Genomic DNA, 57,671 nt, shown 5'->3' on the forward strand with positions numbered 1-57,671 from the left:
CAACTAAATGGGTGCAGTGCACTTTGATTTATCATCAGGTGGGGCTTTTCTCTGTCTGTCTCCCGCTAAACGCCTGAGACAAACAGTCTCAAGCACCCGCCAGCATTCTACCGTAAATATCTGACCAGACTACGTTGGCATATTCCTAAAATATTTTTCCTGAAGCTATATATTGATCTAAAATATTACTTAGAGAATTATTAATGGTTCGCTTATTTATAGTTTACGCATAAAAAAACCTGCTCTGAGGCAGGTTTTTTTTATTATTAGCGATACGCTTACTGCAACAGGGAAATATCCGCTACCTGCAGGAACAGATCGCGCAATTTGGACAATAGCGTCAAACGGTTCACGCGCACGTTCTGGTCTTCGGCGTTGACCATCACGTTCTCGAAGAATTCATCAACCGGCTCGCGCAGGGACGCCAGCTCGATCAGCGCATCCTGGTAACGCCCTTCGGCGAAGTACGGCTGCAGCTTATCGCGCAGCACGACTAAATTGCCTGCCAGTTTGATTTCAGCCGCTTCTTTCAATACGGAGGCGTGAACGATATCGTTCAGCGTAACGTCCGATTTCGCCAGAATATTGGAAACGCGCTTGTTCGCCGCCGCCAGCGCGGAGGACTCTTCGAGGGTACGGAAGTGCGAAACTGCCTTCATGCGCGCATCGAAGTCTGCCGGACGGGTCGGACGACGCGCCAGTACCGCCTGAATGGTATCGACGGTGTAGCCTTCGTCCTGATACCAGGCGCGGAAGCGTCCCAGCATGAAGTCGATAACATCATCGACTACGTTGCCGTTCGTCAGCTTATCGCCGTACAGGCGCACCGCTTCTTCGGTGAGAGTCTGCAGATCCAGATTGAGGTTCTTCTCAACAATGATGCGCAGCACGCCCAGCGCGGCGCGGCGCAGCGCGAACGGGTCTTTGTCGCCTTTAGGGTGCTGACCAATCCCGAAGATACCCGCCAGAGTATCCATCTTGTCGGCAATCGCCAGCGCGCAGGCTACCGGATTTGACGGCAGGGCGTCACCGGCAAAGCGCGGCTGATACTGCTCATTCAGGGCAACCGCCACATCTTCCGCTTCGCCATCATGGCGCGCGTAGTGCATCCCCATCACGCCCTGAGTATCGGTGAATTCGAAGACCATGTTGGTCATCAGATCGCACTTGGACAGCAGGCCCGCGCGGGTTGCGTGGTTAACGTCTGCGCCAATCTGCCCGGCGATCCAGCCGGCCAGCGCCTGAATGCGATCGGTCTTGTCGCGCAGCGTACCCAGCTGCTGCTGGAACAGCACGGTTTGCAGACGCGGCAGATTATCTTCAAGACGTTTTTTACGGTCGGTATTGAAGAAGAACTCAGCATCCGCCAGACGCGGACGCACGACTTTCTCGTTACCGGAAATAATCTGGGTCGGATCTTTCGACTCGATGTTGGCCACGAAGATAAAGTTCGGCAGCAGCTTGCCCGCGTTGTCGTAAACCGGGAAGTACTTCTGGTCGCCCTTCATGGTGTAAACCAGCGCTTCGGCAGGTACCGCAAGGAATTTCTCTTCGAACTTCGCGGTCAACACCACCGGCCATTCCACCAGGGAAGTGACTTCTTCCAGCAGGCTTTCGCTCAGATCGGCGTTGCCGCCAATTTTGCGCGCCGCTTCTTCGGCATCGGCTTTGATTTTGGCTTTACGCTCAGCGTAATCCGCAATTACTTTACCGCGCTCACGCAGGATTTCTGGGTATTGATCGGCAGAATCGATGGTGAATTCCGCTTCACCCATAAAGCGATGACCGCGAATAATCCGGTCGGACTGTACGCCCAGAATCGTTGCCGGGATCACTTTGTCGCCCAGCAGCAGGGTCACGGTGTGAACCGGGCGCACGAAGTGCACGTCAGACGCGCCCCAGCGCATCAGTTTCGGGATCGGCAGCTTCGCCAGCGAGGTGGCGATCATGTTCGGCAGCAGCGCTTCGGTGCTCTCGCCTTTCACGTGGGCACGATACAGCAGCCATTCGCCTTTATCGGTCGCCAGACGTTCAGCCTGATCGACGGTAATACCGCAGCCGCGCGCCCAGCCTTCAGCCGCTTTGCTCGGTTTCCCTTCTGCGTCAAACGCCTGGGCAATCGCCGGGCCGCGTTTTTCGACTTCACGGTCTGCTTGCGCAGCCGCCAGATTCGCCACTTTCAGCGCCAGACGGCGCGGCGCGGCGAACCATTCAACTTTACCATGCGCGAGGCCGGCGTTATCCAGCTCCGCGGTCACGTTCGCAGCGAAGGATTCAGCCAGGCTGCGCAGGGCTTTTGGTGGCAGCTCTTCAGTGCCGATTTCCACCAGGAAAGTTTTCTCAGACATGGCCGCCTCTTATTTATTCTTGTTGCACATCGGGAAGCCAAGGGCTTCACGGGAAGCATAGTAAGCTTCAGCCACTGCTTTGGTCAGGGTGCGAATGCGCAGAATATAGCGCTGACGCTCGGTGACGGAGATGGCTTTACGCGCGTCCAGCAGGTTAAAGCTATGGGCGGCTTTCAGAATGCGTTCGTAAGCAGGTAGCGGCAGCGGGTTTTCCAGCGCCAGCAGCTGCTGGGCTTCTTTCTCATACTGCTCGAAGCAGGAGAACAGGAAGTCCACGTCGGCGTATTCGAAGTTGTAGGTGGATTGCTCCACTTCGTTCTGATGGAACACGTCGCCGTAGGTAGTTTTACCCAGCGGGCCATCGCTCCAGACCAGATCGTAAACGCTGTCGACACCCTGGATATACATCGCCAGGCGCTCCAGACCGTAGGTGATCTCGCCGGTTACCGGCTTACACTCCAGGCCGCCAACCTGCTGGAAGTAGGTGAACTGCGTGACTTCCATACCGTTCAGCCACACTTCCCAACCCAGACCCCAAGCGCCCAGCGTCGGGTTTTCCCAGTTGTCTTCGACGAAGCGAATGTCGTGGATGGTCGGATCCATACCCAGCTCTTTCAGAGACCCAAGGTACAGCTCCTGGATATTATCCGGAGAGGGTTTTATCACCACCTGGAACTGATAGTAGTGCTGTAAACGGTTCGGGTTTTCACCGTAGCGACCATCGGTCGGACGGCGGGAAGGCTGCACGTAGGCGGTTGCCATCGGCTCTGGGCCCAATGCGCGTAAGCAGGTCATTGGGTGAGAAGTGCCTGCGCCGACTTCCATGTCCAGTGGTTGAACAATGGTGCAGCCCTGGCGAGCCCAGTAATCCTGTAAGGTCAGGATCAGGCCCTGGAAGGTCCTGGTATCAAACTTTTGCATATGATTTCGTGCTGGATACGTGTGGATTTAAAGGAAGGAGCCAGTATACCCGCTGGCTGCGAGATATACAGTATGAAACGGGATTGTTTAGGGAAAATTGCGGAAATAAGCGCCACCGCGGGCGCATTTAGCGCATGGAAAGATGCAAAAACTGCCCCTCCGGATCAAAAGAACAGATAAAGCGTTCATTCCGCGCAGTCTTGCCCGAAAGCTCGTAGCTCCCCCGGAATTGCTCGAAATGGCTGACGTCAATCTGACGCGCGCCTGTACTGTAACGTACGGCGGCATTATCCTTGCACAACTGCGCCATATTGAGGGTCGCCTGCGGCGTTATCCGCGCTTTTTGCGCCTTCTGCGCTGGCTGAGGCGGCGGTGCGCTACAGCCCGCAAGCATGCACAGCAGCAGTCCAGAAAACGCATATTTCATCACCATTTTTTCTCGACCGCCTTGTTAGTAAATTGTTATCGTGCAGGTTACGTTAAATAACCGGCTCATTGTGCGAATTGGACCACACCTCGACAAGTCTATGACGAAAAACTCGGATTATTCCACTGCGATACAAGCGGATAAGGGCAGTCAGACCCTGTCTGAGAAGGAGAAACAGAGGTACTGATGCAGGAAAAAATACACTGGATTACCCATTTGCGCGGTATTGCCTGCCTGATGGTCGTCATGATTCATAGCACCGCCTGGTATATCACGCACCCGCACACCATCAGCCTGCTGACGTGGGATGTTGCCAATATCCTCAACTCCGCGTCTCGCGTCAGCGTGCCGCTGTTTTTCATGATTTCAGGCTATCTGTTTTTCGGCGAGCGCAGCGCTCAGCCCCGGCATTTTTTGCGCATCGCGCTGTGCATCCTCTTTTACAGCGCGCTGTCGCTGCTCTATATCACCCTGTTTACCCACATCAACGTTGAGCTATCGCTGAAGAATTTGCTGCAAAAACCGGTGTTCTATCATCTGTGGTTCTTCTTCGCTATCGTTGTCATTTACCTGCTTTCGCCGCTGGTTCAGGTCAAACCGGTGAGCGGCAAGATGCTGCTAGCGCTGATGGCGATCGTCGGGCTTTTGGCGAACCCTAATATGGTGACGGTGAAAGCGGGAGGAGTCGAGTGGCTGCCGGTCAATCTCTATATCAACGGGGATACGTTTTACTATGTGATGTACGGCGTGTTAGGGCGGGCAATCGGCATGATGAATAGTGATAAAAAATGGCTGACTGCGCTCTGCGCTGGCCTATTCATCGCGGGAGTATGGGTCATATCACGCGGCACGCTGCACGAACTGCGCTGGCGCGGCGACTTTGGCGATACCTGGTATTTATACTGCGGCCCCGCGGTTTTTGTCTGCGCGATAGCGCTTCTGACGCTGGTAAAAAATACGCTGACCAGGCGTGAGTTGCCGCTTATTGCGCTGATTGCACGCCATTCGTTAGGGATTTACGGCTTTCATGCGCTGATTATCCACGCGCTCCGCGCCAGCGGACTGGCGCTGTCCCGCTGGCCATTATTGGATATTGTCTGGATATTCAGCGCTGCGCTGCTGGGAAGTTTATTGCTCTCGATGCTGGTTCAGCGCTTTGATGTCCGCCGCTTTGTCAGTTAAGGCCGTTCTGAGGAATCTTTCTGCGCCATCTGTGCGGCCAGCGCTTTATGAGGCATCGCGGAAACGCCGTATAAGCACACAAACCAGGCCGCCACGTAGATGATCTTCTCATCCCATCCGGCGGGTACGAACCAGGCGCCGACCATCAGTAAACCGACCGACAGCAGGAGCACAAGGCGACATAGCGAAGCAAAACCATCGTCTGGCGCCTTCTCCCGCATCGTGCGTTGATGCGCTAAAATCGCGAACATGCCCATCACCAGAACGCCGAGGAAATAGCCCTTGCCGCTAAATAACGGACAGGTGCGCCAGATCCCCAGCAGATAAACCAGTGCCCCAAGGGACATCAATAGCTTAGGAATAATATTATTTTTCATGAAGCCTCCCTGGCATAAGACAGGCCCCATTGTGTACTGCCAGAACGTGATTATCCGCACTTTTCACATCTGAAACGACAAATTCGGAATATATCAATACACTCGATAACTAGATGTTTTTAAAAACATTCATTAGATGAATTCGCCCCATGAACAGGGGCGAATGTTTCAGGACATCAACGGTAAAAGCTGCTGATAAATCTGGCGGAAAGTTTCCCGACGGGGGGCGTAACGCGCAAAGCGCTCGGCATCCGGAAGATGAGCCTGTTCCAGCGGGAGCTGCGGGAGCAGATCGGAAAACGCGACATTTCGATGCAGCGCCAGCTGCGCCAGCCGCGCCGCGCCAAGCGCCGGTCCGACATCGCCGCCGGTGCGGAAATCAAGCTGCTGGCCGCTAATATCCGCCAGCATTTGCCGCCAGTAGGCGCTGCGCGCGCCGCCGCCAATCAGCGTGACGCTCTCCGGTTTGACGCCGCAGGCGTGAACCACATCCATGCCGTCCGCCAGGGCATAACCGACTCCCTCCAGCACCGCCCGCGCCAGCTCCGCCGGACCGTGTTGATGAGTCAGGCCGAAAAAGACGCCTTTCGCCTGCGGATTGTTGTGCGGCGTGCGTTCACCCGAGAGGTAAGGCAAAAACCAGACCGGATCGGCATCGTCGTTCGCCGCTTCCGCCGCCGCAATTAGCGCCGGAACCGTGCCGAGGCCGGTTAAGGTCGCCGCCCAATCGAGGCAGGAAGCCGCGCTCAGCATGACCGACATCAGATGCCAGCGCCCGGGCAACGCGTGGCAGAAGCTGTGAACGGCGCTTTCCGGTTTGCTAAGAAAGCCGTCGCTGACGGCAAAGTAGACGCCTGAGGTCCCCAGCGACAGCATCGCCTGGCCCGCATCCGCCATACCCACGCCAACCGCTCCCGCCGCGTTGTCGCCGCCGCCGGCCACCACCAATACTTCCGGCATATTCCACGCTTGCGCGACGGCCGGGCGCAGCGAGCCCGTTACTTCGCAGCCTTCGAAAAGCGCGGGCATGTTATCGCGGCTCAACCCACAGGCGGCGAGCATTTCATCGCTCCAGTCGCGGCGCGCCACGTCCATCCACATCGTTCCGGCGGCATCGGACATATCGCTGGCAAATTCGCCAGTCATACGCAAACGTAAATAATCTTTTGGCAGCAGAACCTTATCGACTTGCCTAAAAATCTCGGGCTCGTGACGTTGCACCCACAGCAGCTTCGGCGCGGTAAATCCCGGCATCATCAGATTGCCGGTGATCTGTCGTGAACGGCTGACTTTCTCTTCCAGCAGCGCGCACTCCTCGCCGCAGCGGCCATCATTCCACAAGATCGCCGGGCGCAGGACGCGCTGTTGCTTATCGAGCAGCGTCGCGCCGTGCATCTGACCCGCAATGCCTAACGCTTTAACCGCGCGCAAAGAGTGCTGCGCCCCCAGCGCTTTCATCGCGCCGTCCGTCGCCAGCCACCAGTGCTCAGGGTCTTGTTCAGACCATAAAGGGTGCGGACGCGACACGTTGAGCTTTTCGGTGTGCGAAGCCACGACCTCCCCCTGCTCGTTGAGCAGAATAGCCTTAACGCCCGAGGTGCCCAGATCAATCCCGATATACATACGGCCTCTCCTTACTGACGGGAATAAAGCATCGGTTAAACCCATGCCCGGACCCGCCGGGCATTTTCGCCATCATCAGCGATCAAAGAGGTAGCGGTTAACCACGTTTTCAAGCAGTTCCTGATGGCCGCTCTGGTGCTGCGGCGCCAGGTTATGCTGAGTGGCATACTGGGCGATGTCCGCCAGGTTCATCTGGCCTTTAAGGATCTGCTGACCCAGCTCGCCGTTCCAGCCGGCATAGCGTTTGGCAACGCGTTTATCCAGCTCGCCGCCTTCAATCATACGGGCAGCAACTTTCAGCGCCAGCGCCATGGTGTCCATCGCGCCGATGTGGCCGTAGAACAGGTCGTATTTGTCGGTGCTCTGACGACGCACTTTAGCATCAAAGTTCAGGCCGCCGGTGGTGAAGCCGCCCGCTTTAAGGATTTCGTACATCACCAGCGCGTTCTCTTCAACGCTGTTCGGGAACTGGTCGGTATCCCAGCCCAGCTGCGGGTCGCCGCGGTTAGCGTCAACGGAACCAAACAGGCCGAGGGCGATGGCGGTAGCAATTTCGTGGTGGAACGTGTGGCCAGCCAGCGTCGCATGGTTCGCTTCGATGTTCAGCTTAATCTCTTTTTCCAGGCCGAACTGTTTCAGGAAGCCGTAGACGGTAGACGCGTCGTAATCGTACTGATGCTTGGTGGGCTCCTGCGGTTTCGGTTCAATCAGCAGCGTACCCTGGAAGCCGATTTTATGTTTATGCTCAACGACCAGCTGCATAAAGCGGCCAATCTGCTCGCGTTCCTGACGCAGGTCGGTGTTCAGCAGGGTTTCATAGCCTTCGCGACCGCCCCACAGGACGTAGTTTTCACCGCCCAGTTTGTGGGTCGCATCCATCGCGGTCACCACCTGGGTCGCCGCCCAGCTGAACACTTCCGGATCCGGGTTGGTTGCCGCACCGGCGCCGTAACGCGGGTTCGTAAAGCAATTTGCCGTGCCCCACAGCAGCTTGACGCCGCTTTGCTGCTGTTTTTCCGCCAGCACATCAACCATTTGCGCGAAGTTATTGGCATACTCTTTCAGCGATGCCCCTTCAGGAGAAACGTCAACGTCGTGGAAGCAGTAGTACGGTACGTTCAGTTTGTGGAAAAACTCAAAAGCGACATCGGCTTTACGTTTCGCCATTTCCATTGCTTCACCCGGCTGCTGCCACGGGCGGTTAAAGGAGCCCACGCCGAACATATCGGCACCGTTCCAGCAGAAGGTGTGCCAGTAGCAGGCCGCAAAGCGTAAATGGTCTTCCATCCGTTTGCCCAGCACCAGCTCATCCGGGTTGTAATGACGGAAAGCCAGTGGGTTAGCGGATTTCGGGCCTTCATAACGAACGCGATCGAGCTGATCAAAATAGGTCTGCATAATGAACTCCATATTCAGGGATGCGGCGAGTAATAAGTCATAAGCCAATATAGAATTCTCTTTTTAGTTTCCTCAATTACGTTATTTCACACCGTGATTGAGAGAATCCACAAACGTGCGCCAGGTCGCAAAAATAATACGTCAGCGGCCCCATTCCGCCGCTTCCGCCACGAGAGATCAATGAAATACGGTGATAACTTATTATTAAAGTACGATCGCGGTCATAAATTAACAAATAAACAAAATTTCATAACGGCAAAATAAGCATAGATAATTGCCAGCGCTCCTTTCCGCGTTAAAAATCTGCCAGGTATCAGGCCGTTTATTTTTATCGTTCGTCTTATCCTGCACTTTACAAAAAAGGTGTTATTATTATGAAGATAAAGAACCTTTGCCTAACGCTCTGCGCTTCACTCCTCCTCACCAGCCTGTCGGGCATTGCTAAAGAAGTTAAAATTGGCATGGCGATTGACGACCTGCGTCTGGAACGCTGGCAAAAAGATCGCGATATTTTTGTCAACAAAGCTGAATCATTAGGTGCAAAAGTATTCGTCCAGTCAGCCAATGGCAACGAAGAAACGCAAATGTCGCAAATCGAAAATATGATCAACCGCGGCGTCGACGTTCTGGTGATTATTCCCTATAACGGCCAGGTGCTGAGCAATGTCATAAAAGAGGCCAAACAGGAGGGAATTAAAGTTCTCGCCTACGATCGTCTTATCAATAACGCCGACATTGATTTTTATATTTCATTTAATAATGAAAAAGTGGGTGAAATGCAGGCGCAAAGTCTGGTCGATAAAGTGCCTCAGGGTAACTATTTCTTGATGGGCGGCTCGCCGGTAGACAATAACGCCAAGCTTTTCCGCGCCGGACAAATGAAAGTCCTCAAGCCTTATGTTGATGAAGGGAAAATTAAAATCGTCGGCGATCAATGGGTCGACGGATGGTTACCGGAAAATGCGTTGAAAATTATGGAAAATGCCCTGACCGCCAACAACAACAAAATTGATGCGGTCGTCGCCTCCAACGACGCCACCGCCGGCGGCGCCATCCAGGCATTAAGCGCCCAGGGACTCGCAGGCAAAGTCGCCATATCAGGACAGGATGCCGACCTCGCCGGCGTGAAGCGCATTATCGCCGGCACCCAAACGATGACCGTCTATAAACCTATCACCACCCTTGCCACCACCGCGGCTGAAATCGCCGTCGAACTGGGCAACGACAGGCAGCCGCAGGCCGACTCCACGCTCAACAACGGGCTGAAAGATGTCCCGTCACGGCTGCTGACCCCCATTGAGGTCAATAAAGACAACATTGACCAGACGGTGATCAAGGACGGTTTCCACAAAAAAAGCGAGCTGTAATCTCTGACGCCCTCTTCCGGGGGCGTTGCCCCATCCAGCCGGATATCGCTTATGCGGAGCCTCTATGTCCTGGTTACTCGAAATGAAAAACATAACTAAAACCTTCGGTACGGTGAAGGCGATTGATAATGTCAGTCTGCGGCTTAACGCCGGGGAAGTCGTCTCGCTGTGCGGAGAAAACGGCTCCGGGAAATCCACGCTCATGAAGGTGCTGTGCGGAATATATCCGCACGGTAGCTATGAGGGGGAAATTATTTTTTCCGGGGAAACTTTGCAGCCGGGCCATATTCGCGATACCGAGCGCAAAGGTATCGCCATCATTCATCAGGAGCTGGCGCTGGTAAAACATCTGACCGTGCTGGAGAACATTTTTCTCGGCGCGGAGATCTCCCGCCACGGTCTGCTGGATTATGAAACCATGACTTTGCGCTGCGAGAAGCTGCTGGCCCAGGTCAATTTAGCCATATCACCCGACACCCGCGTCGGCGATTTAGGCCTTGGTCAGCAGCAGCTGGTTGAAATAGCAAAAGCGCTGAACAAGCAGGTGCGGTTGTTAATTCTCGACGAACCCACCGCCTCATTAACGGAACAAGAGACGGCAATTCTGCTGAATATTATTCGCGATTTGCAAAATCACGGTATTGCCTGCATTTACATTTCCCACAAGCTCAATGAAGTCAAAGCCATCTCCGACACCATCTGCGTGATCCGCGATGGGCAGCATATCGGCACCCGCAACGCTGACGGCATGAGCGAAGATGACATTATCACCATGATGGTCGGCCGCGAGCTTACCGCCCTCTACCCGAGCGAAGCCCACAGCTGCGGCGATGAAATCCTGCGGGTGGAGAACCTGACGGCCTGGCATCCGGTGAATCGCCACATTAAGCGCGTCAATGACGTCTCCTTCTCGCTGCGGCGCGGCGAAATTCTGGGGATTGCCGGGCTGGTCGGCGCGGGCCGAACCGAAGCGGTGCAGTGTCTGTTCGGCGTCTGGCCGGGCCGCTGGCAGGGAAAAATCTTTATTGATGGTCAACCGGTGACGATTCACACCTGCCAGCAGGCTATCGCCCAGGGCATTGCCATGGTGCCGGAAGACAGAAAGAAAGACGGCATCGTGCCGGTTATGGCGGTGGGTAAAAACATCACCCTCGCCGCGTTAAACCAGTTTACCGGTCCGCTGAGCAGCCTTGACGATGCCGGAGAGCAGCTCTGTATTCAGCAATCCATCCAGCGTTTGAAGATCAAAACCTCGTCGCCGGAGCTGGCGATCGGTCGTCTGAGCGGCGGCAATCAGCAAAAGGCGATCCTCGCCCGCTGCCTGTTGCTGAACCCGCGCATTCTGATACTCGATGAGCCGACTCGCGGCATCGATATCGGCGCCAAGTACGAAATCTACAAGTTGATTAATCAGCTGGTGCAGCAGGGGATCGCCGTCATTGTTATTTCATCCGAGCTGCCCGAAGTGCTTGGCCTAAGCGACCGTGTGTTGGTGATGCATGAGGGCAAACTGAAGGCTAATTTGATCAACCAGGGCCTGACCCAGGAACAGGTAATGGAAGCCGCACTGAGGAGCGAACGCCATGTCGAAGAACACGTCGTCTGAAATGAAACTCACCCCGCCTGCCGCCGGCGCGCTGTCAGGGCTGAAGGGGATGAACCTCCAGGTATTCGTGATGATCGCCGCTATCGTGGCCATTATGCTGTTTTTCACCTGGACCACCGAAGGCGCCTATCTGAGCGCGCGTAATATCTCCAACCTGCTGCGCCAGACCGCTATCACCGGCATTCTCGCGGTCGGCATGGTGTTTGTGATTATTTCCGCCGAAATCGATCTCTCCGTGGGCTCAATGATGGGCCTGCTCGGCGGCGCGGCGGCGATTTTTGACGTCTGGCTCGGTTGGCCGCTACCGCTGACGATTGTGGTTACCCTGGTCCTGGGTCTGCTGCTGGGGGCCTGGAACGGTTTGTGGGTTGCCTATCGTAAGGTCCCCTCGTTTATCGTGACGCTCGCCGGGATGCTGGCATTTCGCGGTATTCTGATAGGCATCACCAACGGCACCACCGTTTCTCCCACCAGTCCGGCGATGTCGCAAATCGGCCAGAGCTATCTGCCTGATGGTATTGGCTTTGGCATCGGCGTGCTGGGTATGGCGGCGTTTATTATCTGGCAGTGGCGCGGCCGTATGCGACGCCAGGCTCTTGGCCTCTCCACGCCCGCCTCCGCCTCAACCGTCGGCCGCCAGACGATCACCGCCGTTATCGTGCTGGGTGCCATCTGGCTGTTAAACGACTATCGCGGCGTCCCGACGCCGGTACTGATTCTCACCGCGCTGCTGCTGGCGGGCATGTTTATGGCCACCCGTACCGCGTTCGGGCGGCGCATCTACGCCATCGGCGGCAATCTGGAGGCCGCGCGTTTATCCGGTATCAGCGTGGAGCGCACCAAGCTGGCGGTGTTCGCCATTAACGGCCTGATGGTGGCGATCGCCGGGTTGATTCTCAGCTCGCGCCTGGGCGCCGGTTCCCCTTCCGCCGGCAACATCGCCGAACTGGACGCCATCGCCGCCTGCGTGATCGGCGGTACCAGCCTGGCCGGCGGCATCGGCAGCGTCGCGGGCGCGGTCATGGGCGCTTTCATCATGTCCGCGCTGGATAACGGCATGAGCATGATGGATGTCGCCACCTTCTGGCAGTACATCGTCAAAGGGGTCATTTTATTGCTCGCGGTGTGGATGGATTCAGCCACTAAACGTCGGAACTGAGGACAATGAAAAAAAATGCCCGAATTATTTGCGCTACAGCCAAACTTAGGCACAAGTAACTTGAAATAATCCGGGCATTGGCCGGTATTGTATGGCCTGCAAGAGAGACCAGGAACAACACTATGTTTGAAAAGCGTCACCGTATTACGCTGTTATTCAACGCCAACAAGGCCTATGACCGTCAGGTCGTTGAGGGCGTTGGCGAATATCTCCAGGCATCGCAATTGGAATGGGATATCTTCATTGAGGAAGATTTTCGGGCGCGGATTGAAAACATTAAGGAGTGGTTAGGCGACGGCGTCATTGCTGATTATGACGATCCGGAAATTGAAAATCTGCTGATCGACGTCAATGTGCCGATTGTCGGCGTTGGCGGCTCCTTCCACCGGCCGGAATGCTATCCGCCGGTTCACTATATCGCCACCGACAACGCCGCACTGGTCGAGAGCGCCTTTCTGCACCTCAAAGAAAAAGGCATCAACCGCTTCGCCTTTTACGGCCTGCCCGCTTCCAGCTGTAAGGGCTGGGCCGCCGAGCGCGAACACGCGTTTTGCCAGCTGGTCGCCAGAGAGAAATATCGCGGCGTGGTCTATCAGGGTCTAGAGACGGCGCCCGAAAACTGGCAGCATGCGCAAAATCGCCTCGCCGACTGGCTGCAAACCCTGCCGCCGCAAACCGGCATCATCGCCGTTACCGACGCCCGCGCCCGCCACGTATTACAGGCCTGCGAGCGCCTGCATATTCCGGTACCGGAAAAGCTGTGCGTTATTGGCATAGATAACGAAGAGCTTACTCGCTACCTGTCGCGCGTGGCGCTGTCTTCCGTTGCGCAGGGCACACGCCAGATGGGCTATCAGGCGGCAAAGCTGCTGCATCGCCTGCTGGAGAATGAAGAGCTACCGCTTCAGCGCCAGCTTATCCCGCCGATGCGCGTGGTTGAGCGCCGCTCCACCGACTACCGCTCGCTCACCGATCCCTCGGTTATTCAGGCGATGCACTATATTCGTAACCACGCCTGTAAAGGGATTAAGGTAGAGCAGGTGCTGGACGCCGTCGGCATTTCCCGCTCGAATCTGGAAAAGCGCTTCAAAGAAGAAGTGGGCGAGACCATTCATACGGTGATCCACAGCGAAAAACTGGAAAAAGCCCGTAGCCTGCTGGTATCGACCACCCTTTCGATTAACGAAATCTCGCAGATGTGCGGCTATCCCTCGCTGCAGTATTTCTACTCGGTGTTTAAGAAAGAGTACGACGTGACGCCGAAGGAGTACCGCGACCGGCACAGCGAAGTGATGATGTAGCGCGCAAAGAAAAATGCCCGGGCTTACGCGCCGGGCATTAATGGTGACATGCAAGAGCAATTACATGTGTGCGGCTATCAACCGCTGGTTATCCTGATACATCGCGAAGAGATAGTTGTTATAGCTTGACCCTTTGGTCGAATAGCCCTTCAGCTTATGAATCATCGTGCTGGCGGTCACTTCCTGATCGGCTTTACGCAGCTGCGCACGCGATTTACGGAACGACGAGTAGGCCGGATGCGTATTCAGATTTCTGACATAGGCCTGAACGGACTCTTCCACCGAATCAAACTGGGAGTAGCCCTTCACCGCGCCGCGGCAGTTTCCACCGCCACACTTCATACCAAACAGATTGTTGTTCACCCGCGCCAGCTTTGACGTTCCCCAGCCGCTTTCCGCCGCTGCCATGGTAGCGACCATGCTATTCGGGATAATGTCGACGCGCTCAAGCAGCGAGTTCCATGGAATATGGCGAGTATTGCCGGACCACTTCACTTTATAGCGAGAGGCGATCTCTTTCAGCCGCGTACGCTCGCTCGGCGACCAGCGCGCATCGTACTGCTTGGAAACAAGCCAGTTACGATCGGCGGTAATCACCTGATTCTGTTTCGTAATATAAGGCATTACCGTCCGGAGAAACGCTTTTTTCCTTGGTGTCCCGGAAGGGTATTTTCGCAAATCAGGAAGTGAACTGCTCTTTACACTATTGCGAGAATACTCTTGTTTACTGCTTACCTTGCTTACTTTAACGGTACTTTTCTTCTTAACGATTGGGGCTTTATGACTCGTTGTTGCTGTGTGTGTTGTTGCCAGCACACTACCTGAAAATATGCAGGTAAGTAACATGAGTATCGCGGCCCCATATCGTCGAATGGGAGTCGATATCATTAGGTCTCCTGGTCGGATGCAATCATTCCAACGCCTTGTTTTTCACAAAAAATCGATAGTTGAATCGCGAATAGTATCAAAAATACCCAGATGACGCACCCACAGAAATAGTCCAATTCCGAAAAGCTGTCATCTGAAATCGGTTTCCGCCTCCTGACAACAGTACAAAAATGCGACTACCCTCTCATTTTTTGCTCATTTTTTGAACGCGATCACTCACCCTTTTCCATCCTCCCTGGAAAAGCGCCGCTGGGATGAGTTCATGGGACTACTGGACGCGCAAACTGAACAAAAAACCGCACACAGGACTCCGGAATGAAACTCGCTGCGCTTGCGTCGCTGCTGGTGCCTGGGATGGCCTTCGCCGCCTGGACTACCGCAGATTTCCCCGCCTTTACCGAAGAAGGCACCGGCAGATTTATCAGTCAAAACGAGGTAGCAAAGGGTACGCGCCCTCTGCGGATTACGTTTGACCAACAGTGCTGGCAGCCTGCCGGCGCGATCAAGCTCAACCAGATGCTCTCTATGGAGCCTTGCCGCGATCCGGCGCCGCAGTGGCGCGTCTTCCGCGATGGCCGCTATACCCTGGAAGTCGATACCCGTTCAGGTACGCCAACCCTGATGGTCTCTCTGGAAGAGAAACAGACCTCCACCGCCGCCGCGCCGCAGATCAAGCAGTGCCCGAAATGGGATGGCAAGCCGCTCACCATTGACGTCAGCAAATCCTTTGCCGAAGGCAGTCAAGTTCGCGACTTCTACAGCGGCAATATCGCGACCGTCAGCGGCGGTAAAATTACCCTCCAGCCGGCGTTTAATAGCAATGGTCTGCTGCTGCTTGAACGCGCGGATACGGAAGCCGCCGCGCCGTTCAACTGGCATAACGCCACCGTCTATTTCGTCCTGACCGATCGCTTTGTCAACGGCAACCCGGCCAACGACAATAGCTATGGTCGCCATAAAGACGGCATGCAGGAAATTGGCACCTTCCACGGCGGCGATCTCCAGGGCCTGACCAGCAAACTGGATTACCTCCAGCAGCTCGGCGTTAACGCGCTATGGATCAGTTCGCCGCTGGAACAAATCCACGGCTGGGTCGGCGGCGGTACGAAAGGCGATTTCCCGCATTACGCCTATCACGGCTATTACATCCAGGACTGGACGAAGCTGGATGCCAATATGGGGACGGAAGACGATCTGCGCCGCCTCGTCGATGAGGCCCACAAGCGTGGGATCCGCATTCTGTTCGACGTGGTGATGAACCACACCGGCTACGCGACCCTGGCCGATATGCAGGAGTTTCAGTTTGGCTCGCTGTACATCCAGGGGGATGAACTGAAAAAGACCCTCGGAGAGCGCTGGACAGACTGGAAGCCCCGCGCGGGACAAAGCTGGCACAGCTTTAACGATTACATCAACTTTAGCGATAAAGCCGGATGGGAGAAATGGTGGGGTAAAAAATGGATCCGCACCGATATCGGCGACTACGACAACCCCGGCTTTGACGACCTGACCATGTCGCTGGCCTTCCTGCCGGATCTTAAAACCGAATCCACGGAGCCATCGGGCCTGCCGAACTTCTATCGCCATAAGCCGGATACCGCGGCCAAAGCGATCCCAGGCTACACGCCGCGCGATTATCTGACCCACTGGCTGAGCCAATGGGTACGCGACTACGGCATCGACGGCTTCCGCGTCGATACCGCCAAGCACGTCGAGCAGGCGGCCTGGCTGCAGTTAAAAACTCAGGCCACCGAAGCGCTAGCAGAATGGAAGAAAGCGAACCCGGACAAAGCGCTGGATAACGCGCCGTTCTGGATGACCGGCGAAGCCTGGGGCCACGGCGTGATGCAGAGCGACTACTATCGCCACGGCTTTGACGCCATGCTGAACTTTGATTATCAGGATCAGGCGGCAAAAGCGACAAGCTGCCTGGCGAATATCGACCTGACCTGGCAACATATGGCGGATAAGCTTCAGGATTTCAACGTGTTAAGCTACCTCTCCTCGCATGATACCAGCCTGTTCCGCGAAGGCGGCAGCACGGCGGCGGAACTGCTGCTGCTCGCGCCCGGCGCAGTGCAGATCTTCTACGGCGATGAATCCTCACGGCCGTTCGGCCCGACAGGTTCCGATCCGCTTCAGGGTACGCGTTCAGATATGAACTGGCAGGACGTCAGCGGCAAAGCCGCGCGCAGCGTGACCCACTGGGAGAAATTGGGCCAGTTCCGCGCCCGTCACCCGGCGATCGGCATGGGTAAACAAACCACGCTATCGATGGCGAAAGGCTACGGCTTTATTCGCGAGAACGGCGATGACAAAGTGATGGTGGTATGGGCAGGTCAGCAGTAGCTTTCTGACCCACGGCTCCCCAGGCGTCCGGGGAGCCTTTTCAGGATAAACATCCAAAAATGTTTTCTCTCACAGAATAAAAACAAAATATCTTCCTGATACCTCGATTTGCACCCTGTCTGCGCTGGCGTTATGGTTACCCACTTTCCTGGAATACCGACAGACTAATCGCGATGACATTTTCACTTTTTGGCGACAAATTTACCCGTCATTCGGGCATCACCCGCTTGATGGAAGACCTCAATGACGGCCTGCGTACGCCGGGCGCCATCATGCTGGGCGGCGGCAATCCCGCGCAGATTCCGGAAATGAATGATTACTTCCATAGCCTGCTGGCCGACATGCTGAACAGCGGCAAAGCCCTTGATGCGCTTTGTAATTATGACGGTCCGCAGGGTAAAAGCGAGCTGCTGACCCTGCTGGCACAAATGCTGCGCGACGAACTGGGATGGGAGATCGAACCACAGAATATTGCACTGACAAATGGCAGCCAGAGCGCGTTTTTCTACTTGTTTAACCTCTTCGCAGGCCGTCGTGCGGATGGAACCACCCGTAAAGTGCTGTTTCCGTTGACGCCTGAGTACATTGGCTACGCCGATTCCGGCCTCGAAGAAGATCTGTTTGTCGCCACTCGCCCGAACATTGAACTGCTGCCGGAGGGACAGTTTAAATACCACGTGGATTTCGAACATTTGCAGGTCACGGACGAGACGGGAATGATCTGCGTTTCCCGCCCCACCAACCCAACCGGTAACGTGATCACCGACGATGAGCTGATCAAGCTGGATGCGCTGGCCAACCAGCACGGCATCCCGTTGGTGATTGATAACGCCTACGGCGTTCCGTTCCCGGGGATTATTTTCAGCGACGCCAGGCCGCTGTGGAATCCGAATATCGTGCTGTGCATGAGCCTCTCCAAGCTGGGCCTGCCGGGCAGCCGCTGCGGGATTATCATCGCTAACGAAAAAATCATCACCGCCATCAGCAATATGAACGGCATTATCAGTCTCGCCCCCGGTGGAATGGGGCCGGCCATGATGTGCGAGATGATTAAGCGCAACGATCTTCTGCGCCTGTCAGAAACGGTGATAAAGCCGTTCTATTATCAGCGCGTGCAGGAGACTATCGCCATTATTCGCCGCTATTTGCCGGAAGATCGCTGCCTGATTCATAAGCCGGAAGGGGCGATTTTTCTCTGGCTGTGGTTTAAGGATCTGCCGATTTCTACCGAGCTGCTGTACCAGCGCCTGAAAAAGCGCGGCGTTCTGATGGTGCCGGGCGACTACTTCTTCCCGGGCCTGGATAAGCCATGGCCACACACGCATCAATGCATGCGCATGAACTACGTGCCGGACCCGGAGAAAATTGAAGCGGGCGTGAGGATTCTCGCCGAAGAAGTTGAACGCGCCTGGCGTGAACAGGACCCGTCATAGGCCCGAATAAGCCAGATCTATTCCCGGCTCGCACTGCGTTTAGCCGGGCTACACGTCCCGTAGCCCGAACACGCGCGCCAGCGCCGCCTCCGGGAAACACGCTACGTCGCCAGCGCCATCCGCTGGCGACGTTCAGCGGCTATTCTTTCCAGCTCCATCGGCTCCATGCAGCGCAGCGCCTGGGTCGGGCACGCCGCCACGCAGGCCGGGCCTTCGTCGCGATGGCTGCATAAATCGCACTTCAGCGCCTGTACGCCCTCCTCCACCCGCATCACGGTCATCGCGCCATAGGGGCACGCTACCATACAGCTTTTGCATCCGATGCAGCGGCGTTGATCTACGCGCCAGACCGAATTTTCTCGGCGGATTGCGCCCTCGGGGCAGACGTTGGCGCAGGGCGCATCTTCGCACTGGCGGCACAGCGTCGCCGTCGAGAGTTCATCATTTTTCACCACGCGGATCCGCGGCGCAAAGCGCGCGGCGGAGACGCCAGAACAGTCCTGGTCCTGCTGATGGGACACCACGCAGGCGACTTCACAGGTACGGCAGCCGATGCACTTTTCCGCATCCGCGAGAATAAACCGATTCATCCTTGCTCCATTGGGGATAAAAACGCAGAGTGCCAGAAAAAACCGCTTCCGCGCCTTGATCCTGAATGGAGTCAGCGGCGTTTTCTCTCAGATGTCCGGGATTATCTGGTCATTTGCCTTAACCTTCCCGCACGGAAAAGCCCAGTTCGCGAGAAATCGCCTCTGCCGTATCGCGTAGCGGCTTGAGTAAATTTTTCTCTCCCACCTGCTTGAGGCGCGATGTTGATAGAGAGATAGAAATGGCATAAGGCACGCGCCCATGGATATCAAAAACGGGGACAGCCAGGCACGACACGCCCAGCTCGTTCTCTTCCCTGTCCATCGCCATATTTCGCTCGCGGATCTGCGCCAGTTCATCATGCATCGCAGGCAAGCCGGTAATGGTATTACGGGTCAGCGGCTGAATAATCTCCTGGTGTGAATTCCAGTAGCTCTCAACGTAGTCAGGATGGCCAAACGCCATATAAATCTTGCCCATTGCCGAGCAGTACAGCGGCATGTGCTGGCCAATATAGGCGCGCGTACGCAGCATACCGGTGGTCGGCTCCAGCTTATAAATCAGGATCGCGTGGTCATCTTCACGGCTGGAGAAGTTCACCGTCTCGCCGGTGGCCAGGTTAAGCGCCTCAAGATGCGGCGCCGCGACGTGGATAATATTCAGCGACGACAACGCCTTTTGGCCAACGGCGATAAATTTTGTCGTCAGACGATAGCTCCCCGCCGCCGGGGCAGGCGTCACGTACCCGCAGGACTGCAGCCCCTGTAATAAGCGATGAACGGTACTTTTGTTCAGTCCCGCCAGTTCCGACAGATGCGCCAGCGGACAGCCATTTGGATAATTACTCAGGATCTCAATTAGCATCAACCCACGAAAAAGGCTCTGACTTCCGGCAGGCCTCTCTTTATCTTGCGTGTTCTCGCTTTCTTTTGTGCCCATCGCTTCCGCTCCCATTTTTGTCGCGTTCAGATGGTAGCGCAAAGTGTGTTTCAGTTCACGATCTGAACCGAAAAAACACAACTTTATGATTTTTATGATTTTTAAAAATAACGCTGCCCGTTGATCTGACAAAAATTGATCGCTATATTTGAAATCAGATTTCGCATAGTGAAATTTAGAGATAAAAAAGCGATCAACTCTGACCAGGAAAACAGCAATGAAAGTCACGTTTGAGCAGTTAAAAGAGGCATTCAATCGGGTACTGCTGGCGCGTGGCGTCGCCGCGGAAACCGCCGATGCCTGCGCAGAAATGTTTGCCCGCACCACCGAATCCGGCGTCTATTCTCACGGCGTGAACCGCTTTCCTCGCTTCATCCAGCAGTTGGATAACGGCGACATTATCCCTGAGGCTCAACCGCAGCGGGTGACCAGCCTCGGCGCCATCGAACAGTGGGATGCTCAGCGTTCCATCGGCAACCTGACGGCGAAAAAGATGATGGATCGGGCCATTGAGCTGGCCTCCGATCACGGTATCGGCCTGGTCGCCTTACGTAATGCTAACCACTGGATGCGCGGCGGCAGCTACGGCTGGCAGGCGGCGGAAAAAGGCTACATCGGTATCTGCTGGACCAACTCCATCGCCGTTATGCCGCCATGGGGCGCTAAAGAGTGCCGTATCGGTACCAACCCGCTGATCGTCGCCATTCCGTCGACGCCGATCACCATGGTGGATATGTCGATGTCGATGTTCTCCTACGGCATGCTGGAGGTTAACCGCCTTGCCGGCCGCGAACTGCCCGTGGACGGCGGATTCGACGATGACGGTCGTTTGACCAAAGAGCCGGGGACGATCGAGAAAAATCGCCGCATATTACCCATGGGCTACTGGAAAGGTTCCGGCCTGTCGATCGTGCTGGATATGATTGCCACCCTCCTCTCCAACGGATCGTCGGTTGCCGAAGTGACCCAGGAAAACAGCGATGAATATGGCGTTTCGCAGATCTTCATCGCTATTGAAGTGGATAAGCTGATCGACGGCGCAACCCGCGACGCCAAGCTGCAACGGATTATGGATTTCATCACCACCGCCGAGCGCGCCGATGAAAATGTGGCGGTCCGTCTTCCTGGCCATGAATTTACCCGTCTGCTGGATGAAAACCGCCGCAACGGCATTACCGTCGATGACAGCGTATGGGCCAAAATTCAGGCGCTGTAAGGAGCTCACCCATGATTTTTGGTCATATTGCTCAACCTAATCCGTGTCGTCTGCCCGCGGCCATTGAGCGGGCGCTTGATTTCCTGCGCACGACGGATTTCCACGCGCTGGCACCCGGCGTCGTGGAAATCGACGGCCAAAACATCTTCGCGCAGGTTATCGACTTAACCACTCGCGATGCCGCTGAAAATCGTCCGGAGGTCCACCGTCGCTATCTGGATATCCAGTTTCTGGCATCGGGCGAAGAAAAAATCGGTATCGCCATTGATACCGGCAATAATCAAATCAGCGAATCTTTATTAGAACAGCGCGATATTATTTTCTATCACGACAGCGAACATGAATCGTTCTTTGAAATGACGCCAGGCAACTATGCGATATTTTTCCCGCAAGATGTTCATCGTCCTGGATGTAATAAAACTGTAGCCACGCCGATCCGCAAAATAGTCGTTAAAGTCGCTATTTCAGTTTTATAAGAAGGAGCACAAAATGAATTCGAATAATACCGGTTACATTATCGGTGCGTACCCCTGTGCACCCTCATTTCACCAAAAGAGTGAAGAGGAAGAGATGGAATTCTGGCGGCAGCTCTCCGACACCCCGGATATTCGCGGGCTGGAGCAACCCTGCCTTGAACATCTTCATCCGCTCGGCGACGAGTGGTTATTGCGCCATACCCCGGGACACTGGCAGATTGTCGTTACCGCCATCATGGAAACCATGCGCCGCCGCGGTGAAAACGGCGGCTTTGGGCTGGCGTCCAGCGACGAAACGCAGCGCAAAGCCTGCGTGGAGTACTATCGCCACCTGCAGCAGAAGATCGCTAAAATCAATGGCAATACCGCCGGAAAGGTCATTGCCCTTGAGCTTCACGCCGCCCCGCTGGCGGGCAATGCCAACGTGGCTCAGGCTACCGACGCCTTTGCCCGTTCATTAAAAGAAATTACCCGCTGGGACTGGTCCTGCGAGCTGGTGCTGGAGCACTGCGACGCGATGACCGGCAGCGCGCCGCGCAAAGGATTTTTGCCGTTAGAAAACGTGCTGGAAGCCATTGCCGATTATGACGTTAGCATTTGTATTAACTGGGCGCGTTCGGCCATTGAAGGGCGGAATACCGTGCTACCGCTCACCCATACGCAGCAGGTAAAACGGGCAGGAAAGCTCGGCGCGCTGATGTTTTCTGGCACGACGCAAACCGGCGAGTACGGCGAATGGCAGGATTTACACGCGCCGTTCGCGCCTTTCTGCCCGCAGAGCCTGATGACCACCGAACACGCTCGTGAATTATTTGCCTGCGCAGGAACCGCCCCCCTGCAATTTTCAGGCATTAAATTACTGGAAATTAATGCCAGCGCAAACGTTGATCATCGCATCGCGATATTACGCGACGGCATCTCCGCGCTAAAACAAGCACAATAATAATAATCACCTTCATCACCAGAATATTTTTAATATTACGAGACTATAAAGATGAATATAACCTCTAACTCTACAACCAAAGATATACCGCGCCAGCGCTGGTTAAGAATCATTCCGCCTATACTGATCACTTGTATTATTTCTTATATGGACCGGGTCAATATTGCCTTTGCGATGCCCGGAGGTATGGATGCCGACTTAGGTATTTCCGCCACCATGGCGGGGCTGGCGGGCGGTATTTTCTTTATCGGTTATCTATTTTTACAGGTTCCCGGCGGGAAAATTGCCGTTCACGGTAGCGGTAAGAAATTTATCGGCTGGTCGCTGGTCGCCTGGGCGGTCATCTCCGTGCTGACGGGGTTAATTACCAATCAGTACCAGCTGCTGGCCCTGCGCTTCTTACTGGGCGTGGCGGAAGGCGGTATGCTGCCGGTCGTTCTCACGATGATCAGTAACTGGTTCCCCGACGCTGAACGCGGTCGCGCCAACGCGATTGTCATTATGTTTGTGCCGATTGCCGGGATTATCACCGCCCCACTCTCAGGCTGGATTATCACGGTTCTCGACTGGCGCTGGCTGTTTATTATCGAAGGTTTGCTCTCGCTGGTTGTTCTGGTTCTGTGGGCATACACCATCTATGACCGTCCGCAGGAAGCGCGCTGGATTTCCGAAGCAGAGAAGCGCTATCTGGTCGAGACGCTGGCCGCGGAGCAAAAAGCCATTGCCGGCACCGAGGTGAAAAACGCCTCTCTGAGCGCCGTTCTCTCCGACAAAACCATGTGGCAGCTTATCGCCCTGAACTTCTTCTACCAGACCGGCATTTACGGCTACACCCTGTGGCTACCCACCATTCTGAAAGAATTGACCCATAGCAGCATGGGGCAGGTCGGCATGCTTGCCATTCTGCCGTACGTCGGCGCCATTGCTGGGATGTTCCTGTTTTCCTCCCTTTCAGACCGAACCGGTAAACGCAAGCTGTTCGTCTGCCTGCCGCTGATTGGCTTCGCTCTGTGCATGTTCCTGTCGGTGGCGCTGAAAAACCAAATTTGGCTCTCCTATGCCGCGCTGGTCGGCTGCGGATTCTTCCTGCAATCGGCGGCTGGCGTGTTCTGGACCATCCCGGCACGTCTGTTCAGCGCGGAAATGGCGGGCGGCGCGCGCGGGGTTATCAACGCGCTTGGCAACCTCGGCGGATTTTGTGGCCCTTATGCGGTCGGGGTGCTGATCACGTTGTACAGCAAAGACGCTGGCGTCTATTGCCTGGCGATCTCCCTGGCGCTGGCCGCGCTGATGGCGCTGCTGCTGCCGGCGAAATGCGATGCCGGTGCTGCGCCGGTAAAGACGATAAATCCACATAAACGCACTGCGTAAACTCGAGCCCGGCGGCGCTGCGCCTGCCGGGCCTGCGAAATATGCCGGGTTCACCCGGTAACAATGAGATGCGAAAGATGAGCAAGAAACAGGCCTTCTGGCTGGGTATTGATTGCGGCGGCACCTATCTGAAAGCCGGTTTATATGACGCCGAAGGTCATGAACATGGCATTGTGCGGCAAGCGCTACGGACGATGTCGCCCCTGCCGGGTTACGCCGAACGCGACATGCGCCAGCTCTGGCAACACTGCGCGGCGACCATTGCCGGGCTATTACAGCAGGCAGGTGTATCCGGCGAACAGATTAAAGGCGTGGGCATCTCCGCTCAGGGTAAGGGCCTCTTTCTCCTCGATAAGCAGGATCGGCCGCTGGGTAACGCCATCCTCTCCTCCGATCGTCGGGCGCTGAAAATCGTTCAGCGCTGGCAGCGGGACCGTATTCCCGAACGGCTCTATCCCGTTACCCGCCAGACGCTGTGGACCGGACATCCGGCTTCTTTGCTGCGCTGGGTAAAAGAGAATGAACCCCAGCGCTACGCGCAAATTGGCTGCGTGATGATGGGGCATGACTATCTGCGCTGGTGCTTAACCGGCGCGAAGGGCTGCGAGGAGAGCAACATCTCCGAGTCCAACCTCTACAACATGGCCATGGGCCAGTACGACCCGCGCCTGACCGAGTGGCTGGGCATCGGTGAAATCGATAGCGCGCTGCCCCCCGTTGTAGGGTCAGCCGAAATTTGCGGGGAGATCACCGCTCAGGCAGCCGCTTTAACCGGTCTGGCGGCGGGTACTCCCGTCGTTGGCGGCCTGTTTGACGTGGTCTCCACCGCCCTTTGCGCCGGGATTGAGGATGAGTCGACCCTCAATGCGGTGATGGGGACCTGGGCCGTCACTAGCGGTATCGCTCACGGCCTGCGCGACCATGAGGCCCACCCTTACGTCTATGGCCGCTACGTCAATGACGGCCAGTATATCGTTCACGAAGCCAGCCCGACCTCATCCGGCAACCTCGAATGGTTTACCGCCCAGTGGGGCGATCTCTCGTTTGATGAGATCAATCAGGCCGTCGCCAGCCTGCCGAAAGCCGGGAGCGAGCTGTTTTTTCTGCCGTTTCTCTATGGCAGCAACGCCGGGCTGGAGATGACCTGCGGCTTTTACGGCATGCAGGCGCTGCATACCCGCGCGCACCTGCTGCAGGCGGTTTATGAAGGCGTGGTATTTAGCCATATGACCCACCTCAGCCGTATGCGCGAACGCTTTACAAACGTTCAGGCCCTGCGCGTCACCGGCGGCCCGGCGCACTCCGACGTCTGGATGCAGATGCTGGCGGACGTCAGCGGCTTACGCATTGAACTCCCGCAGGTGGAAGAGACCGGCTGCTTTGGCGCGGCCCTCGCCGCTCGCGTCGGCACCGGCGTATACCGCAGCTTTAGCGAAGCCCGGCGCGCCCGGCAGCACCTGGTACGCACGCTGCTACCCGATATGACCGCCCACGCGCGCTATCAGCGCAAATACCGCCACTACCTGCATTTGATTGAAGCACTACAGGGCTATCACGCCCGTATTAAGGAGCACGCATTATGAGCCGACCATTACTGCAGCTGGCGCTCGACCATACCAGCCTTCAGGCTGCGCAGCGCGATGTCGCCCTGCTACAGGATCACGTTGATATTGTGGAGGCGGGAACCATCCTCTGCTTAACCGAAGGGCTTAGCGCGGTTAAAGCCCTGCGCGCCCAGTGTCCGGAGAAGATCATCGTCGCCGACTGGAAAGTCGCCGACGCCGGTGAAACCCTGGCGCAGCAGGCCTTTGGCGCTGGCGCCAACTGGATGACTATTATCTGCGCCGCACCGCTCGCCACGGTCGAGAAAGGCCACGCCGTAGCCCAGGCCTGCGGCGGTGAAATTCAGATGGAGCTGTTCGGCAACTGGACGCTGGATGACGCCCGCGCCTGGTACCGTACCGGCGTCCATCAGGCAATTTACCATCGCGGACGCGATGCCCAGGCCAGCGGGCAGCAGTGGGGAGAGGCGGATCTGGCGCGCATGAAAGCGCTGTCCGATATTGGCCTTGAGCTGTCGATTACCGGCGGCATTACCCCAGCCGATCTACCGCTGTTCAAAGATATCAACGTCAAAGCCTTTATTGCCGGGCGCGCGCTGGCAGGCGCCGCCCATCCGGCGCGGGTTGCCGCCGAATTCCACGCGCAAATCGACGCTATCTGGGGAGAACAGCATGCGTAACCACCCGTTAGGTATTTATGAAAAAGCGCTGGCGAAGGATCTCAGCTGGCCTGAGCGGCTGGTACTGGCCAAAAGCTGCGGTTTTGATTTTGTCGAAATGTCGGTGGACGAGACCGATGAACGCCTTTCGCGCCTGGAGTGGACCCCGGCCCAGCGCGCATCGCTGGTGAGCGCGATGCTGGAAACCGGCGTCGCCATTCCCTCGATGTGCTTGTCCGCCCATCGCCGTTTCCCCTTTGGCAGCCGCGATGAAGCGGTACGCGATCGGGCGCGAGAGATTATGACCAAAGCCATCCGCCTGGCGCGCGATCTGGGGATCCGCACCATCCAGCTGGCGGGTTACGACGTCTATTACGAAGAGCATGATGAAGGCACCCGGCAGCGTTTTGCCGAAGGGCTGGCCTGGGCGGTAGAACAGGCCGCCGCCGCGCAGGTAATGCTGGCGGTGGAGATCATGGACACCGCCTTTATGAACTCCATCAGCAAATGGAAAAAGTGGGACGAGATGCTTTCGTCACCGTGGTTTACCGTCTACCCGGACGTCGGCAACCTCAGCGCCTGGGGAAACGACGTCACCGCCGAGCTGAAGCTGGGCATCGATCGTATCGCCGCCATCCACCTGAAAGATACGCTGCCCGTGACCGACGATAGCCCTGGCCAGTTCCGCGACGTGCCGTTCGGCGAAGGATGCGTCGATTTTGTCGGCATTTTTAAGACGCTGCGCGAACTGAACTACCGCGGTTCATTTTTGATTGAGATGTGGACGGAGAAAGCCAGCGAGCCGGTGCTGGAGATTATCCAGGCCCGGCGCTGGATTGAATCACGGATGCAGGAAGGGGGATTCACATGTTAGAACAACTGAAAGCCGAGGTACTGGCGGCAAACCAGGCCCTCCCCGCACACGGCCTGGTCACCTTTACCTGGGGCAACGTCAGCGCGGTCGATGAAACGCGCAAGCTGATGGTCATTAAGCCCTCCGGCGTCGAATATGAGGTGATGACCGCCGACGATATGGTGGTCGTAGAGATGGCCAGCGGTAAAGTCGTTGAAGGCGGTAAAAAACCCTCTTCAGATACGCCAACGCATCTGGCGCTTTATCGCCGCTATCCGCAGATCGGCGGGATCGTGCATACCCACTCCCGCCACGCGACGATCTGGTCGCAGGCCGGGCTCGATCTCCCCGCCTGGGGCACCACCCACGCCGACTACTTCTATGGCGCGATCCCCTGTACCCGACGGATGACCGTTGAGGAGATTAACGGCGAGTATGAGTATCAGACCGGTGAGGTGATTATTAAAACCTTTGAACAGCGCGGCCTGGATCCGGCGCAAATCCCGGCGGTATTGGTCCATTCGCACGGCCCCTTTGCCTGGGGTAAAGACGCCGCCGACGCCGTACATAACGCCGTGGTGCTGGAGGAGTGCGCCTACATGGGCCTCTTCTCGCGCCAGCTGGCGCCACAGCTGCCGGATATGCAGTCTGAACTGCTCGATAAACACTATCTGCGTAAACACGGCGCGAACGCCTATTACGGGCAAAACTAGTCCCGCGGAACTCCCCGGATTGCGGCTAACGCCTTATCCGGGCTACCGGCGGTCCGGTAGCCCGGGCAGGCGCTTTGCGCCGCCCCCGGGGGAAGCGTGCAGGATGTTGCTGAACTTTCCAGGAGGCGATGCTGCGCATCTGTCCGGGCTACGCGTCCCCGGCGCTCTGCGGTCAGATCGCCCGGTCAGCACAGCGCCGGCGGGAAAAACCCATCAACCCTACGCCGAATTAATATGTTCCTTGCAGTAACGACGCTTCCACGCCGCCGGCGTCAGGCTGGTGTGCTTGCGGAAAATCTTGCGAAAATAGCCGACATCGTTAAACCCGCATTTCATCGCCACCTCGGTAAGCGACAGGGAATCGCTGATAAGCAGCTTTTCCGCCGCCCTTACCCGCTGACGGTGCAGCGCTTCGGTTAACGTCAGCCGGAAAGCATGGCGATAAACGCGCCCCAGATAATCCGCGTTGCAGTGCAGCTCCTGCGCCAGCGTGGATGCGGAAAGGGGCAAATGAAACCGGGTACGAATGATTTGCTGCGCTCTCCACGCCAGCGCGTTGCCGGGACTGTCGGCGGGCTGTTCGCCTGCTGCCGCCGAAATTTGCTGCAAAATCAGCAGCAGGATCAGCTCCAGCGCCACGCTACGATGAATATTTTCCTGCTCGCGTAAGAATTGACGGAACAGTGAAATAATATACTGCGGGTCATTAACGCGCATATGTTGTGGAATAGAAAGCAGCGCATCACCCTCACCCGACGTCACTTCAAAATGCAGCCAGTAGAATTTTAAATCTGACGGAAACAGTCCGATCCCCACATGTAATCGCTGCGGCCAGAGCAGCAAACTTTCCCCGGCATTCACGCTAAAAACTTTGTTGTTTTCGCGAATCGTTAATGTCCCTTTTTCCACAAAGATTATTTCCCAGGAGTGAAGCTGACGAGCCGGATGGCTGCCGACGCCGCGGGAAATAAACAACCCGCCGTTCTGCACCTTAATCGGAAGTGACATGGATAATTCAAGCATAGATATTCAACATTCCGCTTTTTTCATCATAAATAACCTCTCATTGCCATTGATTATTCACGATAAAATAGGGTGCTGCCGGATCGAAATCACATTTTTATCATCAGGTCGGAATCGTCCTCTTTTTATACTTTTTCATTCCCTTGTTGCCCCCCATATTTCGTGCAGAATAAATAACGTAATTTGCAAATAACACAATTAAAGCCCGCGCCTCAGCGGGATATTATTCCGCACATCATCTCCGGGAGTTATTTATGACTTCGGCTCCGATTACTACAAGCGATTTAGCACGGCGCGTCCAGGACGACAAACTATCCCTACGGGAAAAAATAGGCTACGGACTTGGCGACGCGGGCGGGACGGTGATTACCTGCCTGATCATGAACTTTTTGACTTTTTTCTATACCGATGTCTTCGGCCTGACGCCCGCGCTGGTCGGAACCCTGTTTCTGGCCCTGCGCGTTTTTGACGCCGTTTCCGATCCTATCATGGGCGTGCTGGCCGACCGTACCCAAAGCCGCTGGGGGCGCTTTCGTCCCTGGCAGCTGTGGATTGCCGTGCCGATCGGCGTTATCGGCGTTCTGACGTTTACCGTGCCCGATGCCAGCATGGGGGTAAAAATCGCCTGGGCGTTCGGCACCTATCTGCTGCTCTCGGTGAGCTACACCGCGATTAACGTCCCCTACTGCGCGCTGATCAACACCATGACCACGCGCCATACCGAGGTTATCTCATGTCAGGCATGGCGTTTTGTGCTGTGCGGCGTGGCGGGTTTCTTAGTCTCCGTTGGGCTGCCGTGGCTGGTGAAAGCGCTCGGCAAGGGCGATACCGCGCAGGGCTATCAGTACGGCGTCGCCGTACTCTGTGCCATCGCGGTGGCGATGTTCCTGTGCTGCTTTTTCTGGGTTCGCGAACGCGTCTCGCTGGATGTGATGGGAAAATTTACCCTGCGCGAGCACATCGCCGGCCTGCGCAATAATGACCAGCTGCTGCTGATGCTGGTGATGTCGTTCCTGCTGATTAACGTTTTTAATATCCGCGGCGGCGGCTATATGTACTTCATCACCTACGTGCTGGGCGGCTCCACCGGCTACACCTCACTGTTCTTCACCATGGTGACCTTCGCCTCGATTGCGGGCTCCGCGATCATCAATCTGCTGTCGCGCCGCTTCGATACCGTCAAACTCTACTATTACACCAACCTGGCGCTGGCCGCGCTGGCCGTCGCGATGTGGTTTTTACCAACCGGGGCGGCATACCAGACCCTGTGGCTGATCGTCATCCTCGGCAACGGCATTATTCTCGGCTTCACCCTGCCGCTGCACTTTTCGCTGATGGCCTTCTCCGACGACTACGGCGAATGGAAAACCGGGGTGCGCTCTTCCGGTATGAACTTCGCCTTTAACCTGTTCTTTATCAAGCTGGCATGGGCCTCCAGCGCCGGCATTATCAGCGTCGTGTTTATCTACGTGGCTTACCAGCCGGGCGTGGAAAACCAAACGGCCTCATCCCTGGCGGGCATCTCCTCAATGGAGACCCTGCTGCCCGCCCTGTTCCATCTGCTGCTGGCCTTCACTATTCGCGCCTGCAAGCTTAACAATCCGATGATGGCGCGCATTGCCAGCGACCTGCGCACGCGTCACGTTCAGCCTTAAGGAGTCCGTCATGCCCGTTATGGAAGTCGATCTGCACAAACTGAAAATCAACGATCCGTTCCTCGGCCAGTACCAGCAGCTGGTGCGCGATGTGGTGATCCCCTACCAGTGGGATGCGCTTAACGACCGCATCGAAGAGGCGGATCCTAGCCATGCGATAGAGAACTTCCGCATCGCCGCCGGGCGACAGGAGGGCGAATTCTACGGCATGGTCTTTCAGGACAGCGACGTGGCGAAATGGCTGGAGGCGGTGGCCTGGTCGCTGTGTCAGAAGCCGGACGCCGAGCAGGAAAAAACCGCCGACGAGGTAATTGAACTGGTCGCGGCCGCCCAGTGTGAAGATGGCTATCTGAATACATATTTCACGGTCAAAGCGCCCGAGGAGCGCTGGACTAACCTCGCCGAATGCCACGAACTGTACTGCGCCGGCCACATGATTGAAGCGGGCGTCGCCTTCTTCCAGGCCACCGGCAAGCGTCGTCTGCTGGAAGTCATCTGCCGCCTCGCTGACCACATCGATAGCGTGTTTGGCCCCGGAGAGAACCAGCTGCACGGCTACCCTGGCCATCCGGAAATCGAGCTGGCGTTAATGCGCCTGTACGACGTCACTCAGGAGCCACGCTATATCGCGCTGGTGAAGTACTTCGTTGAGGCGCGCGGCACGCAGCCGCATTTTTACGATATCGAATATGAGAAGCGCGGCAAAACCTCTTACTGGAACACCTACGGTCCGGCGTGGATGGTGATGGATAAGCCCTACAGCCAGGCGCATCAGCCGATTTCCGAACAGCCGGTCGCCATCGGCCACGCGGTGCGTTTCGTCTATCTGATGGCCGGCGTTGCCCACCTCGCCCGTTTAAGTCAGGATGAGGGCAAGCGCCAGGATTGCCTGCGCCTGTGGAAAAATATGGCCCAGCGTCAGCTGTATATCACCGGCGGCATCGGCTCGCAGAGCAGCGGGGAGGCCTTCAGCAGCGACTATGACCTGCCAAACGACACGGTCTATGCTGAAAGCTGTGCTTCCATTGGCCTGATGATGTTTGCCCGCCGGATGCTGGAGATGGAAGCCGACAGCCAATATGCCGACGTGATGGAGCGCGCGCTGTATAACACCGTGCTGGGCGGCATGGCGCTCGACGGCAAGCACTTCTTCTACGTCAATCCGCTGGAAGTACATCCAAAATCCTTAAAATTCAACCATATTTACGATCACGTTAAGCCCGTCCGCCAGCGCTGGTTCGGCTGCGCGTGCTGCCCGCCGAATATTGCCCGCGTGCTGACCTCGCTGGGACACTATATCTACACGCCGCACGACGATGCCCTGTACATCAACCTGTATATCGGCAATAGCGCGGAGATCCCGGTGGGCAATGAGGCGCTGCGCCTGCGCATCAGCGGCAACTATCCGTGGCAGGAACAGGTGCAGATAGTCATCGATTCATCGTCGCCTGTGCATCATACCCTGGCCCTGCGCCTGCCGGACTGGTGCGATAAGCCGCAGGTGACGCTCAACGGCGCGCCGGTTACGCAGGACGTACGCAAAGGGTATCTGTACATCAGCCATCTCTGGCAGGAGGGCGACACGCTGCTGTTAACCCTGCCGATGCCGGTGCGCCGCATTTATGGTAACCCGCTGGTGCGCCACCAGGCAGGCCAGGTCGCCGTCCAGCGCGGCCCGCTGGTTTACTGCCTGGAGCAGGCGGATAACGGCGAGCAATTGCATAACCTGCAGCTGCCGCGCGACGCCCGATTTAGCACTGTAGAAGGCAAAGGGATTTTTGCCCGCAAGATACTTCTCCAGGCGCCGGGCTATAAGCAAACGGCGGAAGATGCCGAGCAGCAGGCGCTGTGGCGTTACGATCGCGCGCCGTCCAGCCGTCAGCCGCACCTGCTGACCTTCATCCCGTGGTTTAGCTGGGCCAACCGCGGCGAAGGCGAGATGCGTATCTGGGTGAACGAAGCGGAAGCGTAAGTGTGAGGATTCCCCGGTGGCGCTGCGCTTACCGGGACAACAAGGTTTGTGCGTTATCGTAGCCCGGGTCAGGCGTTCACGCCGCGACCCGGGACAACCTGCTTATGCTAAAGAAACAGCGCTTTATCGCGTAGGATATGGTCATTACCGCGACGGCGGGTAAAGCCGATACGGTCGAAATACTCGAGGATCTGAATCGCCAGCTTGCGCCCGACGTTCAGCGTATCGCGGAAATCCGCCGCGCAGGTTGATCCCCTCTCCAGATCCAGCTCGCGGATCATTTTGGCAAACGCCACAATCCGATCGTTGCGATAGTAGCGATCTTTGACGATCGCGGTAATCATCCCCTGCTGCGCCGCCTGGCGTAATACCGCTCGCATTAACGACTCTTCCACGTTGGCTTCCCGCGCCAGATCGCGCACCCACCATGGCTCATCGGCAAACAGCCCGACCACCCGCTGCCAGATGGCCTGCTGCTCGTCGGTAAAGCCCGCTTTATGCTCCGGCAGATGCAGCCATCCGTGGTGGCTGTGAACAGTGCCGCTTTCGCGCATCTGCTCAATCAACAGCAGCACCAGCGCCTCATCTTCCATCGGCAGCGCAATACGCCGCAGCCGCTCGCGGCCCGGCCCGGGCTCATCGCGATGTTGATCGTGGTAACGCGCCAGGGCGTCGAGCAGTTTCCGCTGCCAGCGCGCGGCAAGCGGGGCGCTCAGCAGACTATTGCCCGCCTGCAGGTAATCAGGACGGTTAATCAGCGCCTTCAGCCCCTCGTCGCTGAGCTGACGCGCCCAGGCGAAATCATCGAGGCGCACCGCGTCGCGCTGCAGATGAATATCCAGCGCCTGGACGTCATCGCCCTGCGCGGCGGCCAGCGCGCGCAGCCACTGTAGATACTCCGGCTTACGCTTGCCCCGGCGCGGCGGATTGAGGGTCACCACTCGCGCGCCGGCCAGCGTCAGGCGCGCGGAAATATCGCGCAGCACCAGACGGTCGTTATCCGCCAGCCGCAGCGGCGTATCGAGAACCAGCTCCGCCAGCGCGCCTTCGAGCAGCGACACGCGACCGGTAATATGGCTGGCGGCGTGGTGGATATGCAGCGGCTGCCACTGGCTAAGCGGCGTATGGCACTGGAGTTCGACAATGACCCGTTCAGAGGCTTCCGGCGGTGGTACCGCCAGCAGCCAGTCGCCGCGGTTAAGATCCTCCTTTTGCGCATCGCCGACAATATTCAGCGCGATGCGCTGACCGGCCCACGCTTTCGCCACCGGCTGATTCTGCGCGTGCAGCCCGCGCACGCGCATCGGTTTATCGACGCCGGTCAGCCACAGCGTATCGCCAACGTTAACTTCGCCGGAAAGCGCCGTCCCGGTGACCACCAGCCCCGCGCCTTTGACGGTAAACGCCCGGTCGATCGCCAGGCGAAAACGCTGATGCTGTGGGTGAGCGCGCGCGGAAAGCTGCAGGAGATGATCGCGCAGCCCGGCGATACCCAGGCCTTCCGTCGCCGCGACGGTAAACAGGGTCGCGCCGGTAAAGCCGAACTCCGCCAGCGCCGCCTCGACCTCCGCCTTCACTTCCTCAACCCGCGCCGTTTCTACGCGGTCCGCTTTGGTCAGCGCCACGGTTAACGTCGGCTTCCCCGTGAGCTGGAGGATCGCCAGGTGCTCGCGCGTCTGCGCCATCACCCCATCATCGCAGGCCACCACCAGCAGCGCGTGATCGATACCGCCGACGCCGGCCAGCATATTGGACAAAAATTTTTCGTGGCCGGGGACGTCGATAAAACCCAGCACCCGCCCGTCGGGCTGCGGCCAGTAGGCGTAGCCCAGGTCGATAGTCATCCCGCGCGCTTTCTCTTCCGGCAGGCGATCGGCGTTGATGCCGGTAATCGCCTGTAGCAGCGTGGTTTTGCCGTGGTCAACGTGTCCGGCGGTGGCAATAATCATCTCAATAACATCTCCATAAACCGGGGTTCATCCTCAAGACAGCGCAGGTCCAGCCACAGGCGTCCATCGTAGATCCTGCCAATAACCGGCACGGGCAACAGACGCCAGCGCGCCGCCAGGGCTTCCAGCCGGCTGCCGCGGCCATCGCGCGGAGTAAAGGTCAACGCCGCGCTGGGCAAGCGGTCTACCGGCAGCGAACCGCTGCCGATCTGCGACAGACATGGCTCAACCTGCAGGTCAAAATCAGCATAATGCGCAGCCAGCGCGGCCTGAATGCGCTCGCCCTGCTGGCGGATCGCCTCCGCCTGGCGGGTCAGCAGCCGCAGGGTCGGCAGTTCAGCGGCCAGCTTTTCCGGGTGCAGATAGAGGCGCAGCGTGGCCTCCAGCGCCGCGAGGGTCATTTTATCCGCCCGCAGGGCGCGCTTGAGCGGATGGCTCTGCAAACGGGCGATCAGCGCTTTCTTTCCGACAATAATTCCCGCCTGCGGGCCGCCCAGCAGCTTATCGCCGGAGAAGCTCACCAGGCTGACGCCGGCGGCAATCATCTCCTGCGGCATCGGCTCTTTCGGCAGGCCGTACTGGCTTAAATCCACCAGCGAGCCGCTACCGAGATCGGCGACCACCGGGATATTCAGTTCGCGGCCAATCTCCGCCAGCGCCGCCTCATCGACTGCTTTAGTAAAGCCCTCGATGCTGTAGTTGCTGGTGTGCACCTTCATCAGCAGGCCGGTATTGTCATTAACGGCCTGACGATAATCTTTCGCGTGGGTGCGGTTCGTGGTTCCGACTTCATGCAGGACGCAGCCCGCCTGGCGCATCACGTCGGGAATACGGAACGCGCCGCCGATCTCCACCAGCTCGCCGCGCGACACCACCACCTCGCTGCCGCTGGCGGTTGCCGCCAGCATCAGCAGCACTGCTGCAGCATTGTTGTTGACGATACACGCGTCCTCCGCGCCGGTGATCCGGCAAAGCAGATCGGCCAGCGCGCGGTCGCGGTGGCCGCGTCCGGCATCATCAAGATCGTATTCCAGCGTCACCGGCGCGCGCATCGCCTGGGCAACCGCCGTCACCGCCGCTTCCGCCTGAATCGCCCGGCCAAGATTGGTGTGCAGCACGGTGCCGGTCAGGTTGAACACCGGGCGCAGCGCGCTCTGTTGCGTTTGGCTCAAACGACGCGAGGTCTCCATCAGCCACGCTTCGCACCAGCCCGGCAGCGCCTGGTTCAGACGGATATATTCCCGCGCCTCGTCCAGCATCTGACGCAGCAGCGCCACCGTCTGGGAGTGACCATATTGCATCAGCAGCGGTGAAAATGCGGGGTCGCGGAGTAAACGGTCGATGGCCGGAAGCCGGGTATAAAGCGCACGAATTTCGCTAGTCATGAATGAACCTATTTTCCCCCCTCCCGCCGGGAGAGGGAGTCAACAAATGAGCGGCAATTGTAATACCTCCGCGCAAAAACTGTTACCCGTCTGGGTCAACTCACCGGCGGTTCGGTGCGCGCAAAGCTGGCGCGCTGAAAGAGGGAATCCACCAGCCGAACCAGCTTCGGTCGGGTGGCGCACCAGCCCGGCGCGACGCGGCGGAAGTTGAGATAAGCGATGGCGCAGGCGGTCGAAATGGTCGCCAGATTGACCTCCTCAGGACGTAACGTGCCGTCATTCGCATACCCTTCCAGCGCATCAAGACCGCGCGCGATTTTTTCACGCTGGCGCAGCAGTTCGCTTTCCGACTGCTGGGCCGCAGGGCGCGTTTTCTCCCGTACCAGCGTTTGCGCAGCTTCCATCACGCCATCAGCCAGCGCTTCAATTTGACGCAATTTCAGCGCAGCCTTCGGCGCCGCAGGCAGCATATCCGGCGCGATGCCGAGCTGCTCCAGATATTGCGCAATAATGGGCGAGTCGTACCAGCATTCACCGTCATCGGTGACCAGCGCGGGTACTTTTCCCAGCGGATTGTACTGCGCCACGCCGTTGGTCTCGTGGTAAGGGAATTCGTTGACGAACTCGAAGGGAATCGCTTTTTCCAGCAGTATGATGGAAATTTTGCGCACAAAGGGACTGGTGTAGCTGCCGATCAGTTTCATTGCCTGCTCCTTTCGCCAACAAAGTAGTCAGTATGGCGCAGTCGCAGGCAAATAGCAGAGAGAGAAATCACCTCATGCCAGACCGACCCCGCTAATGGTCCAGATAGAGATAGTGCATCCAGCTGGTCATCCGCAGCAGCACCTTGCGCATCACTGAAACATGGGTGAAATGATCGGAGTAGACTGCCACCTGGGCGTAAATACCGTCAGGCAGGGCATCTACGGCGGCGTCGGGCTCCAGCTCAATGGTCGCCAGCACGCCGTCGGTGCCCGGCGTCACCGTCAACGCCTGCAGCGTGCCCTGCGCCTGGTACGTTCCCCCCGGCACGACGGGCAGGATGCTCACCAGCTTGCCGCGAAAGACCTGGCCCGGCAGCGCGTTGAACACCGCTTCGGCATCGTCGCCCTTCTCCAGCCTGAGCAGCGAATTTTGCCGGAACTGCGCCACAATCAGCCGTTTTTGCTGGGGGATAAAGACCATCACCGGACGCAGCGGCAGCGAGGCGGCATAGGTCCCAGGACGAATTAACACCTGGGTGATATAGCCGTCGCTGGGCGCGCGTACGGTCGTCTGATCGAGGTTATATTTCGCCTCCGCCAGCTGCGCGCGCAGGCTAACCACCTGCGACTGCTCACCGTTTATTATGCTATCGAGCTGGCTCTGGATCTGCGCCTGCTCCGCGACCGACCCTTTCACCATCGCATCCTGGGCCAGATAATTTTGCCGGGCATTATCGATATCGCTTTCCGAAAACGGATTGACCCGCGCCTGGCTTCCTTTCAGGTAGCGCTGATAATCCTTATACAGGCGATCGCGCTCCGCCGAAACGCGGGTGGTATTGGCCTGAGCCTCAGAAAGCTGGGCTTTAAGGGTATTAATACTGTGCAGCGCGGTAACAAGGTCGGCCTGTAGCCTGTCCACCCGGGCCTGATAACGCGCCGGATCGATGGTAAACAGCACCTCTCCCTTTTTAACCCGTTGATTGGCTTTATCCGTGACGCTGCTGACCACCCCGGTGACCTGCGGCGTAATAGGAATAGAAATAACCGCTTTTTGCGCGGTAAAGGTATATGGGTGGTTGTAGTTCATTAATAAGATAAGCGCGCTAACAATAAATACGCCACCCAGCGCCGCGGTGGGAACCGTCCATTTATTTACCGGGATCTTAAATATTTTAAATATCGACCAGGCAATCGCCACATAGGTCAAAATAATCAGTAGATCCATGAGTTATTTCTCCACCGAAGGAGGTTGAGCTGACGGTCGAAGACCGGTTATTTGCTGCTCGAGCGCGATAACCCGCTGGCGCAGTTCGCTGATTTCGCCCTCCTCTTCCGCCGCCTCAGACGGCGCCCCATCCCGCCCGTGCTGCATGCCCCAGCCGCGTTCAGGCCGATAAAGCGTGGCCCAGATCCATAAAAACGGCCAGATGACGTGCAGCGTAAAAAGACTCACCCAGCCTGCGACGTGAATCGCATCGGCATGCGGGTGATTACGTTTCTTCGCGATCAGGTAAGGAATATCATGGAGAATGATGATTCCATAAAAAATCACCAGAAATACAAAGATCAGAACGCCGAGCGCAAAATAATTGAGAAACATAATTTCCTCGGATTTACGCTAATTATTTTTAAGATGTGTGTCGGGCCGGATAAAAAATGGCCGACAAACTGAGCATAATTCACCCGTTTCATTTTCGCCATTGACGACTAAAATGTTCTTGAGCAGATCGCGTTGCTGAATGACGCATCGGCAAGCGGAACGCGGCATAACCTGCGCGAGATCACACCAGGTTAAATCCGGGTGAAAATATTTTGTGATATACATCACAAACAAATAACAAAATGCCAAAGTAAATTTGTGATTTTCATCACATAAAAATGCATAACCCCCCCTAAAAACCCGGTCTGTTGTTTTTTTACACACCTATTTTGTGATGAAGATCACCACAAAAGACCATCATCGCCCTATATTCATGTGATCTGTATCACATAAAAATCCATCGACTGGACAGCTTAACGATTCAGTGCCAGATTTCGCACTATCACTCAGGGCCCGGCTACCTCTGCCGCCTTATTAACAACAAGCCTCGGGCTTTCAGCCTGCCGATAGCAAAAACAGAAGAAGGGGTGTTTTATGTCATCCGATATCAAGATCAAAGTGCAAAGCTTTGGTCGTTTCCTCAGCAATATGGTGATGCCAAATATCGGCGCGTTTATCGCGTGGGGTATTATCACCGCTCTATTCATTCCGACAGGATGGTTACCGAACGAAACGCTAGCGAAGCTGGTTGGTCCGATGATCACCTATCTGCTGCCGCTGCTGATCGGTTATACCGGCGGTAAGCTGGTTGGCGGCGAGCGCGGCGGCGTAGTCGGCGCGATTACCACCATGGGCGTTATCGTCGGCGCGGATATGCCGATGTTCCTCGGCTCCATGATCGCCGGCCCGCTGGGCGGCTGGGCAATTAAAAAATTCGACGTCTGGGTAGACGGTAAGATTAAATCCGGTTTTGAGATGCTGGTGAATAACTTCTCCGCAGGCATCATCGGTATGATCCTCGCCATTCTGGCGTTCCTCGGCATTGGCCCGGCGGTTGAAATCCTGTCGAAAATTTTGGCCGCAGGCGTTAACTTCATGGTGGCACACGAGATGCTGCCGCTGGCGTCTATCTTTGTTGAACCGGCGAAAATCCTGTTCCTCAACAACGCCATTAACCACGGTATTTTCTCGCCGCTGGGTATTCAGCAATCCCACGAGTTGGGCAAATCCATCTTCTTCCTGATCGAAGCTAACCCGGGTCCGGGGATGGGCGTCCTGCTGGCGTATATGTTCTTCGGCCGCGGCAGCGCCAAACAGTCCGCGGGCGGTGCGGCAATCATCCACTTCCTCGGCGGTATCCACGAGATTTACTTCCCGTACGTGCTGATGAACCCGCGCCTGATTCTGGCCGTTATCCTCGGCGGGATGACCGGCGTGTTCACGCTGACCATCCTCAACGGTGGTCTGGTCTCTCCGGCTTCTCCGGGCTCCATCCTGGCCGTGCTGGCAATGACGCCGAAGGGCGCCTACTTCGCTAACATCGCCGCGATTGTCGCCGCGATGGCCGTTTCCTTCGTGGTCGCAGCGGTTCTGCTGAAAACCAGCAAAGTGAAAGAAGAAGATGATATCGAAGCCGCGACCCGTCGCATGCACGATATGAAAGCCGAATCCAAAGGCGGCGCGACTCCGCTGGCCGCTGGCGATGGCGCGAACGACCTGAGCCACGTGCGTAAAATCATCGTCGCCTGCGACGCCGGTATGGGCTCCAGCGCCATGGGCGCAGGCGTGCTGCGTAAAAAAGTGCAGGATGCCGGGCTGAGCAACATCTCCGTGACTAACTGTGCAATTAACAACCTGCCGCCGGATGTGGACCTGGTCATCACCCATCGCGATCTGACCGAGCGCGCGATGCGTCAGGTGCCGCAGGCACAGCATATTTCGCTAACCAACTTCCTCGACAGCGGCCTGTACACCAGCTTGACCGAACGTCTGGTGGCGGCGCAGCGCCATACTGACAACGAAGAGAAAGTCCGCGATAGCCTGAAAGACAGCTTCGACGCGGCTGACACCAACCTGTTCAAACTCGGCGCGGAGAACATCTTCCTCGGCCGTAAAGCGGCGACCAAAGAAGAAGCGATTCTGTTTGCCGGCGAGCAGCTGGTGAAAGGCGGCTACGTTGAGCCGGAATACGTCCAGGCGATGCTGGACCGTGAAAAGCTGACCTCCACCTATCTGGGTGAGTCCATCGCGGTACCGCACGGCACTATTGAAGCCAAAGATCGCGTCCTGAAAACCGGCATCGTCTTCTGCCAGTATCCGGAAGGCGTGCGCTTCGGCGAAGAAGAGGACGAGGTGGCTCGCCTGGTTATCGGTATCGCGGCTCGTAATAACGAGCATATTCAGGTCATTACCAGCCTGACTAACGCGCTGGACGATGAGTCGGTGATTGAGCGTCTGACGAAAACCACCAGCGTTGATGAAGTTCTGACGCTGCTGAAAGGGTAATTTGTCTCCCGGCGGTACGCCGGGAAACGCCCCCCCCTCTCTCCTGAGTCATGGGGAGAGGGTTTGGGTGAGGGAAAAGCCTCACCCCAGCCCTCTCAGGTAAAAACATTAATTGAAGGTTAATTCTATGAAAGCATTACATTTTGGCGCAGGTAATATCGGTCGTGGCTTTATCGGCAAACTGCTGGCGGACGCGGGGATACAGCTGACGTTTGCGGATGTAAATCAGGTCGTGCTTGATGCCCTGAATGCCCGTCATAGCTATCAGGTTCACGTGGTCGGCGAGAACGAGCAGGTCGATACCGTTTCCGGCGTTGACGCCGTCAGCAGCATCGGCGACGAAGTTGTAGAGCTGATTGCCAGCGTGGATCTGGTGACCACCGCCGTCGGCCCGGTCGTGCTGGAGCGCATCGCCCCGGCGATTGCCAAAGGCCTGGCTAAACGCAAGGCGCAGGGCGTTACGGCCCCGCTGAATATCATCGCCTGCGAGAATATGGTTCGCGGCACCAGCCAGCTTAAGGGCCACGTTTTTAACGCCCTGGCCGAAGAGGATAAAGCCTGGGTTGAAACCAACGTCGGCTTCGTTGATTCCGCCGTTGACCGCATCGTTCCGCCGTCCGCTTCCGCCACTCACGATCCGCTGGAAGTCACCGTGGAAACCTTCAGCGAGTGGATTGTCGACAAGACCCAGTTCAAAGGCGAGCTGCCGGACATCCCGGGTATGGAATTAACCGATAACCTGATGGCATTTGTCGAACGTAAGCTATTCACCTTAAACACCGGACATGCTATAACCGCCTACCTCGGAAAACTGGCGGGTCACCAGACGATTCGCGACGCGATTCTTGATGAGAATATTCGCGCCGTGGTCAAAGGGGCGATGGAAGAGAGCGGCGCGGTGCTGATCAAACGCTATGCCTTTGATGCGCAAAAGCACGCTGCATACATCCAGAAAATTATTGGTCGTTTTGAGAACCCGTATCTGAAAGATGACGTTGAGCGCGTTGGCCGCCAGCCGCTGCGCAAACTGAGCGCGGGGGATCGCTTAATTAAGCCGCTGCTCGGTACGCTGGAATATGGCCTGCCGCACCGGAATCTGGTGAAAGGGATCGCCGCGGCGATGCATTTCCGCAGCGAAGAGGACCCGCAGGCGCAGGAACTGGCGGCGCTGATTGCCGAGAAAGGCCCGCAGGCGGCGCTGGCGCAGATTTCGGGTCTGGACGCGGCAAGCGAAGTGGTGGCGGAGGCCGTTAACGACTACAGCGCCACCAAATGAGGCAAGACCTGGCGCGGTCCGAACCGCGCCCATTACTCATGTCAGATATGCAGGCAATAATGGAAGAAACACAGGCATTTGAAAACCGTGTGCTTGAACGTCTGAATGCTGGCAAAACCGTAAGAAGCTTCCTGATCGCCACCGTTGAACTGCTGACGGAAGCGGTCAATATTCTGGTGCTTCAGGTATTCCGTAAAGACGACTACGCGGTGAAATACGCAGTGGAGCCGTTGCTGGACGGCGACGGGCCGCTTGGCGACCTTTCTGTACGCCTGAAGCTGATTTACGGCCTTGGGGTGATTAGCCGCGCCGAATATGAAGACGCTGAACTGCTGATGGCCCTGCGCGAAGAGCTGAACCACGACGGTAATGAGTACAGCTTTACCGACGATGAGATCCTTGGGCCGTTTGGCGAACTGCACTGCGTGGCCGCTCTGCCGCCAACGCCGCTATTTGATGAGAGCGATGCGGACCTGCTGGCAATGCAAAAGCTGCGCTACCAGCAGGTCGTACGTTCAACGATGATGCTATCTCTGACCGAGCTGATTTCTAAAATCAGCTTAAAAAAAGCCTTTCAAAAATCAACGCTCTGATTCTGGCTCTTGCTGGTCGCACGTCGGCCGATAAAGCTGACGATAATACTCAAGACGCCGCAGAAATAGCGCTTCCTTATCAGCCGGAATATCCGGCGGTATATGCTGCAAACGCGGAGATTTTTTCAGATATTCCATAAAAGCCTGACTTGAAGCCATAAAATCTACGGCCTTGTCAATAATACGCGGTACGCCGTCGCCGATTTTCGCCATCACGCTCTCCTCTGCTCGGGAATGATCTTATTAAGGATTAGCCAAAAACAGGGTTTCAGATGAGGAAAACGTGCTTAATGACCGACAGGCTTCACAGAAATGAATATTCGCCAACTCTGGCTTAAAATGATTTTTATGTTCAACAAGTTATAATATGCCGCTACGGCTGTTATGACCAAAAAACGGCGACGTTTTGATAAATAACTACCCACAACCCAAGCGACAGCACATACTATAGTCTGATAATGCCCCTTTCTTAATAGATTAAGCCATCATGAAAGAAGTCGAAAAAAACGAAATTAAACGTCTGAGCGATCGCCTTGACGCCATCCGCCACCAGCAGGCCGATCTCTCCCTGGTTGAAGCCGCAGAAAAATACGCCGAACTGGAAAAAGAGAAAACCACCATTGAAGCAGAAATCATCCGCCTGCGTGAGGTTCAGGGCCAGAAGCTGAGCAAAGAAGCGCAAAAGCTGATGGACATGCCGCATCGCCGCGCCATCACCAAAAAAGAGCAGGCCGATATGGGCAAGCTCAAGAAAAGCGTGCGCGGTCTGGTTGTTGTTCACCCGATGACCGCGCTGGGCCGCGAAATGGGCCTCAAAGAGATGACCGGCTTCGCCAAAACCGCTTTCTAATCCTGTCGTCCCCGGGGGCGGCTGACGCCTTACCGGGGCTACGGGTTCACCGCCGCCTGCGGGCCGGTAGCCCGGACAGATGCGCCAGCATCGCCTCCGGGACAGGCTCTGTTTCAAACGCCATATTCCCGCTAATTGGCCCTACCAATTATTTCTTAAATCGCCCAATGGTTCACATATCCATCATTTTTCGTCACAGACATATTGCTCATCAATAACATTTGATTAACCATTCGTTGTCGTTAATCCTACAATCGCAATTTGGCTGGGCCAATTTTACAAATGATGTGACCTGCTAAGAGCGTAAGACTCAGCACGCCATCATGACGGCCCGATGGAGACCTGCATGAACCTCTGGCAACAAAATTACGATCCGGCCGGCAATATCTGGCTATCGAGTCTTATCGCATCGCTACCGATTCTGTTTTTCTTCTTTGCCCTGATTAAGCTCAAGCTGAAAGGGTACGTCGCCGCGACCTGGACCGTGGTCATTGCGCTCTCCGTCGCCCTGCTGTTCTACAAAATGCCGGTCGACCACGCGCTGGCCTCCGTCGTCTACGGCTTCTTCTACGGCCTGTGGCCAATCGCGTGGATTATTATCGCCGCGGTCTTCGTCTATAAAATCTCGGTGAAAACCGGGCAGTTCGACATTATCCGCTCATCGATTTTGTCGATTACCCCGGACCAGCGTCTGCAAATGCTGATCGTCGGTTTCTCCTTCGGCGCGTTCCTCGAAGGGGCTGCGGGTTTTGGCGCGCCGGTCGCCATTACCGCGGCGCTGCTGGTGGGTCTCGGCTTTAACCCGCTGTATGCGGCGGGTCTGTGCCTGATCGTCAACACCGCGCCGGTCGCGTTTGGCGCGATGGGCATTCCCATTCTGGTCGCCGGACAGGTGACGGGCCTCGACAGCTTCGAAATCGGCCAGATGGTTGGCCGCCAGCTGCCGTTCCTGACCATCATCGTGCTGTTCTGGATCATGGCAATTATGGACGGCTGGCGCGGCATTAAAGAGACCTGGCCCGCGGTCATGGTCGCCGGCGGCTCCTTTGCGATTGCTCAGTATCTCAGCTCAAACTTCCTCGGCCCGGAGCTGCCGGACATTATCTCTTCACTGGTATCGCTGGTCTGCCTGACGCTGTTCCTCAAACGCTGGCAGCCGGTTCGCATCTTCCGCTTCGGCGATATGGGCGCATCGCAGGTCGATATGAACCTGGCGCGCACCCGCTACACGCCGGGACAGGTGATTCGCGCCTGGTCGCCGTTCCTGTTTCTGACCGCAACCGTGACCCTGTGGAGCGTGCCGCCGTTCAAAGCGCTGTTCGCCCCGGGCGGCGCGATGTACGATTTTGTGATTAATATTTCCGTGCCGTTCCTCGACAAAATGGTGGCCCGCATGCCGCCGGTGGTCAACGAAGCGACGCCTTACGCCGCGGTCTATAAGTTTGACTGGCTCTCCGCCACCGGCACCGCCATCCTGTTCGCCGCGCTGCTTTCCATCGTCTGGCTGCGCATGAAGCCGAAGGACGCGATCTCAACCTTCGGCAGCACGCTGAAAGAACTGGCGCTGCCGATTTACTCCATCGGCATGGTGCTGGCGTTCGCCTTTATTTCTAACTATTCCGGTCTCTCCTCAACGCTGGCCCTTGCGCTGGCGCATACCGGGCACGCGTTTACCTTCTTCTCGCCGTTCCTCGGCTGGCTGGGGGTATTCCTGACCGGTTCGGATACCTCGTCGAACGCGCTGTTTGCCGCGCTGCAGGCGACGGCGGCCCAGCAGATTGGCGTCTCCGATATCCTGCTGGTCGCCGCCAACACCACCGGCGGCGTGACCGGGAAAATGATCTCCCCGCAGTCTATCGCCATCGCCTGTGCGGCGGTCGGTCTGGTGGGGAAAGAGTCGGACCTGTTCCGCTTTACCGTGAAACATAGTCTGATTTTCACCTGCATGGTCGGCGTGATCACTACCCTGCAGGCCTACGTCTTAACCTGGATGATCCCGTGATAGTGATGCCAAAACGCCTTGCCGACGATGTAGCCCGTCGCGTGCGGGCGCTGATTGAAGAACAAAAGCTGGAGGCGGGCATGCGATTGCCCGCCGAACGTCAGCTGGCGGCGCAGCTGGGCGTATCGCGCAATTCGCTGCGCGAAGCGCTGGCGATGTTAGTCAACGAAGGCGTGCTGCTCAGCCGTCGCGGCGGCGGCACCTTCGTGCGCTGGCAGCATGAAGCGTGGTCGGAGCAAAACATCGTCCAGCCGCTGAAGACGCTGCTCTCCGACGACCCCGATTACAGTTTTGATATCCTTGAAGCCCGTCACGCCATTGAAGCCAGTACCGCCTGGCATGCGGCGATGCGGGCAACCGATGCTGAAAAAGAGAAAATCCGCCTCTGCTTTGAAGCCACTCAAAGCGAAGACCCTGACCTGGCTTCGCAGGCCGACGTCCGCTTCCACCTGGCGATTGCCGAAGCCTCGCACAACGTAGTGCTGCTGCAAACCATGCGCGGTTTTTTCGACCTCTTACAGTCCTCAGTCAAGGAGAGCCGCCAGCGGATGTATCTCGTCCCGCCGGTATTCGCTCGCCTGACCGAACAGCACCAGGCGGTCATGGAGGCGATTATCGCCGGTGACCCGGAAGGCGCCAGACAGGCGATGATGGCCCATTTGGCCTTCGTTCACGCCACGATCAAACGTTTTGATGAAGACCAGGCCCGCCAGGCGCGAATTACCCGCCTGCCCGGTGACCATAACGAAAATACCAGGGAGAACTTGTGATGATTATTTCCGCCGCCAGCGACTACCGCGCCGCCGCACAGCGTATCCTGCCACCGTTCCTGTTCCACTATATCGACGGCGGCGCTTACGCCGAGCACACCCTGCGTCGCAACGTTGAAGACCTCTCCGACGTCGCGCTCCGCCAGCGTATTCTGCGCAATATGTCAGACCTGAGCCTGGAAACCACCTTATTCAACGAGAAGCTGGCGATGCCGACGGCGCTGGCGCCGGTTGGGCTGTGCGGAATGTACGCGCGCCGCGGTGAAGTGCAGGCGGCAGGCGCGGCGGATGAGAAAGGCATTCCATTCACCCTCTCTACCGTTTCCGTCTGCCCGATTGAAGAGGTCGCCCCGACCATTAAGCGCCCGATGTGGTTCCAGCTGTACGTCCTGCGCGACCGCGGTTTTATGCGCAATGCGCTGGAGCGGGCGAAGGCGGCGGGCTGTTCAACGCTGGTCTTTACCGTCGATATGCCGACCCCCGGCGCGCGCTATCGCGACGCTCACTCCGGGATGAGCGGCCCGAATGCGGCAATGCGCCGCTACTGGCAGGCGGTGACCCATCCGCAGTGGGCATGGGACGTCGGATTAAACGGCCGTCCGCACGATTTGGGCAATATCTCCGCCTACCTCGGCAAACCGACCGGCCTGGAAGATTACATCGGCTGGCTGGCGAATAACTTCGACCCATCGATTTCCTGGAAAGACCTTGAGTGGATCCGCGATTTCTGGGATGGCCCGATGGTGATCAAGGGGATCCTCGATCCGGAGGACGCCCGCGACGCGGTACGCTTCGGCGCAGACGGGATCGTGGTTTCCAACCACGGCGGCCGCCAGCTTGATGGCGTGCTCTCTTCCGCCCGCGCCCTGCCCGCGATTGCCGATGCGGTTAAAGGCGACATTACCATCCTCGCCGATAGCGGCATCCGCAACGGTCTCGATGTCGTACGTATGATCGCCCTCGGCGCCGACAGCGTGCTGCTGGGCCGCGCTTATCTGTATGCGCTCGCCACCCACGGCAAGCAGGGGGTCGCCAATCTGCTGAACCTGATCGAGAAAGAGATGAAGGTGGCGATGACGCTGACCGGCGCGAAAACCATCGGCGAAATCAGCCGTGAATCTTTAGTCCAGAACGCCGATGCGCTACGGACCTTTGATACGATCGCAGCAGGAAACCCGGCAGTGACCCCTCTTCCCCAGGGAGAGGGAACCGTCCGGCAGGCGGGGTGAGGGTTGACCAAATATCTGCTATTCTGCCCCCCGCAATTAAGGGGGCAGTATGCTGAACATCGTCTTATTCGAACCAGAAATCCCGCCAAATACCGGGAATATCATCCGCCTGTGCGCTAACACCGGCTTCAATCTGCATATTATCGAACCCATGGGTTTTGCCTGGGACGACAAGCGTCTTCGCCGCGCCGGGCTGGATTACCATGAGTTCGCCGCCGTCCAGCGCCATCGTGATTACGCCGCTTTTATTGAAAGCGCAAAGCCGCAGCGTCTGTTCGCCCTGACCACCAAAGGTACCCCGGCGCATAGCGCGGTGAGCTATCAGGATGGCGATTTTCTGCTGTTTGGCCCGGAAACCCGCGGCCTGCCAGCCTGCATTCTCGATGCCCTGCCGCCAGAGCAAAAAATTCGTATTCCAATGATGCCGGACAGCCGCAGCATGAACCTGTCGAACGCGGTGTCGGTGGTGGTGTATGAAGCCTGGCGCCAGCTGGGATATCCCGGCGCGGTACTGCGCAGCTAGCCTGCGCTCTTCCCGGATGGCGGCGCGTAGCGCCTTATCCGGGCTAAATGCTAGCTTTCTCCCGGAGGCGGCGCGTAGCGCCTGTCCGGGCTACCAGACAGCGCTCGGTTTTGTAGCCCGGATAGATGCGCAGCATCGCCTCCGGGAAATCAATCAGATACCGTCGCCGTACTCGAAGGTATGGTGTATGCCGTTAAAGTGCTGATCCATATCCATCGCGGGCTTATCGCTCTCCGGCTTACCCACGATGCGGGCGGGAACGCCTGCGGCGGTGGTATGCGGCGGCACCGGCTGTAACACCACCGAACCCGCGCCGATTTTAGCCCCGCGTCCGACTTCGATATTGCCGAGGATCTTCGCCCCGGCGCCAATCATCACGCCTTCGCGAATTTTCGGATGACGATCGCCGCTGGTTTTACCGGTACCGCCAAGGGTCACGGATTGCAGAATCGACACATCGTCTTCAATCACCGCCGTTTCGCCGACCACAATGCCGGTGGCGTGGTCCAGCATGATCCCGCGACCAATCTTCGCCGCCGGGTGGATATCCACCTGGAACGATACGGACACTTGATTCTGCAGGAAGATTGCCAGCGCCCGACGCCCCTGATTCCACAGCCAGTGGCCGATACGATAGGCCTGCAGCGCGTGGAACCCTTTCAGATAGAGCAGCGGCGTCGAATATTTGTCCACCGCCGGGTCGCGGGTACGCACCGCCTGAATATCGCAGGCGGCGGAGGCGATCATTTCCGGGTCGGCGGCGTAGGCCTCTTCCACCACTTCACGAATCGCGATGGCGGGCATGATCGGAGAGGCGAGCTTGTTAGCCAGCATATAGCTCAGGGCGCTGCCGAGATTTTCGTGCTTGAGTAGCGTGGCGTGGTAAAAACTGGCGAGCATTGGCTCACAGTCAGCTAAAGCCCGAGCTTCAGCTTTAATATTATTCCAGACGATATCCAGTTCTTCACACGGCATTGCTGACTCCAGACGATATAATAATGACCGGCCAGTTCTTTGCTGGCCGGGTCATTCAGGTGATCCAGGTTCCATCGCAGTTAGTTGCTACGCTCGTCCTTGCGTGCACGACCTAATAAGGTCAATGCTGCCTCGCGCGCAATTTTTCCGCAATACAATACCTGATAAATTTCCTCGGTTATTGGCATTTCGACGCCTAAACGCTGCGCGAGAACGCGAACCTCTTTGGTATTGCGGTAGCCTTCAACCACCTGGCCAATCTTCTCCTGCGCGCTTTGCACGTCCATGCCCTGACCGAGCATCATGCCGAAGCGGCGGTTACGCGACTGGTTATCGGTGCAGGTCAGTACCAGATCGCCTAAGCCCGCCATCCCCATAAAGGTCTCCGGATCGGCACCCAGCGCCTCCCCGAGGCGGGACATCTCAACCAGCCCGCGGGTAATCAGCGCGGTACGCGCGTTGGCGCCAAAGCCGATGCCGTCAGACATGCCAGCGCCGATAGCGATGACGTTTTTCACCGCGCCGCCGAGCTGCACGCCGATAAAGTCCGGGTTGATATAGACGCGGAAGCTCTTGCCGCAGTGCAGCAGGCTTTGCAAATCGTCAGCGAACTGCGGGTCCGTAGACGCCAGCGAGATCGCGGTCGGCAGGCCTGCCGCCAGCTCTTTGGCGAAGGTTGGGCCGGAAATCACCGCCAGCGGAATAGCCTCGCCCAGCGCTTCACGCGCCACGTCCTGCAGCAGGCGTCCGGTTTCGGCTTCCAGACCTTTTGTCGCCCATACCAGACGCGCGTCGGGGCGCATCAGCGGCTTAATCTGGCGCAGAACCTGCCCGAAGACGTGACTGGGCACCACCACGAGAATATCGCGGCTGGCGGCAAGCGCCGTTGCCAGGTCGCTCTCAAGGTGCAGCGTATCCGGGAATGGAACATCGGGAAGGAACGCAGCGTTGCAGCGATCGTTCTGCAGCGTCGCGATATGTTTCGGGTCATGGCCCCAGAGGACAACCTCGTGGCCATTTCTTGCCAGGGTGATGGCAAGAGCGGTGCCGTAAGAGCCGGCACCGATCACAGTCATTGCAGCGTTAAGCGCGTTCATCAGGCATCCTGATGTTGTTCAGCACCTTCGCCAGCCTGCTGCTGCAGATAGTTCATAAACAGCGCATCGAAGTTCACTGGCGCAAGGTTCAGTTGCGGGAAGGTACCGCGAGAAACCAGGCTGGTGATGCACTCACGCGCGTACGGGAACAGAATGTTCGGGCAGTATGCGCCGAGGCAGTGCGCCATCTGGGTACCGTCGATGCCTTCGATGGAGAAAATACCGCCCTGCTGAACTTCACACAGGAATGCGGTTTCTTCGCCCAGCGAGGCGGTTACGGTTACGCGCAGCACCACTTCATACACGCCTTCAGCCAGCTGGCTGGAAGCCGTATCCAGATCAAGTTTAACTTCCGGCTGCCAATCTTTCTGGAAAACTTGCGGCGCGTTCGGCGCTTCAAAAGAGATATCTTTGGTGTAGATGCGCTGAATCTGGAAAGTCATTTCGGTGCTGTTTTGTTCTGACATAGTAAAACCCTTTCGTGTTGTCCTTAAGTACGCCCGTCCAATGGGGATGAGCGCAAAAATTAGCGCAGGAGGGGATCGAGTCCACCACGTGAATCAAGCGCATACAAGTCGTCACAGCCGCCAATGTGCTGCGCATCAATAAAAATCTGCGGAACCGTCGCCCGACCGCTGCGCTGAATCATCTCTTCACGCTTCGCAGCATCGCCATCGATAGGCAACTCGTTGAACGTCACGCCCTTGCTGTTCAGCAGCGCTTTTGCACGTACGCAGAACGGGCAGGTCGCTTTGGTATAGATATCAATATTGGCCATGACTTCACTCCTGTTTTTACCCCCGAGAGTTTCACGCCGCAGTCGCTGTTTTCCCGCTGGCGAATAGCCGCCGCAGGGGAAACCGCGCTACGCCATAAAGACGCGGGTAAATTATTTACCGCGTACCAGCGGAAGGTTCTCGCCGCTCCAGCCAGCGATGCCCTCTTTCAGTACGAAGACCTTTTCAAAGCCGGCTTTGTTCAGCGCGCTGGCGGGTTCTTGCGCCTGCATACCTGAGCCGTCTACTACTATAATGGGTTGTGCTTTGTGCTTTTCCAACTCGCCGACGTTATTTGCTTTGATATCGCTCGGCAGCAGGTTAATAGAACCCGCAATGTGGCCTTTACGGAAATCGTCACGCTGACGCAGGTCGACAACCACGGCATCTTCTTTGTTGATCAGGCGCGTCGCTTCACCACGGGTAATGACTTTAACTTTCGACATCAGCCCTTTAAAGGTGGTGAACAGCACTGCCACCAGCAGCGCGACCCACGCGATGCTCAGGACGGGGTGACGGCTGATGAATTGCATAATTTCTTGCATGGGGGGTTACAACTCCCGACTAAGTGATAAAAAAACCAGGGAAGGAGTATACCTGTGCATTGCGGCAAATACAGCCAGTGAGCGCGATGTAATGTATTTTCTGCGGCCCGTCACGAAAAAAAACCGCTCTCGCCGCAGCGATGCGCTCTGGCCGCCCTCTTTCTTTGATCTTTTACGGTGATTTGATCGATTCAGCTGTAGTAAAATTACGCAAATTTTCTGTCTTTGAGCATGAGGTTGTCGCAATGTCGGTTTCTAAAAAACCTATGGTACTGGTGATTCTGGATGGCTATGGCTACCGTGAAGACCAGCAGGATAACGCTATTTATAGCGCCAAAACCCCTGTTATGGACGCACTGTGGGCGAAACGTCCGCACACTCTGATCGATGCTTCAGGCCTGGAAGTCGGTCTGCCGGATCGTCAAATGGGCAACTCTGAAGTGGGCCACGTCAACCTCGGCGCGGGCCGCATCGTGTACCAGGATCTGACCCGCCTGGACGTTGAAATCAAAGAACGCACCTTCTTCGCCAACCCGGTACTGACCGGCGCGGTCGATAAAGCCGTCGCCGCGGGCAAAGCCGTGCATATCATGGGCCTGATGTCGCCGGGCGGCGTCCACAGCCACGAAGACCACATCATGGCGATGGTTGAACTGGCAGCCGAGCGCGGCGCGGATAAAATTTATCTGCACGCCTTCCTTGACGGCCGCGATACCCCGCCGCGCAGCGCTGAAAAAACGCTGGCGAAATTCGAAGACAAATTTGCCGCGCTGGGGAAAGGCCGCGTCGCCTCGATCATTGGCCGCTACTACGCCATGGACCGCGACAACCGTTGGGATCGCGTTGAGCAGGCTTACGATCTGATGACCCTGGCAAAAGGCGAGTTCCAGGCCGATACCGCCGTTGCGGGCCTGCAGGCCGCTTATGCGCGCGATGAGAACGATGAGTTTGTGAAAGCGACCGTTATTCGCGCCGCAGGCCAGGCCGATGCGGCGATGGAAGACGGCGATGCGCTGATTTTCATGAACTTCCGCGCCGACCGCGCCCGCGAAATTACCCGCGCCTTCGTTAACGCCGATTTCGACGGCTTCGCCCGTAAGAAAGTGGTGAATCTCGATTTCATCATGCTGACCGAATACGCCGCCGACATTAAAGTCGCCTGTGCTTATCCGCCGGCGTCTCTGACCAATACTTTCGGCGAATGGATGGCGAAGAACGACAAAACCCAGCTGCGCATCTCCGAAACCGAAAAATACGCTCACGTCACCTTCTTCTTCAACGGCGGCGTTGAAGAGCCGTTCAAAGGCGAAGAGCGCATTCTGATCAACTCGCCGAAGGTCGCGACCTACGATCTGCAGCCGGAAATGAGCTCCGCCGAGCTGACCGAAAAACTGGTTGCCGCCATCAAGGGCGGTCAGTTCGACACCATTATCTGTAACTACCCGAACGGCGATATGGTTGGTCATACCGGGGTGATGGAAGCCGCCGTTAAAGCGGTGGAAGCGCTGGATCACTGCATCGACCAGGTTAGCAAAGCCGTTGAATCCGTTGGCGGACAGCTGCTGATCACCGCAGACCACGGCAACGCCGAGCAGATGCGCGACCCGGCCACCGGTCAGGCACACACCGCGCACACCAACCTGCCGGTTCCGCTGATTTACGTTGGCGATAAAAACGTCAAAGCGGTTAACGGCGGCAAACTTTCCGACATCGCGCCGACCATGCTGACGCTGATGGGAATGGAAATCCCGCAAGAGATGACTGGCAAGCCGCTGTTCATCGTGGAATAATCCTTCCCCATGAGGGGAAAGGCGACTTATTCAACTACATGGATCGCAACGGCAGTTCGATCCGTCCTTTACGCCAGCGCGCTTAGCGCTGGCGTATTGCTGTGCGCCGCATCTGCTCACGCCGACGACCGCGACCAGCTTAAATCCATTCAGGCCGATATCGCCGCTAAACAGAGGGCGATTAAGCAGCAGCAGCAGCAGCGCGCTTCCCTGGTCGCTCAGCTTAAAGCGCAGGAGGAGGCCATCTCCGCCGCCGCGCGCAAGCTGCGTGAAACCCAGGAAACACTGAATCAGCTAAATAAGCAGATCGATGAAATGAACGCCGCCCTTGCGAAGCTGGAGCGTCAGCGCGCCTCGCAGGAGCGTAATCTTTCCGCGCAGCTCGATGCCGCGTTTCGTCAGGGGCCGCATACCGGCATCCAGATGATCCTTAGCGGCGAAGAGGGGCAGCGTAACCAGCGCATGCAGGCCTACTTCGGCTATCTGAACCAGGCGCGCCAGGAAACCATTGCCGAGCTTAAGAAGACCCGCGAAGACGTAGCGGTGCAAAAAAGCATGCTGGAAGAGAAACAGAGCCAGCAGCAAACCCTGGTTTACGAACAGCGCGCCCAGCAGAGCAAGCTGGAGCAGGCGCGCAACGAGCGTAAAAAGACCCTCGCCAGCCTGGAATCCTCCATTCAGCAAGGTCAGCAGCAGCTCAGCGAAATGCGGGCTAACGAATCGCGCCTGCGCGGTCGTATCGCCCAGGCGGCGGCGGCGGCCAAAGCGCGGGCGGATCGCGAAGCCCGCGAAGCGCAGGATGTGCGCGATCGCCAGCAGGAAGCCTCGCGTAAAGGCACCACCTACAAACCTACCGAAAGCGAACGCTCGCTGATGTCCCGCACCGGCGGGCTTGGCTCACCGCGCGGCCAGGCATTCTGGCCGGTTCGCGGCTCAATTCTCCATCGTTATGGCGAACAGCTGCAGGGTGAGCTACGTTGGAAGGGGATGGTTATCGCTGCGTCTGAAGGCACCGAGGTCAAAGCCGTTGCCGATGGTCGGGTTATTCTCGCCGACTGGCTGCAGGGCTATGGCCTGGTGGTGGTCGTTGAACACGGCAAAGGCGACATGAGTCTTTACGGCTATAACCAAAGCGCGCTGGTCAGCGTCGGCACTCAGGTCCGGGCGGGCCAGCCGATCGCTCTCGTAGGCAGCAGCGGCGGTCAGGGCCGTCCGTCGCTCTATTTCGAAATTCGCCGCCAGGGTCAGGCGGTCAATCCACAGCCGTGGTTGGGAAGATAAGTTTTGCTTCAATTTCGCAGAATCGCACTCGCCATAACCGGTACGCTGGTTATGGCGTCGCCGGTATTTGCCGGCAAACTCTCCATTGTTATCGACGACTTTGGCTATCGTCCACAAACGGAAAATCAGGTGCTGGCGCTGCCGGCGACGATCTCCGTTGCCGTACTCCCTAATGCGCCCCACGCCCGCGAAATGGCGACCAAAGCGCATAATCTCGGCCACGAGGTGCTCATCCACCTGCCGATGGCGCCGCTCAGCAAACAGCCGCTGGAAAAAGATACCCTCCGTCCGGATATGAACAGCAGCGAGATAGAGCGCATCATCCGCGAAGCCTACGGCAAGGTCCCGTACGCCGTGGGGCTGAATAACCATATGGGCAGCGCGATGACGTCGAACCTCTTCGGCATGCAGAAGGTGATGCAGGCGCTCGAGCGCTACAATCTCTACTTCCTCGATAGCGTCACCATCGGCAATACCCAGGCCATGCGCGCGGCGCAGGGCACCGGCGTGAAGGTGATTAAGCGTAAGGTTTTCCTCGACGATACCCAAAACGAAGCGGATATCCGCTATCAGTTCAACCGCGCTATCGCTTTGGCGCGGCGCAACGGTTCCGCCATTGCTATCGGCCACCCGCACCCGACGACGGTGCGCGTGCTGCAGCAGATGGTGTATAACCTGCCGCCGGATATCACTCTGGTGCGTCCGAGCAGCCTGCTCAACGAGCCGCAGGTGGATACCTCCACGCCGAATGCCGCGCCGCCGGTTAAGCCGCCGCGCAATCCATTCCGGGGCGTGAAGCAGTGCAAATCTAAGCGTCCGCCGGAGCCAGTCAACGCCAGCCGCTTCTTTACCATTCTGAGCGAAAGCATCGCCCAGAGTACGCTGCTGCAGTATTACCAGCTGAAGTGGCAGGGCTGGGATCAGCCCACCAACTAAATCGTCCGGGAATCCGTGTGCTTATCCGCCGCGGATTCCGCCTTGTCCTGATGGGCATACCAGGCTTTAAAGTATTTAAGAAAGCTGTAAAAGGTCGCGTAAAGCCCGGTGACCACGCCGACCTTGCCCTTTCGCCACGCTCCGCTAAACAGATACCACTTAAAGAAAGCGCCAATCGCGCTGATCGCTCCGCGTGCAAGAGACGGCCTGATCTTCTGATATTTAACCAGCCGCGTGGTGTAGCTATTGAGCTTATTAAACACTTCATGCAGGGAGTAGAAGGTGTCGTGGCGCACGAATCCCGGTAGCCTGGCCGAGTGCGTAAAACCGACAACCTGATCGTCTACCGGACGCTCGTTGAACCGGGCGACAGAACGGTTATACAAACGAACCGGGAAATCTGGCGAGGATACCGGATAAATAGTTCGCACCTCTTCACCCAGCACGAACCAGTGGCGCGGCAGACGCCATGCGCAGGTTGGATCGGGCTCATCCCCCGCCTTCAGCGCCAGAATAGCCGCCGCCACCTCGTCATCAAGGATCTCATCGCTGTCCATACACAGCACCCAGTCGTGGCTGGCGAGGGAGGTCGCGTAGTTCATCTGCGTGCCGTGAGTGGTATAAGCATGATAGTGAACGGTGAGACCGAACTGTTGGCAAATCTGCAGCGTGGCGTCCGTGCTGCCTGAGTCGATGACGATAAATTCATCGGCCACCTTAAGCAAAGGTGGTAATACCTCCCGTAATAAGCGGGATGAATTACAGGTCAATAAGCATACAGAAAGTTTAATCATAATCTTTGTAGGGTTAAACCATGGTTAAACTGACTGTATAAACGAATAGGCGAGAAAGCGATTTAGAAAAAGTGCGGAGTGGATTAAGTATTACAAAAATGTAGGACAACTCTCAAAAAAGCGCCCGCAGGCGCTTTTTTAAAATGCAAACTAGCGGGAATTAATCCCAGCTGAGAATGACTTTGCCAGACTGACCGGAACGCATCGCGTCAAAGCCCTGCTGGAAATCATCGATACCAAAGCGGTGAGTGATGATCGGCGACAGATCGAGACCGGACTGGATGAGCGCGGCCATCTTGTACCAGGTTTCGAACATTTCGCGACCATAAATCCCTTTGATAAACAGCCCCTTGAAAATCACCTTGGTCCAGTCGATAGACATATCCGACGGCGGAATCCCCAGCATGGCGATGCGCCCGCCGTGGTTCATGGTATCGAGCATGGTGCGAAACGCCGGCGGCGCGCCGGACATCTCCAGACCCACGTCGAAACCTTCGGTCATGCCCAGTTCGGCCATCACATCGTTAAGGTTCTCTTTAGAAACGTTTACCGCCCGGGTGACGCCCATTTTGCGCGCCAGCTCCAGACGATATTCATTAACGTCGGTAATCACGACGTTGCGCGCGCCAACGTGTTTCGCTACCGCGGCGGCCATCACGCCGATCGGGCCAGCGCCGGAAACCAGCACGTCCTCGCCGACGAGATCGAATGAAAGCGCGGTATGCACGGCGTTGCCAAACGGGTCGAAAATCGACGCCAGATCGTCGGAGATATTGTCCGGAATTTTAAAAGCGTTAAACGCCGGGATCACCAGATATTCGGCAAAGCAGCCCGGACGGTTGACGCCGACGCCCGTGGTATTGCGGCACAGGTGCGTACGCCCGGCGCGGCAGTTACGGCAGTGGCCGCAGGTGATATGCCCTTCGCCGGAAACGCGATCGCCAAGCTTAAAGCCGCGAACCTCCTGACCGATGCCCACCACTTCGCCGACGTATTCATGGCCCACCACCATCGGCACCGGAATGGTCTTTTGCGACCACTCATCCCAGTTGTAGATGTGCACGTCGGTACCGCAAATCGCGGTCTTGCGAATTTTAATCAGCAAATCGTTATGGCCGACTTCCGGTTCCGGCACGTCGGTCATCCAGATGCCTTCTTCCGCCTTCAGTTTGGATAACGCTTTCATCTCACACCCTCAGGCAATGACGCCCAGTTGTTTACCGATGCGGGTAAAGGCTTCCACCGCACGTTCAATTTGTTCAGGGGTATGCGCCGCAGACATCTGGGTACGAATACGCGCCTGGCCTTTAGGTACCACCGGATAGAAGAATCCAGTGACGTAAATCCCTTCTTTTTGCAGCTCGCGCGCAAATTCCTGCGCCACGGTGGCCTCACCGAGCATCACCGGGATAATGGCGTGATCGGCGCCCGCGAGGATAAACCCTGCCGCGGTCATTTTTTCACGGAACAGACGGGCGTTAGACCACAGGCGATCGCGCAGTTCGCTGCCCGCTTCCACCATTTCCAGCACTTTGATGGAAGCCGCGACGATAGCCGGCGCCAGCGAGTTGGAGAACAGATACGGACGCGAGCGCTGGCGCAGCCACTCGACAACTTCTTTACGCGCGGCGGTATAGCCGCCTGACGCGCCGCCCAGCGCTTTACCCAACGTACCGGTGATAATATCGACGCGGCCCATCACGTCGCAGTACTCATGGGAACCGCGGCCGTTTTCACCCACAAAACCCACGGCGTGAGAATCATCAACCATCACCAGCGCGTCGTATTTGTCCGCCAGA

52 protein-coding genes (1 of these 52 running past the window's edge) are annotated in these 57,671 nt (G+C 57.1%); 28 read left to right on the forward strand and 24 right to left on the reverse strand.

The genetic code is table 11. The features are described from left to right. Positions 1–278 precede the first annotated feature (278 nt). From glyS to KOSB73_RS29565, 3 genes are all read right to left on the reverse strand, one after another. Positions 279–2,348 (reverse strand): glycine--tRNA ligase subunit beta, encoded by a 2,070-nt coding sequence (gene glyS / locus KOSB73_RS29555; RefSeq protein WP_024359752.1) that lies wholly within the window; start codon positions 2,346–2,348, stop codon positions 279–281. Positions 2,349–2,357: 9 nt separating this feature from the next. Further along, entirely contained in the window at positions 2,358–3,269 is a 912-nt protein-coding gene (gene glyQ / locus KOSB73_RS29560) for a glycine--tRNA ligase subunit alpha (RefSeq protein WP_004126458.1), read from the reverse strand. A 127-nt stretch (positions 3,270–3,396) separates the two neighbouring features. After that, complete coding sequence (locus KOSB73_RS29565) at positions 3,397–3,702, reverse strand: YsaB family lipoprotein (RefSeq protein WP_032711095.1); 306 nt, start codon at positions 3,700–3,702, stop codon at positions 3,397–3,399. Between the two features lie 180 nt (positions 3,703–3,882). On the opposite strand from KOSB73_RS29565, the gene KOSB73_RS29570 reads away from it, so the two are divergent. After that, complete coding sequence (locus KOSB73_RS29570; protein ID WP_049130418.1) at positions 3,883–4,878, forward strand: acyltransferase; 996 nt, start codon at positions 3,883–3,885, stop codon at positions 4,876–4,878. On the opposite strand, the gene yiaB is transcribed toward KOSB73_RS29570, so the two are convergent. From yiaB to xylA, 3 genes are all read right to left on the reverse strand, one after another. Beyond that, entirely contained in the window at positions 4,875–5,255 is a 381-nt protein-coding gene (gene yiaB, locus KOSB73_RS29575; protein WP_004137807.1) for an inner membrane protein YiaB, read from the reverse strand. The two genes, KOSB73_RS29570 and yiaB, sit on opposite strands and share 4 nt — an antisense overlap. Positions 5,256–5,423: 168 nt before the next feature. After that, positions 5,424–6,878 carry a xylulokinase gene (gene xylB, locus KOSB73_RS29580; protein WP_064343313.1) on the reverse strand — a complete coding sequence of 485 codons (1,455 nt, stop codon included), beginning with the start codon at positions 6,876–6,878 and terminating at the stop codon, positions 5,424–5,426. A 75-nt stretch (positions 6,879–6,953) separates the two neighbouring features. Further along, positions 6,954–8,276: a xylose isomerase gene (gene xylA, locus KOSB73_RS29585; RefSeq protein WP_004137805.1), complete on the reverse strand. Its 1,323-nt coding sequence runs from the start codon at positions 8,274–8,276 to the stop codon at positions 6,954–6,956. 374 nt (positions 8,277–8,650) lie between these two features. Here xylA and xylF point away from each other — a divergent pair, with 374 nt between their 5' ends. The 4 genes from xylF to xylR all read left to right on the forward strand — a co-directional run bounded on the left by xylF (position 8,651) and on the right by xylR (position 13,709). Beyond that, positions 8,651–9,643: a D-xylose ABC transporter substrate-binding protein gene (xylF, locus tag KOSB73_RS29595; protein ID WP_024359748.1), complete on the forward strand. Its 993-nt coding sequence runs from the start codon at positions 8,651–8,653 to the stop codon at positions 9,641–9,643. A 64-nt stretch (positions 9,644–9,707) separates the two neighbouring features. Continuing rightward, entirely contained in the window at positions 9,708–11,249 is a 1,542-nt protein-coding gene (locus KOSB73_RS29600; protein WP_064343314.1) for a xylose ABC transporter ATP-binding protein, read from the forward strand. Further along, entirely contained in the window at positions 11,227–12,408 is a 1,182-nt protein-coding gene (gene xylH / locus KOSB73_RS29605; RefSeq protein ID WP_049086992.1) for a xylose ABC transporter permease XylH, read from the forward strand. Before KOSB73_RS29600 ends, xylH begins: the two co-directional genes overlap by 23 nt. Before the next feature lie 122 nt (positions 12,409–12,530). After that, positions 12,531–13,709: a D-xylose utilization transcriptional activator XylR gene (gene xylR, locus KOSB73_RS29610; protein ID WP_004126484.1), complete on the forward strand. Its 1,179-nt coding sequence runs from the start codon at positions 12,531–12,533 to the stop codon at positions 13,707–13,709. Between the two features lie 60 nt (positions 13,710–13,769). On the opposite strand, the gene KOSB73_RS29615 is transcribed toward xylR, so the two are convergent. After that, positions 13,770–14,597, reverse strand: a complete 828-nt coding sequence (locus KOSB73_RS29615) for a protein bax (protein WP_071530269.1) — start codon at positions 14,595–14,597, stop codon at positions 13,770–13,772. 315 nt (positions 14,598–14,912) lie between these two features. On the opposite strand from KOSB73_RS29615, the gene KOSB73_RS29625 reads away from it, so the two are divergent. Beyond that, complete coding sequence (locus tag KOSB73_RS29625; RefSeq protein ID WP_004137801.1) at positions 14,913–16,946, forward strand: alpha-amylase; 2,034 nt, start codon at positions 14,913–14,915, stop codon at positions 16,944–16,946. Positions 16,947–17,119: 173 nt separating this feature from the next. Beyond that, positions 17,120–18,379: a valine--pyruvate transaminase gene (gene avtA, locus KOSB73_RS29630; protein WP_004137799.1), complete on the forward strand. Its 1,260-nt coding sequence runs from the start codon at positions 17,120–17,122 to the stop codon at positions 18,377–18,379. A gap of 101 nt (positions 18,380–18,480) precedes the next feature. Here avtA and KOSB73_RS29635 read toward each other — a convergent pair whose 3' ends face one another. Then, positions 18,481–18,969, reverse strand: a complete 489-nt coding sequence (locus tag KOSB73_RS29635) for a 4Fe-4S binding protein (protein WP_004137798.1) — start codon at positions 18,967–18,969, stop codon at positions 18,481–18,483. A gap of 118 nt (positions 18,970–19,087) precedes the next feature. Beyond that, positions 19,088–19,921 (reverse strand): IclR family transcriptional regulator YiaJ, encoded by an 834-nt coding sequence (gene yiaJ / locus KOSB73_RS29640; RefSeq protein WP_128804969.1) that lies wholly within the window; start codon positions 19,919–19,921, stop codon positions 19,088–19,090. 202 nt (positions 19,922–20,123) lie between these two features. Between yiaJ and yiaK the strand changes: the two genes are divergently transcribed. The 8 genes from yiaK (at position 20,124) to araD (ending at position 27,699) form a co-directional block, all read left to right on the forward strand. Next, positions 20,124–21,122: a 3-dehydro-L-gulonate 2-dehydrogenase gene (gene yiaK / locus KOSB73_RS29645; protein WP_004137795.1), complete on the forward strand. Its 999-nt coding sequence runs from the start codon at positions 20,124–20,126 to the stop codon at positions 21,120–21,122. A gap of 11 nt (positions 21,123–21,133) precedes the next feature. Then, positions 21,134–21,598, forward strand: a complete 465-nt coding sequence (locus KOSB73_RS29650; RefSeq protein WP_049086991.1) for a YhcH/YjgK/YiaL family protein — start codon at positions 21,134–21,136, stop codon at positions 21,596–21,598. Between the two features lie 13 nt (positions 21,599–21,611). Next, on the forward strand, positions 21,612–22,541 hold the full coding sequence (locus tag KOSB73_RS29655; RefSeq protein ID WP_024359743.1) for a DUF4862 family protein: 930 nt from the start codon (positions 21,612–21,614) through the stop codon (positions 22,539–22,541). A gap of 51 nt (positions 22,542–22,592) precedes the next feature. Beyond that, positions 22,593–23,912 carry an MFS transporter gene (locus KOSB73_RS29660; protein WP_004137789.1) on the forward strand — a complete coding sequence of 440 codons (1,320 nt, stop codon included), beginning with the start codon at positions 22,593–22,595 and terminating at the stop codon, positions 23,910–23,912. A gap of 77 nt (positions 23,913–23,989) precedes the next feature. Then, positions 23,990–25,495: an FGGY-family carbohydrate kinase gene (locus KOSB73_RS29665; protein ID WP_098141416.1), complete on the forward strand. Its 1,506-nt coding sequence runs from the start codon at positions 23,990–23,992 to the stop codon at positions 25,493–25,495. After that, a complete protein-coding gene (gene ulaD, locus KOSB73_RS29670) occupies positions 25,492–26,154 on the forward strand; it encodes a 3-keto-L-gulonate-6-phosphate decarboxylase UlaD (RefSeq protein ID WP_024359741.1) in 663 nt (220 codons plus the stop codon). The genes KOSB73_RS29665 and ulaD overlap by 4 nt, the downstream gene beginning before the upstream one ends. Continuing rightward, on the forward strand, positions 26,147–27,007 hold the full coding sequence (locus tag KOSB73_RS29675) for an L-ribulose-5-phosphate 3-epimerase (protein ID WP_024359740.1): 861 nt from the start codon (positions 26,147–26,149) through the stop codon (positions 27,005–27,007). Before ulaD ends, KOSB73_RS29675 begins: the two co-directional genes overlap by 8 nt. Further along, a complete protein-coding gene (araD, locus tag KOSB73_RS29680) occupies positions 27,001–27,699 on the forward strand; it encodes an L-ribulose-5-phosphate 4-epimerase (RefSeq protein WP_098141418.1) in 699 nt (232 codons plus the stop codon). The genes KOSB73_RS29675 and araD overlap by 7 nt, the downstream gene beginning before the upstream one ends. A 219-nt stretch (positions 27,700–27,918) precedes the next feature. On the opposite strand, the gene KOSB73_RS29685 is transcribed toward araD, so the two are convergent. Beyond that, positions 27,919–28,722 (reverse strand): AraC family transcriptional regulator, encoded by an 804-nt coding sequence (locus KOSB73_RS29685; RefSeq protein ID WP_024359739.1) that lies wholly within the window; start codon positions 28,720–28,722, stop codon positions 27,919–27,921. Positions 28,723–28,976: 254 nt separating this feature from the next. Between KOSB73_RS29685 and KOSB73_RS29690 the strand changes: the two genes are divergently transcribed. Continuing rightward, the gene (locus KOSB73_RS29690; RefSeq protein WP_024359738.1) at positions 28,977–30,377 is read left to right on the forward strand and encodes an MFS transporter; all 1,401 of its coding nucleotides are present in this window, start codon (positions 28,977–28,979) and stop codon (positions 30,375–30,377) included. Between the two features lie 10 nt (positions 30,378–30,387). Continuing rightward, on the forward strand, positions 30,388–32,349 hold the full coding sequence (locus tag KOSB73_RS29695) for a glycoside hydrolase family 127 protein (protein WP_024359737.1): 1,962 nt from the start codon (positions 30,388–30,390) through the stop codon (positions 32,347–32,349). Positions 32,350–32,456: 107 nt separating this feature from the next. Here the strand turns inward: KOSB73_RS29695 and selB are convergent, their stop codons facing one another. From selB to KOSB73_RS29720, 5 genes are all read right to left on the reverse strand, one after another. Further along, positions 32,457–34,298, reverse strand: a complete 1,842-nt coding sequence (selB, locus tag KOSB73_RS29700) for a selenocysteine-specific translation elongation factor (protein ID WP_024359736.1) — start codon at positions 34,296–34,298, stop codon at positions 32,457–32,459. Further along, on the reverse strand, positions 34,295–35,683 hold the full coding sequence (selA, locus tag KOSB73_RS29705; protein WP_024359735.1) for an L-seryl-tRNA(Sec) selenium transferase: 1,389 nt from the start codon (positions 35,681–35,683) through the stop codon (positions 34,295–34,297). The genes selB and selA overlap by 4 nt, the downstream gene beginning before the upstream one ends. A 95-nt stretch (positions 35,684–35,778) precedes the next feature. Then, positions 35,779–36,387, reverse strand: a complete 609-nt coding sequence (locus KOSB73_RS29710) for a glutathione S-transferase (protein ID WP_049089304.1) — start codon at positions 36,385–36,387, stop codon at positions 35,779–35,781. 91 nt (positions 36,388–36,478) lie between these two features. Then, the gene (locus tag KOSB73_RS29715; protein WP_004137771.1) at positions 36,479–37,615 is read right to left on the reverse strand and encodes an HlyD family secretion protein; all 1,137 of its coding nucleotides are present in this window, start codon (positions 37,613–37,615) and stop codon (positions 36,479–36,481) included. A gap of 3 nt (positions 37,616–37,618) precedes the next feature. Then, positions 37,619–37,990 (reverse strand): DUF3302 domain-containing protein, encoded by a 372-nt coding sequence (locus KOSB73_RS29720; RefSeq protein WP_049089301.1) that lies wholly within the window; start codon positions 37,988–37,990, stop codon positions 37,619–37,621. A gap of 534 nt (positions 37,991–38,524) precedes the next feature. Between KOSB73_RS29720 and KOSB73_RS29725 the strand changes: the two genes are divergently transcribed. From KOSB73_RS29725 to mtlR, 3 genes are all read left to right on the forward strand, one after another. Continuing rightward, positions 38,525–40,435, forward strand: a complete 1,911-nt coding sequence (locus KOSB73_RS29725; RefSeq protein ID WP_024359732.1) for a PTS mannitol transporter subunit IICBA — start codon at positions 38,525–38,527, stop codon at positions 40,433–40,435. A 127-nt stretch (positions 40,436–40,562) separates the two neighbouring features. Continuing rightward, positions 40,563–41,711, forward strand: coding sequence for a mannitol-1-phosphate 5-dehydrogenase (gene mtlD / locus KOSB73_RS29730; protein ID WP_049086982.1), 1,149 nt, complete (start codon positions 40,563–40,565; stop codon positions 41,709–41,711). After that, a complete protein-coding gene (gene mtlR / locus KOSB73_RS29735; protein ID WP_004137764.1) occupies positions 41,708–42,304 on the forward strand; it encodes a mannitol operon repressor MtlR in 597 nt (198 codons plus the stop codon). The genes mtlD and mtlR overlap by 4 nt, the downstream gene beginning before the upstream one ends. On the opposite strand, the gene KOSB73_RS29740 is transcribed toward mtlR, so the two are convergent. Then, positions 42,293–42,517, reverse strand: coding sequence for a hypothetical protein (locus KOSB73_RS29740; RefSeq protein WP_004126554.1), 225 nt, complete (start codon positions 42,515–42,517; stop codon positions 42,293–42,295). The two genes, mtlR and KOSB73_RS29740, sit on opposite strands and share 12 nt — an antisense overlap. Before the next feature lie 274 nt (positions 42,518–42,791). Here KOSB73_RS29740 and KOSB73_RS29745 point away from each other — a divergent pair, with 274 nt between their 5' ends. The 5 genes from KOSB73_RS29745 (at position 42,792) to trmL (ending at position 47,678) form a co-directional block, all read left to right on the forward strand. Beyond that, entirely contained in the window at positions 42,792–43,154 is a 363-nt protein-coding gene (locus tag KOSB73_RS29745; protein WP_004137762.1) for a YibL family ribosome-associated protein, read from the forward strand. 346 nt (positions 43,155–43,500) lie between these two features. Beyond that, positions 43,501–45,156: an L-lactate permease gene (lldP, locus tag KOSB73_RS29750; RefSeq protein ID WP_024359730.1), complete on the forward strand. Its 1,656-nt coding sequence runs from the start codon at positions 43,501–43,503 to the stop codon at positions 45,154–45,156. Then, a complete protein-coding gene (gene lldR / locus KOSB73_RS29755) occupies positions 45,153–45,926 on the forward strand; it encodes a transcriptional regulator LldR (protein WP_004137755.1) in 774 nt (257 codons plus the stop codon). Before lldP ends, lldR begins: the two co-directional genes overlap by 4 nt. After that, the gene (gene lldD / locus KOSB73_RS29760) at positions 45,926–47,155 is read left to right on the forward strand and encodes an FMN-dependent L-lactate dehydrogenase LldD (RefSeq protein WP_024359729.1); all 1,230 of its coding nucleotides are present in this window, start codon (positions 45,926–45,928) and stop codon (positions 47,153–47,155) included. Before lldR ends, lldD begins: the two co-directional genes overlap by 1 nt. Positions 47,156–47,204: 49 nt before the next feature. Continuing rightward, positions 47,205–47,678, forward strand: a complete 474-nt coding sequence (gene trmL, locus KOSB73_RS29765; protein WP_004137752.1) for a tRNA (uridine(34)/cytosine(34)/5-carboxymethylaminomethyluridine(34)-2'-O)-methyltransferase TrmL — start codon at positions 47,205–47,207, stop codon at positions 47,676–47,678. A gap of 153 nt (positions 47,679–47,831) precedes the next feature. On the opposite strand, the gene cysE is transcribed toward trmL, so the two are convergent. The 5 genes from cysE to KOSB73_RS29790 form a co-directional block, all read right to left on the reverse strand. Then, positions 47,832–48,653 (reverse strand): serine O-acetyltransferase, encoded by an 822-nt coding sequence (cysE, locus tag KOSB73_RS29770; protein ID WP_004106845.1) that lies wholly within the window; start codon positions 48,651–48,653, stop codon positions 47,832–47,834. 80 nt (positions 48,654–48,733) lie between these two features. Further along, a complete protein-coding gene (gene gpsA / locus KOSB73_RS29775; RefSeq protein WP_024359728.1) occupies positions 48,734–49,750 on the reverse strand; it encodes an NAD(P)H-dependent glycerol-3-phosphate dehydrogenase in 1,017 nt (338 codons plus the stop codon). After that, positions 49,750–50,217: a protein-export chaperone SecB gene (gene secB / locus KOSB73_RS29780; protein WP_004106849.1), complete on the reverse strand. Its 468-nt coding sequence runs from the start codon at positions 50,215–50,217 to the stop codon at positions 49,750–49,752. The genes gpsA and secB overlap by 1 nt, the downstream gene beginning before the upstream one ends. Before the next feature lie 59 nt (positions 50,218–50,276). Next, positions 50,277–50,528, reverse strand: a complete 252-nt coding sequence (gene grxC / locus KOSB73_RS29785) for a glutaredoxin 3 (protein WP_098141420.1) — start codon at positions 50,526–50,528, stop codon at positions 50,277–50,279. A 111-nt stretch (positions 50,529–50,639) separates the two neighbouring features. Beyond that, on the reverse strand, positions 50,640–51,071 hold the full coding sequence (locus KOSB73_RS29790; RefSeq protein ID WP_004126582.1) for a rhodanese-like domain-containing protein: 432 nt from the start codon (positions 51,069–51,071) through the stop codon (positions 50,640–50,642). Positions 51,072–51,316: 245 nt separating this feature from the next. Between KOSB73_RS29790 and gpmM the strand changes: the two genes are divergently transcribed. Genes gpmM through KOSB73_RS29805 form a run of 3 tightly spaced genes read left to right on the forward strand, consistent with a single transcriptional unit; the run spans position 51,317 to position 55,078 of the window. After that, positions 51,317–52,861: a 2,3-bisphosphoglycerate-independent phosphoglycerate mutase gene (gpmM, locus tag KOSB73_RS29795; protein WP_024359727.1), complete on the forward strand. Its 1,545-nt coding sequence runs from the start codon at positions 51,317–51,319 to the stop codon at positions 52,859–52,861. A 9-nt stretch (positions 52,862–52,870) separates the two neighbouring features. Continuing rightward, on the forward strand, positions 52,871–54,142 hold the full coding sequence (gene envC / locus KOSB73_RS29800; RefSeq protein ID WP_049086978.1) for a murein hydrolase activator EnvC: 1,272 nt from the start codon (positions 52,871–52,873) through the stop codon (positions 54,140–54,142). A gap of 3 nt (positions 54,143–54,145) precedes the next feature. Continuing rightward, positions 54,146–55,078, forward strand: coding sequence for a divergent polysaccharide deacetylase family protein (locus KOSB73_RS29805; RefSeq protein WP_049130770.1), 933 nt, complete (start codon positions 54,146–54,148; stop codon positions 55,076–55,078). Here KOSB73_RS29805 and KOSB73_RS29810 read toward each other — a convergent pair. The 3 genes from KOSB73_RS29810 to kbl all read right to left on the reverse strand — a co-directional run. After that, positions 55,075–55,872: a glycosyltransferase family 2 protein gene (locus KOSB73_RS29810; protein ID WP_098141422.1), complete on the reverse strand. Its 798-nt coding sequence runs from the start codon at positions 55,870–55,872 to the stop codon at positions 55,075–55,077. The genes KOSB73_RS29805 and KOSB73_RS29810 overlap by 4 nt on opposite strands. 160 nt (positions 55,873–56,032) lie before the next feature. Continuing rightward, positions 56,033–57,058, reverse strand: a complete 1,026-nt coding sequence (tdh, locus tag KOSB73_RS29815) for an L-threonine 3-dehydrogenase (protein WP_004126597.1) — start codon at positions 57,056–57,058, stop codon at positions 56,033–56,035. A gap of 9 nt (positions 57,059–57,067) precedes the next feature. Next, positions 57,068–57,671 carry the 3' portion of a glycine C-acetyltransferase gene (gene kbl, locus KOSB73_RS29820; RefSeq protein WP_024359723.1) on the reverse strand. It continues 590 nt past the right edge of the window, so the window shows 604 of its 1,194 coding nt (coding positions 591–1,194); its start codon lies beyond the right edge, outside the window; it ends in the stop codon at positions 57,068–57,070.

This window comes from Klebsiella grimontii, from assembly GCF_900200035.1.
GTDB classification, from domain to species: Bacteria; Pseudomonadota; Gammaproteobacteria; order Enterobacterales; family Enterobacteriaceae; genus Klebsiella; species Klebsiella grimontii.

Bases quoted from the DNA above. Each gene is read 5' to 3' on its own strand.
- lldD (WP_024359729.1), top strand. From the start codon at position 45,926: ATGATTATTTCCGCCGCCAGCGACTACCGCGCCGCCGCACAGCGTATC.
- KOSB73_RS29720 (WP_049089301.1), bottom strand. From the start codon at position 37,990: ATGTTTCTCAATTATTTTGCGCTCGGCGTTCTGATCTTTGTATTTCTG.
- selB (WP_024359736.1), bottom strand. From the start codon at position 34,298: ATGATTATTGCCACCGCCGGACACGTTGACCACGGCAAAACCACGCTG.
- KOSB73_RS29690 (WP_024359738.1), top strand. From the start codon at position 28,977: ATGACTTCGGCTCCGATTACTACAAGCGATTTAGCACGGCGCGTCCAG.
- yiaK (WP_004137795.1), top strand. From the start codon at position 20,124: ATGAAAGTCACGTTTGAGCAGTTAAAAGAGGCATTCAATCGGGTACTG.
- cysE (WP_004106845.1), bottom strand. From the start codon at position 48,653: ATGCCGTGTGAAGAACTGGATATCGTCTGGAATAATATTAAAGCTGAA.
- KOSB73_RS29600 (WP_064343314.1), top strand. From the start codon at position 9,708: ATGTCCTGGTTACTCGAAATGAAAAACATAACTAAAACCTTCGGTACG.
- KOSB73_RS29625 (WP_004137801.1), top strand. From the start codon at position 14,913: ATGAAACTCGCTGCGCTTGCGTCGCTGCTGGTGCCTGGGATGGCCTTC.
- xylF (WP_024359748.1), top strand. From the start codon at position 8,651: ATGAAGATAAAGAACCTTTGCCTAACGCTCTGCGCTTCACTCCTCCTC.
- KOSB73_RS29725 (WP_024359732.1), top strand. From the start codon at position 38,525: ATGTCATCCGATATCAAGATCAAAGTGCAAAGCTTTGGTCGTTTCCTC.
- gpmM (WP_024359727.1), top strand. From the start codon at position 51,317: ATGTCGGTTTCTAAAAAACCTATGGTACTGGTGATTCTGGATGGCTAT.
- glyS (WP_024359752.1), bottom strand. From the start codon at position 2,348: ATGTCTGAGAAAACTTTCCTGGTGGAAATCGGCACTGAAGAGCTGCCA.
- mtlD (WP_049086982.1), top strand. From the start codon at position 40,563: ATGAAAGCATTACATTTTGGCGCAGGTAATATCGGTCGTGGCTTTATC.
- xylH (WP_049086992.1), top strand. From the start codon at position 11,227: ATGTCGAAGAACACGTCGTCTGAAATGAAACTCACCCCGCCTGCCGCC.
- yiaB (WP_004137807.1), bottom strand. From the start codon at position 5,255: ATGAAAAATAATATTATTCCTAAGCTATTGATGTCCCTTGGGGCACTG.
- xylR (WP_004126484.1), top strand. From the start codon at position 12,531: ATGTTTGAAAAGCGTCACCGTATTACGCTGTTATTCAACGCCAACAAG.
- avtA (WP_004137799.1), top strand. From the start codon at position 17,120: ATGACATTTTCACTTTTTGGCGACAAATTTACCCGTCATTCGGGCATC.
- grxC (WP_098141420.1), bottom strand. From the start codon at position 50,528: ATGGCCAATATTGATATCTATACCAAAGCGACCTGCCCGTTCTGCGTA.
- tdh (WP_004126597.1), bottom strand. From the start codon at position 57,058: ATGAAAGCGTTATCCAAACTGAAGGCGGAAGAAGGCATCTGGATGACC.
- KOSB73_RS29570 (WP_049130418.1), top strand. From the start codon at position 3,883: ATGCAGGAAAAAATACACTGGATTACCCATTTGCGCGGTATTGCCTGC.
- envC (WP_049086978.1), top strand. From the start codon at position 52,871: ATGAGGGGAAAGGCGACTTATTCAACTACATGGATCGCAACGGCAGTT.
- glyQ (WP_004126458.1), bottom strand. From the start codon at position 3,269: ATGCAAAAGTTTGATACCAGGACCTTCCAGGGCCTGATCCTGACCTTA.
- KOSB73_RS29810 (WP_098141422.1), bottom strand. From the start codon at position 55,872: ATGATTAAACTTTCTGTATGCTTATTGACCTGTAATTCATCCCGCTTA.
- lldP (WP_024359730.1), top strand. From the start codon at position 43,501: ATGAACCTCTGGCAACAAAATTACGATCCGGCCGGCAATATCTGGCTA.
- KOSB73_RS29665 (WP_098141416.1), top strand. From the start codon at position 23,990: ATGAGCAAGAAACAGGCCTTCTGGCTGGGTATTGATTGCGGCGGCACC.
- secB (WP_004106849.1), bottom strand. From the start codon at position 50,217: ATGTCAGAACAAAACAGCACCGAAATGACTTTCCAGATTCAGCGCATC.
- araD (WP_098141418.1), top strand. From the start codon at position 27,001: ATGTTAGAACAACTGAAAGCCGAGGTACTGGCGGCAAACCAGGCCCTC.
- xylB (WP_064343313.1), bottom strand. From the start codon at position 6,878: ATGTATATCGGGATTGATCTGGGCACCTCGGGCGTTAAGGCTATTCTG.
- KOSB73_RS29660 (WP_004137789.1), top strand. From the start codon at position 22,593: ATGAATATAACCTCTAACTCTACAACCAAAGATATACCGCGCCAGCGC.
- KOSB73_RS29615 (WP_071530269.1), bottom strand. From the start codon at position 14,597: ATGATATCGACTCCCATTCGACGATATGGGGCCGCGATACTCATGTTA.
- KOSB73_RS29655 (WP_024359743.1), top strand. From the start codon at position 21,612: ATGAATTCGAATAATACCGGTTACATTATCGGTGCGTACCCCTGTGCA.
- KOSB73_RS29715 (WP_004137771.1), bottom strand. From the start codon at position 37,615: ATGGATCTACTGATTATTTTGACCTATGTGGCGATTGCCTGGTCGATA.
- KOSB73_RS29635 (WP_004137798.1), bottom strand. From the start codon at position 18,969: ATGAATCGGTTTATTCTCGCGGATGCGGAAAAGTGCATCGGCTGCCGT.
- KOSB73_RS29710 (WP_049089304.1), bottom strand. From the start codon at position 36,387: ATGAAACTGATCGGCAGCTACACCAGTCCCTTTGTGCGCAAAATTTCC.
- KOSB73_RS29685 (WP_024359739.1), bottom strand. From the start codon at position 28,722: ATGCTTGAATTATCCATGTCACTTCCGATTAAGGTGCAGAACGGCGGG.
- KOSB73_RS29745 (WP_004137762.1), top strand. From the start codon at position 42,792: ATGAAAGAAGTCGAAAAAAACGAAATTAAACGTCTGAGCGATCGCCTT.
- KOSB73_RS29675 (WP_024359740.1), top strand. From the start codon at position 26,147: ATGCGTAACCACCCGTTAGGTATTTATGAAAAAGCGCTGGCGAAGGAT.
- mtlR (WP_004137764.1), top strand. From the start codon at position 41,708: ATGAGGCAAGACCTGGCGCGGTCCGAACCGCGCCCATTACTCATGTCA.
- xylA (WP_004137805.1), bottom strand. From the start codon at position 8,276: ATGCAGACCTATTTTGATCAGCTCGATCGCGTTCGTTATGAAGGCCCG.
- KOSB73_RS29565 (WP_032711095.1), bottom strand. From the start codon at position 3,702: ATGGTGATGAAATATGCGTTTTCTGGACTGCTGCTGTGCATGCTTGCG.
- gpsA (WP_024359728.1), bottom strand. From the start codon at position 49,750: ATGAACGCGCTTAACGCTGCAATGACTGTGATCGGTGCCGGCTCTTAC.
- KOSB73_RS29740 (WP_004126554.1), bottom strand. From the start codon at position 42,517: ATGGCGAAAATCGGCGACGGCGTACCGCGTATTATTGACAAGGCCGTA.
- selA (WP_024359735.1), bottom strand. From the start codon at position 35,683: ATGACTAGCGAAATTCGTGCGCTTTATACCCGGCTTCCGGCCATCGAC.
- KOSB73_RS29695 (WP_024359737.1), top strand. From the start codon at position 30,388: ATGCCCGTTATGGAAGTCGATCTGCACAAACTGAAAATCAACGATCCG.
- yiaJ (WP_128804969.1), bottom strand. From the start codon at position 19,921: ATGGGAGCGGAAGCGATGGGCACAAAAGAAAGCGAGAACACGCAAGAT.
- ulaD (WP_024359741.1), top strand. From the start codon at position 25,492: ATGAGCCGACCATTACTGCAGCTGGCGCTCGACCATACCAGCCTTCAG.
- KOSB73_RS29650 (WP_049086991.1), top strand. From the start codon at position 21,134: ATGATTTTTGGTCATATTGCTCAACCTAATCCGTGTCGTCTGCCCGCG.
- KOSB73_RS29790 (WP_004126582.1), bottom strand. From the start codon at position 51,071: ATGCAAGAAATTATGCAATTCATCAGCCGTCACCCCGTCCTGAGCATC.
- trmL (WP_004137752.1), top strand. From the start codon at position 47,205: ATGCTGAACATCGTCTTATTCGAACCAGAAATCCCGCCAAATACCGGG.